The sequence below is a fragment of the Bacillus sp. NPDC093026 genome (assembly GCF_044754665.1).
GTDB classification, from domain to species: Bacteria; Bacillota; Bacilli; order Bacillales; family Bacillaceae; genus Bacillus; species Bacillus maqinnsis.
Genome location: NZ_JBIVPN010000009.1, coordinates 1 through 57671, shown reverse-complemented (window position 1 = coordinate 57671; position 57671 = coordinate 1). Strand labels below are relative to the sequence as shown.

The 57671-nt window shown below is 39.9% G+C and carries 49 protein-coding genes and 6 pseudogenes (1 of these 55 running past the window's edge); 16 read left to right on the top strand and 39 right to left on the bottom strand.

Annotated elements, in window-relative coordinates; genetic code table 11:
- Both ACIQCE_RS15120 and ACIQCE_RS15115 read right to left on the bottom strand, forming a co-directional pair.
- Window positions 1-1203, bottom strand: the 5' portion of a protein-coding gene (locus ACIQCE_RS15120) for a methyl-accepting chemotaxis protein (RefSeq protein WP_400495773.1). It extends 522 nt beyond the left edge of the window; the window shows 1203 of its 1725 coding nt (coding positions 1-1203); it begins with the start codon at window positions 1201-1203; its stop codon lies beyond the left edge, outside the window.
- Window positions 1204-1234: 31 nt separating this feature from the next.
- Window positions 1235-2893 carry a pyridoxal phosphate-dependent decarboxylase family protein gene (locus ACIQCE_RS15115; RefSeq protein ID WP_400495771.1) on the bottom strand — a complete coding sequence of 553 codons (1659 nt, stop codon included), beginning with the start codon at window positions 2891-2893 and terminating at the stop codon, window positions 1235-1237.
- 575 nt (window positions 2894-3468) lie between these two features.
- Between ACIQCE_RS15115 and ltaS the strand changes: the two genes are divergently transcribed.
- On the top strand, window positions 3469-5451 hold the full coding sequence (gene ltaS / locus ACIQCE_RS15110; protein WP_400495769.1) for a lipoteichoic acid synthase: 1983 nt from the start codon (window positions 3469-3471) through the stop codon (window positions 5449-5451).
- Window positions 5452-5883: 432 nt separating this feature from the next.
- Here ltaS and nagE read toward each other — a convergent pair whose 3' ends face one another.
- Window positions 5884-7248: an N-acetylglucosamine-specific PTS transporter subunit IIBC gene (gene nagE, locus ACIQCE_RS15105; protein WP_400495768.1), complete on the bottom strand. Its 1365-nt coding sequence runs from the start codon at window positions 7246-7248 to the stop codon at window positions 5884-5886.
- A gap of 190 nt (window positions 7249-7438) precedes the next feature.
- Here nagE and map point away from each other — a divergent pair, with 190 nt between their 5' ends.
- From map to ACIQCE_RS15090, 3 genes and pseudogenes are all read left to right on the top strand, one after another.
- Window positions 7439-8188 (top strand): type I methionyl aminopeptidase, encoded by a 750-nt coding sequence (gene map / locus ACIQCE_RS15100; RefSeq protein ID WP_400495766.1) that lies wholly within the window; start codon window positions 7439-7441, stop codon window positions 8186-8188.
- Between the two features lie 115 nt (window positions 8189-8303).
- Entirely contained in the window at window positions 8304-8471 is a 168-nt protein-coding gene (locus ACIQCE_RS15095; protein ID WP_400495765.1) for a hypothetical protein, read from the top strand.
- A gap of 130 nt (window positions 8472-8601) precedes the next feature.
- Window positions 8602-8741: pseudogene (locus tag ACIQCE_RS15090) on the top strand (YflJ family protein).
- Between the two features lie 560 nt (window positions 8742-9301).
- Here ACIQCE_RS15090 and ACIQCE_RS15085 read toward each other — a convergent pair.
- The 3 genes and pseudogenes from ACIQCE_RS15085 to ACIQCE_RS15075 all read right to left on the bottom strand — a co-directional run.
- Window positions 9302-9487: pseudogene (locus ACIQCE_RS15085) on the bottom strand (T7SS effector LXG polymorphic toxin); the annotation flags it as partial.
- A 1-nt stretch (window position 9488) separates the two neighbouring features.
- Complete coding sequence (locus tag ACIQCE_RS15080; RefSeq protein ID WP_400495764.1) at window positions 9489-9944, bottom strand: hypothetical protein; 456 nt, start codon at window positions 9942-9944, stop codon at window positions 9489-9491.
- Between the two features lie 18 nt (window positions 9945-9962).
- Complete coding sequence (locus tag ACIQCE_RS15075; protein WP_400495763.1) at window positions 9963-11450, bottom strand: ribonuclease YeeF family protein; 1488 nt, start codon at window positions 11448-11450, stop codon at window positions 9963-9965.
- Window positions 11451-11799: 349 nt separating this feature from the next.
- On the opposite strand from ACIQCE_RS15075, the pseudogene ACIQCE_RS15070 reads away from it, so the two are divergent.
- Window positions 11800-11949: pseudogene (locus ACIQCE_RS15070) on the top strand (transposase); the annotation flags it as partial.
- Window positions 11950-12045: 96 nt separating this feature from the next.
- On the opposite strand, the gene ACIQCE_RS15065 reads toward ACIQCE_RS15070, so the two are convergent.
- Together ACIQCE_RS15065 and ACIQCE_RS15060 are read right to left on the bottom strand one after the other, a co-directional pair.
- Complete coding sequence (locus tag ACIQCE_RS15065) at window positions 12046-13152, bottom strand: nitric oxide synthase oxygenase (protein ID WP_400495762.1); 1107 nt, start codon at window positions 13150-13152, stop codon at window positions 12046-12048.
- Between the two features lie 99 nt (window positions 13153-13251).
- Window positions 13252-13800: a PadR family transcriptional regulator gene (locus ACIQCE_RS15060; protein WP_400495760.1), complete on the bottom strand. Its 549-nt coding sequence runs from the start codon at window positions 13798-13800 to the stop codon at window positions 13252-13254.
- A 115-nt stretch (window positions 13801-13915) separates the two neighbouring features.
- On the opposite strand from ACIQCE_RS15060, the gene ACIQCE_RS15055 reads away from it, so the two are divergent.
- Entirely contained in the window at window positions 13916-14401 is a 486-nt protein-coding gene (locus tag ACIQCE_RS15055; RefSeq protein ID WP_400495759.1) for a phenolic acid decarboxylase, read from the top strand.
- On the opposite strand, the pseudogene ACIQCE_RS15050 reads toward ACIQCE_RS15055, so the two are convergent.
- From ACIQCE_RS15050 to ACIQCE_RS14990, 13 genes and pseudogenes are all read right to left on the bottom strand, one after another.
- Window positions 14382-14661 (bottom strand): annotated as a pseudogene (locus tag ACIQCE_RS15050) (hypothetical protein); the annotation flags it as partial. The gene ACIQCE_RS15055 and the pseudogene ACIQCE_RS15050 overlap by 20 nt on opposite strands.
- Before the next feature lie 208 nt (window positions 14662-14869).
- Entirely contained in the window at window positions 14870-16168 is a 1299-nt protein-coding gene (gene citM, locus ACIQCE_RS15045; protein ID WP_400495757.1) for an Mg(2+)/citrate complex secondary transporter CitM, read from the bottom strand.
- Window positions 16169-16358: 190 nt separating this feature from the next.
- Window positions 16359-17336 (bottom strand): tripartite tricarboxylate transporter substrate binding protein, encoded by a 978-nt coding sequence (locus ACIQCE_RS15040; RefSeq protein WP_400495755.1) that lies wholly within the window; start codon window positions 17334-17336, stop codon window positions 16359-16361.
- 3 nt (window positions 17337-17339) lie between these two features.
- On the bottom strand, window positions 17340-18032 hold the full coding sequence (locus ACIQCE_RS15035; RefSeq protein WP_400495753.1) for a response regulator: 693 nt from the start codon (window positions 18030-18032) through the stop codon (window positions 17340-17342).
- A gap of 3 nt (window positions 18033-18035) precedes the next feature.
- The gene (locus ACIQCE_RS15030) at window positions 18036-19634 is read right to left on the bottom strand and encodes a sensor histidine kinase (RefSeq protein ID WP_400495751.1); all 1599 of its coding nucleotides are present in this window, start codon (window positions 19632-19634) and stop codon (window positions 18036-18038) included.
- A gap of 141 nt (window positions 19635-19775) precedes the next feature.
- On the bottom strand, window positions 19776-21425 hold the full coding sequence (locus tag ACIQCE_RS15025; RefSeq protein ID WP_400495749.1) for an exosporium glycoprotein BclB-related protein: 1650 nt from the start codon (window positions 21423-21425) through the stop codon (window positions 19776-19778).
- 114 nt (window positions 21426-21539) lie between these two features.
- Window positions 21540-22625 (bottom strand): bifunctional diaminohydroxyphosphoribosylaminopyrimidine deaminase/5-amino-6-(5-phosphoribosylamino)uracil reductase RibD, encoded by a 1086-nt coding sequence (gene ribD, locus ACIQCE_RS15020; RefSeq protein ID WP_400495747.1) that lies wholly within the window; start codon window positions 22623-22625, stop codon window positions 21540-21542.
- Window positions 22626-22908: 283 nt separating this feature from the next.
- A complete protein-coding gene (locus tag ACIQCE_RS15015) occupies window positions 22909-24666 on the bottom strand; it encodes a WD40 repeat domain-containing protein (protein WP_400495746.1) in 1758 nt (585 codons plus the stop codon).
- 4 nt (window positions 24667-24670) lie between these two features.
- The gene (locus tag ACIQCE_RS15010) at window positions 24671-25474 is read right to left on the bottom strand and encodes a formylglycine-generating enzyme family protein (RefSeq protein ID WP_400495745.1); all 804 of its coding nucleotides are present in this window, start codon (window positions 25472-25474) and stop codon (window positions 24671-24673) included.
- Window positions 25475-25504: 30 nt separating this feature from the next.
- Window positions 25505-26230: a GTP cyclohydrolase II gene (locus ACIQCE_RS15005; RefSeq protein ID WP_400495743.1), complete on the bottom strand. Its 726-nt coding sequence runs from the start codon at window positions 26228-26230 to the stop codon at window positions 25505-25507.
- Entirely contained in the window at window positions 26211-26585 is a 375-nt protein-coding gene (locus tag ACIQCE_RS15000) for an NAD(P)/FAD-dependent oxidoreductase (RefSeq protein WP_400495742.1), read from the bottom strand. The genes ACIQCE_RS15005 and ACIQCE_RS15000 overlap by 20 nt, the downstream gene beginning before the upstream one ends.
- A 267-nt stretch (window positions 26586-26852) precedes the next feature.
- Complete coding sequence (locus tag ACIQCE_RS14995; protein ID WP_400495740.1) at window positions 26853-27509, bottom strand: class I SAM-dependent methyltransferase; 657 nt, start codon at window positions 27507-27509, stop codon at window positions 26853-26855.
- A gap of 1157 nt (window positions 27510-28666) precedes the next feature.
- Entirely contained in the window at window positions 28667-29014 is a 348-nt protein-coding gene (locus ACIQCE_RS14990) for a YflT domain-containing protein (RefSeq protein ID WP_353856398.1), read from the bottom strand.
- 212 nt (window positions 29015-29226) lie between these two features.
- Here ACIQCE_RS14990 and ACIQCE_RS14985 point away from each other — a divergent pair, with 212 nt between their 5' ends.
- Window positions 29227-29613, top strand: a complete 387-nt coding sequence (locus ACIQCE_RS14985; protein ID WP_400495738.1) for a YfmB family protein — start codon at window positions 29227-29229, stop codon at window positions 29611-29613.
- 122 nt (window positions 29614-29735) lie between these two features.
- Complete coding sequence (locus ACIQCE_RS14980; RefSeq protein WP_400495735.1) at window positions 29736-30740, top strand: NADP-dependent oxidoreductase; 1005 nt, start codon at window positions 29736-29738, stop codon at window positions 30738-30740.
- A 35-nt stretch (window positions 30741-30775) separates the two neighbouring features.
- Here ACIQCE_RS14980 and ACIQCE_RS14975 read toward each other — a convergent pair whose 3' ends face one another.
- Window positions 30776-31921: a DEAD/DEAH box helicase gene (locus tag ACIQCE_RS14975; protein ID WP_400495734.1), complete on the bottom strand. Its 1146-nt coding sequence runs from the start codon at window positions 31919-31921 to the stop codon at window positions 30776-30778.
- A 152-nt stretch (window positions 31922-32073) separates the two neighbouring features.
- On the opposite strand from ACIQCE_RS14975, the gene ACIQCE_RS14970 reads away from it, so the two are divergent.
- On the top strand, window positions 32074-33627 hold the full coding sequence (locus ACIQCE_RS14970; protein ID WP_400495732.1) for an ABC-F family ATP-binding cassette domain-containing protein: 1554 nt from the start codon (window positions 32074-32076) through the stop codon (window positions 33625-33627).
- A 57-nt stretch (window positions 33628-33684) separates the two neighbouring features.
- On the opposite strand, the gene ACIQCE_RS14965 is transcribed toward ACIQCE_RS14970, so the two are convergent.
- From ACIQCE_RS14965 to ACIQCE_RS14955, 3 genes are all read right to left on the bottom strand, one after another.
- Window positions 33685-34872 carry an MFS transporter gene (locus ACIQCE_RS14965; protein WP_400495731.1) on the bottom strand — a complete coding sequence of 396 codons (1188 nt, stop codon included), beginning with the start codon at window positions 34870-34872 and terminating at the stop codon, window positions 33685-33687.
- A gap of 57 nt (window positions 34873-34929) precedes the next feature.
- Window positions 34930-35355 carry a MerR family transcriptional regulator gene (locus ACIQCE_RS14960; protein WP_353856402.1) on the bottom strand — a complete coding sequence of 142 codons (426 nt, stop codon included), beginning with the start codon at window positions 35353-35355 and terminating at the stop codon, window positions 34930-34932.
- 340 nt (window positions 35356-35695) lie between these two features.
- A complete protein-coding gene (locus ACIQCE_RS14955; protein ID WP_400495728.1) occupies window positions 35696-37582 on the bottom strand; it encodes an ABC-F family ATP-binding cassette domain-containing protein in 1887 nt (628 codons plus the stop codon).
- A gap of 133 nt (window positions 37583-37715) precedes the next feature.
- On the opposite strand from ACIQCE_RS14955, the gene ACIQCE_RS14950 reads away from it, so the two are divergent.
- The 3 genes from ACIQCE_RS14950 (at window position 37716) to ACIQCE_RS14940 (ending at window position 42344) form a co-directional block, all read left to right on the top strand.
- The gene (locus ACIQCE_RS14950) at window positions 37716-38789 is read left to right on the top strand and encodes a tetratricopeptide repeat-containing glycosyltransferase family 2 protein (RefSeq protein ID WP_353856404.1); all 1074 of its coding nucleotides are present in this window, start codon (window positions 37716-37718) and stop codon (window positions 38787-38789) included.
- Window positions 38790-38972: 183 nt separating this feature from the next.
- Window positions 38973-40364, top strand: a complete 1392-nt coding sequence (gene bcaP / locus ACIQCE_RS14945) for a branched-chain amino acid transporter BcaP (RefSeq protein ID WP_400495726.1) — start codon at window positions 38973-38975, stop codon at window positions 40362-40364.
- Window positions 40365-41102: 738 nt separating this feature from the next.
- Window positions 41103-42344, top strand: a complete 1242-nt coding sequence (locus ACIQCE_RS14940) for an MFS transporter (protein ID WP_400495725.1) — start codon at window positions 41103-41105, stop codon at window positions 42342-42344.
- Window positions 42345-42361: 17 nt separating this feature from the next.
- Here ACIQCE_RS14940 and ACIQCE_RS14935 read toward each other — a convergent pair whose 3' ends face one another.
- Genes ACIQCE_RS14935 through rfbF form a run of 5 tightly spaced genes read right to left on the bottom strand, consistent with a single transcriptional unit; the run spans window position 42362 to window position 47161 of the window.
- Window positions 42362-43309, bottom strand: a complete 948-nt coding sequence (locus ACIQCE_RS14935; RefSeq protein WP_400495721.1) for a putative nucleotide-diphospho-sugar transferase — start codon at window positions 43307-43309, stop codon at window positions 42362-42364.
- The gene (locus tag ACIQCE_RS14930) at window positions 43310-44500 is read right to left on the bottom strand and encodes a glycosyltransferase family 2 protein (protein WP_400495720.1); all 1191 of its coding nucleotides are present in this window, start codon (window positions 44498-44500) and stop codon (window positions 43310-43312) included.
- Entirely contained in the window at window positions 44497-45408 is a 912-nt protein-coding gene (locus tag ACIQCE_RS14925) for a hypothetical protein (protein ID WP_400495719.1), read from the bottom strand. Before ACIQCE_RS14925 ends, ACIQCE_RS14930 begins: the two co-directional genes overlap by 4 nt.
- Before the next feature lie 12 nt (window positions 45409-45420).
- A complete protein-coding gene (locus tag ACIQCE_RS14920; protein WP_400495717.1) occupies window positions 45421-46392 on the bottom strand; it encodes a GDP-mannose 4,6-dehydratase in 972 nt (323 codons plus the stop codon).
- A 4-nt stretch (window positions 46393-46396) separates the two neighbouring features.
- Window positions 46397-47161: a glucose-1-phosphate cytidylyltransferase gene (gene rfbF, locus ACIQCE_RS14915; RefSeq protein WP_400495715.1), complete on the bottom strand. Its 765-nt coding sequence runs from the start codon at window positions 47159-47161 to the stop codon at window positions 46397-46399.
- Between the two features lie 325 nt (window positions 47162-47486).
- On the opposite strand from rfbF, the gene ACIQCE_RS14910 reads away from it, so the two are divergent.
- From ACIQCE_RS14910 to ACIQCE_RS14895, 4 genes are all read left to right on the top strand, one after another.
- The gene (locus ACIQCE_RS14910) at window positions 47487-47582 is read left to right on the top strand and encodes a DUF1540 domain-containing protein (protein WP_400495714.1); all 96 of its coding nucleotides are present in this window, start codon (window positions 47487-47489) and stop codon (window positions 47580-47582) included.
- Window positions 47583-47807: 225 nt separating this feature from the next.
- A complete protein-coding gene (locus ACIQCE_RS14905; RefSeq protein ID WP_400495713.1) occupies window positions 47808-48887 on the top strand; it encodes a DUF3900 domain-containing protein in 1080 nt (359 codons plus the stop codon).
- A 180-nt stretch (window positions 48888-49067) separates the two neighbouring features.
- Entirely contained in the window at window positions 49068-49352 is a 285-nt protein-coding gene (locus tag ACIQCE_RS14900; protein WP_400495712.1) for a hypothetical protein, read from the top strand.
- A 244-nt stretch (window positions 49353-49596) separates the two neighbouring features.
- Window positions 49597-49971 (top strand): hypothetical protein, encoded by a 375-nt coding sequence (locus ACIQCE_RS14895; protein ID WP_400495711.1) that lies wholly within the window; start codon window positions 49597-49599, stop codon window positions 49969-49971.
- A 71-nt stretch (window positions 49972-50042) separates the two neighbouring features.
- Here the strand turns inward: ACIQCE_RS14895 and ACIQCE_RS14890 are convergent, their stop codons facing one another.
- The 9 genes and pseudogenes from ACIQCE_RS14890 to ACIQCE_RS14850 form a co-directional block, all read right to left on the bottom strand.
- Window positions 50043-50900, bottom strand: coding sequence for an SMI1/KNR4 family protein (locus tag ACIQCE_RS14890; RefSeq protein ID WP_400495709.1), 858 nt, complete (start codon window positions 50898-50900; stop codon window positions 50043-50045).
- 108 nt (window positions 50901-51008) lie between these two features.
- Window positions 51009-51983 (bottom strand): tRNA dihydrouridine synthase, encoded by a 975-nt coding sequence (locus tag ACIQCE_RS14885; protein ID WP_400495879.1) that lies wholly within the window; start codon window positions 51981-51983, stop codon window positions 51009-51011.
- Window positions 51984-53334: 1351 nt separating this feature from the next.
- A pseudogene (locus ACIQCE_RS14880) lies at window positions 53335-53526 on the bottom strand (peptidoglycan-binding domain-containing protein); the annotation flags it as partial.
- Window positions 53527-53779: 253 nt separating this feature from the next.
- A complete protein-coding gene (locus tag ACIQCE_RS14875) occupies window positions 53780-54142 on the bottom strand; it encodes a hypothetical protein (RefSeq protein WP_400495707.1) in 363 nt (120 codons plus the stop codon).
- Window positions 54141-54839, bottom strand: a pseudogene (locus tag ACIQCE_RS14870) (replication initiation factor domain-containing protein); the annotation flags it as partial. The pseudogene ACIQCE_RS14870 and the gene ACIQCE_RS14875, both read right to left, overlap by 2 nt.
- A gap of 227 nt (window positions 54840-55066) precedes the next feature.
- Entirely contained in the window at window positions 55067-56377 is a 1311-nt protein-coding gene (locus tag ACIQCE_RS14865; protein ID WP_400495878.1) for an FtsK/SpoIIIE domain-containing protein, read from the bottom strand.
- A gap of 29 nt (window positions 56378-56406) precedes the next feature.
- Entirely contained in the window at window positions 56407-56787 is a 381-nt protein-coding gene (locus tag ACIQCE_RS14860) for a YdcP family protein (RefSeq protein ID WP_400495705.1), read from the bottom strand.
- Window positions 56788-56852: 65 nt separating this feature from the next.
- On the bottom strand, window positions 56853-57113 hold the full coding sequence (locus tag ACIQCE_RS14855) for a DUF961 family protein (RefSeq protein ID WP_400495703.1): 261 nt from the start codon (window positions 57111-57113) through the stop codon (window positions 56853-56855).
- 193 nt (window positions 57114-57306) lie between these two features.
- Complete coding sequence (locus tag ACIQCE_RS14850; RefSeq protein ID WP_269058775.1) at window positions 57307-57432, bottom strand: hypothetical protein; 126 nt, start codon at window positions 57430-57432, stop codon at window positions 57307-57309.
- Window positions 57433-57671: the final 239 nt, after the last annotated feature.

The following is a 57671-nucleotide window of genomic DNA, read 5'->3' as shown; positions in this document are numbered from 1 at the left end:
CGTTTGCGCTGAAATGTCCGTAATAATCGAGATCACACTTTCAATTTTTGTTGAGTGTGATTTCAGTTCTTCTGCTGCCTGTTTTGAGTTCGTCATCATGTTGTGTAACACATTCAGATGCTCAAGCACATGTTGAACCAGCTTCTGGCCTGATTCTGATTGCTCCTGTACATTCGATGAAACGGATTTCATTTCATCTACCTCTCTTGTCACGCCTTCGATTTGTGTGTCGATTTCAGCAACAGAGGTCGTACATTCCGTAATGTTTGACACAGAATCATTGATGCCTTCACTCATATTCGCCATCGCTTCTGACACTTGCTGAGCACTTTGACTAGATTCATTCGTCACCGTGCGAAGCTGTGAGGACATTTTGGAAACTTCACTTGATGAGCTGGAGATTTTGGCAATAAGCTCTTTGATCCGTCCCTGCATCTTTTGGAAGGAAGCAGCTAATTGGCCGATCTCGTCTTTACTTTCAACCTCCACCGTTCCGGTTAAGTCGCCCTCTGCAATACGGTTGGCTGTCTCCATAAGTGAGCGTGCCGGTTTCGCAATTCTTCTTCCCATAATAAACGAGAAGAGTAATCCGCCAATCAGCACAATAATAGAAGCAACTGATATATAGATTGTCAGCTTCTTCGTAGTTTCTGGAACAACAGAGGCATCTAAATCAATACCTAAAACCCCAGTCAGCTCACCGTCTGAATCTTTTATTGGTAAAAAGACTGATTTATGCGTACCATATGAATCATTGTAAATATCACTTTTCACTACTTTATCTTCAGATAGAGCTTGCTTCATTTCATCTGAAAAAGCATAATCCTGATTAAAATCATTGTCTTCCCCAGTTAAGACAATAATTCTCTCCTTGCCGCCCTTATTAGATAATACGTATAAGTTCTCAAGCGAATGATTTTCTTTAAGCTCAGTAATTTTCTTTTTGGCTTCAACATAAAGCGGATCATTCTTCCCGCTAATGCTTAAGACATTTCCATCAATATTGTCGATTTCTTTTTTAGCTGTATCAATATCTGTTGTTAATCGATAATCAAACTGCTTTAATAACTGGGATGATAAATCCTGGCTGACCAGATAAAATGTTAAAACGAATAATGCAACAGTTACGAGTAATGTTCCGACAACGACTGACATGATTTTGGAGGATATCGTTAATCCTCCAAATTTACTTTGTTTCGCCATTTTTTTCTACATCTCCACTCTCATGTTTGATTTAAGCATGTACACATTCAAATTGTCCACAAACTGATGCGATCACGTCTTTTAGATAAGATACGATATGAGGTATATGCTCCGGCAATGTATAAGGCGAGATCACAAAAAACTTACTAACACTTAGATAAAATTCTTGACCTTCTTTAGAATTCACAAGTAAAAACTTCGTTGTATCTCCAAAGAACATTTCGTCTCTTTTCTCTCCAAGTTTTTCGAAAAGCATTTTGTTGAGTTCATTATTCCGCTCGATTTCAATCGATGATGCCATTCCGGAGATTTCTTCTTTGAATCGTGGAGAGTCGTCAAGATAAATTCTAAATAATGTGGCCATCCCTACGTTGTCATCATTTACGACTTCTGCTTGCGGAATTTCCTGACTTAATGCCTCTCTAAATTTCAAATTCACCTCTAAAAATTGACCGAGTAAGCGCTGATAACCTTCTATTCCAAACGTTAACAAGACACTCAGCATGCTGATAGAGCTTCCCATTCTTGAGCATTCGAGTGTATAACCCGTATGGTACTCACCATAGCCTCTATGTCCAACATACGGTGTTTCTTGTTCTTCTAAATCCAGACGCTTTAAATCAGCAGCGTTCTTCACTAAGAATAAACTGGATGTATACGGTGTTTGACCAAGCTTTTGAAAATCAAAGCACATGGTATCTGCAAGAGAAAGATGACGGAATTTCGCTTTGATTTCTTTTAACATACGAATGACACCGCCTGAGAATTGCAGCGGGTTTTCAGATATATCATACTCATTAAAGAAAGCAAAAAATCCGCCCAGTGCTGAATCTGCATGAATATGCGGCACATTCAGCCCATACTTCTCAGCAATCGCTTCTGCCGTTTCACGTACCCCTTTCACATCATCAATCGCAATGGCATCTGTTGTTCCTGTCGTTGCAACAATATAAATGGGTATTCCGCCGTCTTGTGCAACGCGCTCCATTTGACAACGCAAATCTTCCATATCCATTGAATGATCCTTATTCGTTTTAATTCTGATTAAATTATTTGTACCAAGCCCTGTTGCTTCCATTGACTTAAACAAACTATAATGTGCTGCATCAGAACAAAACGCATAAAGATTCTGCGGGACACCTTTTCTTAATGACTCCGGCGCCACTTTAGCAATCGCTAAACGAAGTCCTGAAAAAATAGCCCCTTGACCTCCCCATGTTGTGTATCCCCCGCTCACACTTGGATCATATCCAATGAGCTTAGACATCATTGAAACCACTCTGACCTCAGCTTCAGCACCTGCTGGCCCATAAACATCCCATAAGTTGTTTCCATTTACCAGCATGGCAGTCAGCATGCCTAGAATTCCCGGTGTACTTGCCATTGGCAAAATGTTCGTGAAGAAATACTTTGTGTGGTATGGATGGTTATATAAAAGCTTAAGTAATTCTTCATTAACTTGTTCTGCTTTTTGACCATTTACCGGAATTTCACTTGTTTCAGTGAGCTTTTGATAAAAATCCTCGCCACGATTCTTTTCACCTTTTAGGTGAGCACGGTTCGGATCTTTCAGATGATCGACTCCTGAAATGATCTGTTCCATTAATTTGACGAGTTCTTTACGCTCCTCTTCATTTCCGTCCTCACTCGGAAACCAGTTTTGAACGAGGTTCTCTTCTCGTACAGTCATATACTATCAATCCTTTCAATGGAAGATTTCCTGTCATTCTCTATATCGACCTCAATTGAAAAGTTTATAGTCTTGAAATGTTCGCTTAAGTATATCTAGATAATTTGTTTATTCTTTAAAATTAATAAAACCCTTACAAATCCCACGAAATCATTTATTTCACGAAACAATAAAATATATTAAAATATTATTATGAAAGGGTTTTTATCCATCTGTTTTCTTCGTTCTTGTGTTCATTTTCTTCGCTCAACAAGCATAAACATCTGTAAACACTAGAAATTCTTACAAAAACTTCGTTGTAGTATTAAATTAATTCTTTAGACTTGTGTCTTTTTACCTTCTTTATTGATATAACAACAGAAAAACACTGAATTTTCTGTTAATAAAAGGATAAATTTCATAAGAAATTTTTCGATCATCGAATACTTTCGATTTGTCTCCTTTTATGGTTCGGACAAGCCTTTTACGCCCTTTGCTGGTTATGACTTTTCTATTTCAGTATTTCGTGGTATATTCTAATGGTTCGTTTTCTTTCGTTCCGCCTCTTCCGTGTTTCGGAGAAAAGGAGTGTTTTTATGAAAACATTTATTCAAAAAAGAGGTCTCGGCTTCTTTGTGATTGCAGCCATCTTACTTTGGCTGAAAACTTATTCAGCTTATGTAATTGAATTTCATCTTGGTATATCAAATATGCTTCAGCAAATTTTGCTTTTCGTGAATCCTATTAGCTCCAGCTTGTTCTTTCTTGGCTTTGCTTTATTGTTCAAGAAAAAATGGCAGCCTGCCGCTATCATTGTGATTCACTTTTTCATGTCTTTTTTACTATACGCAAACATCGTGTACTATCGATTCTTTAATGACTTTATCACGCTGCCTGTTGTGATGCAGGCAGGAACGAATGGCGGACAATTAGGTGATAGTGCATTCTCACTCATGCGTTGGACTGATATTCTTTACTTTATCGATACAATTGTGTTGATCGTACTTGCAGTTCGCATGAAAAGGCAGCAAAAAACAAGTACATCTACTGTACCTGTACAAAGGTCTAAATCATTCAGACTCGTTCTTGTGTCCTCTGTCGTGATCTTTATAATCAATTTGATCGCTGCAGAAATTGATCGCCCAGAGCTTTTATCAAGATCCTTTGATCGTAATTATCTAGTGAAATACTTGGGTGCTTATAACTTTACAGTGTTTGATGCCATTCAAAATGTGAAATCAAACAGTCAGCGTGCACTGGCAAACTCAAATGATGTAACAGATGTAGAGAACTATTTAAAAGCAAATCGTGCAGATCCAAATCCTGCGTATTATGGGAAAGCGAAAGGCATGAACGTCATTACGATTTCCCTTGAATCTCTGCAAAATTTTGTCATTGATTATAAGGTGAATGGAAAAGAAGTGACCCCGTTTTTAAATTCATTGGCACATGACAACAAAACGTTTTATTTTGATAACTTCTTCCATCAAACAGGACAAGGGAAAACGTCTGATGCTGAATTTATGATGGATACTGGGCTATTCCCATTATCACAAGGCTCTGTTTTTATTAATAAAGCTCAAAATACGTATCAAGCACTTCCAGGCATCTTGAAGAAGGATCATTACACGTCAGCAGAATTTCACGGAAATACAAAAACATTCTGGAACCGTAATGAAATGTTTAAATCCTTTGGTTATGACAGATTTTACGATTCTGAGTATTATGATATGAATGAGCAAGATACGAAGAACTATGGATTGAAAGACAAACCGTTCTTCAAAGAATCCATGCCGTTGCTGAAAAAGCTGAAACAGCCGTTCTACTCGAAATTCATCACGTTATCAAACCATTTCCCATTTGGAATGGATGAAGGTGATACAGATTTCGAACCTGGTGATTTCGGCGATTCTGTTGTGAATAACTACTTCCAATCGGCCCACTATTTAGATGAAGCGATTGAACAGTTCTTCAAAGATTTAAAAAAGTCCGGTCTATATGACAATACCGTGATCATCATGTACGGAGATCATTACGGTATATCAGAAAACCATCATGAAGCAATGGAAAAAGTCACAGGACAAAAAATTGGAGATTATGAAAATGCCCAGCTCATGCGTGTACCTTTGTTTATCCATGTACCAGGCGTGAAAGGCGGACAGATTCATAAATACTCTGGTGAAGTAGATATTGCGCCAACTCTTCTGCACCTGCTTGGTGATGATACGAAGAACTATTTAATGTCTGGTTCTGATATCTTGTCTAAAAACTTTAAAGAGCTTGTGCCATTTAGAAATGGAGACTTCGTATCAAAAGACTACACGAAAGTTGGCAATGACTATTACAGTAATAAAACAGGCGAGAAAATCGAACCTACAAACAAAGCAATTCAAGAAAACGAAACGGTGAAAAAAATGTTAGAAACATCTGATAAGATCGTCACAGAAGACTTACTTCGTTTCTATCAGCCTAAGGGCTTTACACCGATTAATCGCAACGACTATGACTATACAAAGAAGGTACAGGATGAAAAGGACGAATCGTCCACCCAAGAAGATTCCGGCTCTACTTCACACTAATCTATCTCACCGATAAAGAACCAGATTGTTCGGCAAAGGGCTTTGGCCCTTTGTCTCTTTTCAAGCGTGAATTGAACACCTTTGAAGTCTTGAAAGACCCGAGCTATTTATGCAAAGCGAATGAAACATTCGTGAGAACCGACGCTCGATATCTAACTACGACTGTCTACACGCTGAAGCATCCTCTGCATGAGCTGAGGATGCTTTTCTTTATTAAGATGCCATCACTACATGCGGCTTTAACAACTGTTTGACATTGTATTATTACATATACTGGAGTCCATTGGAGAAAAGCGGTCTAGGCCAACGAACAACTTTCACATGAAGGCGAGAAAACGTCTAGTAAATATAGCTTGCAACACTTGCGTACATAATATAGGGGAGCGTAAACAAAAAAGCGTTCAGCCAAATCAACTTGGCTGAACGTTTCTTTTAATCGCGATCTACTTGCTTACGCAGGTCATCTGCTACAAACTCAACATTCGTCCCAATGATAATTTGAACGGACGATTTCCCTGAGGTCAGTACCCCTTTGGCACCCGCTTTTTTCAATTTTCCTTCGTTAATTAAATCCGTATCTTCTACTGTTAAACGAAGACGCGTCGCACAATGGTCAATCGTCGTGATATTGTCTTTACCACCTAATCCCTCTAACAGCGAGCTCGCTCCAAGAGAAGCTTCATGATTTTCAGCCATATCTTCTATGTCATCATCTTCCCTACCCGGCGTCTTCAACTTTAACAATTTAATGAGAAAATAGAAGACAACAAAGTAGATGATGCCGTAGATGACCCCGACCACTAATAGCAAAATCGGTTTCTGTGCGATACCGAAACTTAATACATAGTCAATTGCGCCTGCAGAAAAGGCGAAGCCGCTATGAATTCCCAATGTATTAACGATGAACAGCGAAAGCCCTGTTAAGATGGCATGTACGCCATATAATAGTGGTGATAAAAACATAAATGAAAACTCGATTGGCTCCGTAATACCTGTAATAAAAGAAGTGAGCGCCATCCCAATCATGAGCCCAGCAGTCGCTTTTCTCTTTTCAGGCTTTGCTGTGACCACCATGGCAAGACATGCAGCCGGTAGTCCAAACATCATCACGGGGAAGAATCCCGTCATAAAGACGCCTGCACTTGGATCTCCTTTAAAGAATCGTGCCAAATCACCTGTTGCTCCGTTGAATTCCCCAAACTGAAACCAGAATAAATTATTGAGCACATGGTGAAGCCCTAGTGGAATAAGCAAACGGTTAAAGAAACCAAACAGCCCTGCTCCAGTTGCTCCAAGGCTTAAAATCCATTCCCCCAAATCATTGATCACACTTTGAATCGGAGGCCAAACATATCCGAAAACGGCCGCTAATATAATAGTGAAAAGTGCTGTGACAATCGGCACAAGCCGTCTCCCACTAAAAAATCCTAAGTATTCTGGGAGCTTCGTATCCTTAAATCGATTGTAAACGTAACCTGCCAAGAGCCCGCATAAAATACCGCCCAATACCCCCATATTGTTGGTCGAGTTAATAGAAGTCGTTCCCGCTGTCAAAATAAAATAGGAGATGGCCCCTGATAATGCGGCTGCTCCATTGCCATCTTTTGAGATACCGATGGCCACCCCCATCGCAAAAATTAACGCCAAATTCGCAAAAATTGCATTTCCTGCTGCATGAATAAACGGGATATTAAATACATCCTCCCGCCCAATTGCCAAAATAATTCCTGCCGCAGGAAGTACAGCGATTGGTAGCATAAATGATTTTCCTAACTTTTGAAAAAACTGAAACACCATCTGAATTCTCCCCCCTTCGTCATCATCATGACCTCAATCTTTCATGATGTTCATAAAAAATATATCATATGCACATCTAGTTATCTATACCAATTTGTCCACATCAATCGAAATCCTGTCCTTTACTCTTTTTGCTTAAAATATGGTAAGCTATTGAATAGAATGAAGATATAGAAAGCGGGAATGAACAGTGATTGTCAAACATGACCATGAGCTAGAAGCATTAAGAACAGTCGGTCGAATTGTCGCTTTGGCAAGAGAAGAGATGAAAAGCCAAGCGAAGTCAGGCATGTCAACAAAGGAATTAGATTTGATTGGTAAAAAAATATTAGAAGAACATGGAGCCAATTCAGCTCCTGAAAAGGAATACAATTTCCCTGGTACAACTTGTATTAGTGTAAACGATGAAGTAGCACATGGCATTCCAAGTGAGAAAACCATCTTACAAGAGGGTGACCTGATTAACATTGATATATCAGCAGAGCTTAACGGCTATTATTCCGATACAGGTATTTCATTTGTACTAGGCACGGGCGATGCTCGTCTTGAAGCATTATGTCAATGTGCTGAAGATGCGTTCCTTGAAGGATTGAAGCATGCGAAAGCCGGTAAAAGACAAAATCAAATTGGTCGTGCGGTTTACAATACAGCAAAAGAACAAGGCTTTACTGTTATTAAGAACTTGACAGGACACGGCATTGGGAAAAGTCTGCACGAAGCACCAAATCATATTCTGAACTATTATGACCCATTCGATAATGCATTATTTAAAAATGGAACGGTGATTGCCTTTGAACCTTTCATTTCAACAAATGCTGAAACCATTTATCAGGCTGATGATGGCTGGACATTTAAAACGCCAGATAAAAGCCTTGTGGCACAAATTGAGCATACGATCGTGATCACAAAAGACGAACCAATTATTTTAACGAAACTTTAAGTCATTTTCCCCTCTACAATCTAGAGGGGATTTTTCATGTTCCCTTCACGAATCTAGCATGACTAAACAAAAAAGCCTGTGGTAAAATAGGCAAAGATATGCGAAAGGGGTCTTAATGGATATGTGGTTCACCATCATAGGTGTGATCTTTTTAATTGAAAGCATTATTTTAACGGTCGTCGGTCTCAAGAAGAAACAATCAATGATGACTTATCTTGGCGTTGTCTTAATGATCATGACAATTGGAATGATCATTGTCACACTCAATCCGCCAAATTCATAATTTCTCATTTTCAGCACATGGATCATAGGCAGATAGAATCAGTGTTCATTTTTTCAAGCCTGCACACTGTTCACCCTCTTTTTTGAGATGTTACAATGCAGTCAGTTTCAATTTGAAAGGAGTTTCTATCATGCATTATGGTAGCAAAGGCTGGTATGTAGCAGAGTTGAAAAAGCTTGGTGTCACAAAGCATGAAGGTAGAAAACTTCAAAGCTTCAAAACCTATTTCTAGCAAATCTTCTTGAGCAAAATAAGCGAGCTCATAAGTGAATGTGAGCCGTACATCTTATGATTGATGTACGGTTTTTTTATGTGTGCTGTATCCGTCTTTCTCACTGAATCTGCCAAAGCCTCCACCTCAGGATGTCTCTGCGTAAATCTTACTTCATGTGCATCTTGACTTGATTTAACGCTTTGTTCATATGTCGTTTAGAAATAGGATAAGAAACTGGCTCATTGTATGGTCCTTGCGCTCATGAAATTTGATATTCTCCGTCCGTCTCTATAATTGCAAAGCCATTCCCATGATGTATTTTTTTCATTCCTTCTACCTCATTAGTTTAATATATATCAGAAACCATAAATACCAAGTATTGATCATATTTTTAGAAAGAAAAACTATCCTAGATACAGTTCTACCAGCTATCCAAACTGAGAATGCCATCTGGTAAGGCCACATCCCTCATCACCTTTGATAAGGAATAGGCGGGTCTCCCAATAAAAAAGCGGACAACAAACAAGATTTTCAATAAATATATTTGCATTATTCAACTTAGAAGATATAATTCTTTTAGAGTTACTATAAAATCAGAATCTGTTTTTAATTCAATCTTATGACTTAATTTAGAAGATTCTTTCGCAATCTTGCGGGCTTCTTCTTGTTCTTTTTTGATTTTGAGATATTCAGAAGTTTGCTTTTCAATATCGCTTTTTGCCTTGTAGATTTCACTATTTTGATACGCTTTCTTATCAAAATTGATCGGTGAAATGGTTTTTCCGTCATTTGCCGCATTCATCTTACTTATTGAGATTTTGAACCAAATATTCCTTAAGGTTTTTATCATTACCGTAAACTTCAAAATAAGAAAAGTCAAACGCACGTATTTCAATTTCCGCTAAAGGGTGTTGGATCCCCTCATCTTCTTCTGTTTCTGGCGTAGAATTTAAATCCCATTCAATTTGTAAACCTTTTTGAAAACCTATAAAGACTCCTGATTCAAATTGAACAATTTGATTTACACTATCTATTAATTCATCTGTTGACATCGCACTCAAATCTTGAGTTGGGAATAACTCAAAAAGAGAAGAATGAGTTGAGCCAAAAACATCAAATACAAACCATTGATAATCCTGTTTAAATCCCTTTATGCAAAATAAAATTTTAGCAAGCTGCTCCCCTAAGCAAGATAACTCATCATTAAAATATTCAAAACCCCTTATTTTCAACAGAAATTCTGATTCTTTTAGACCCATTCAAATCTCCTCCAAAAATTATTCTTTAAAACTCCAAGATCCATCCTTAAAGACTGCAGGATGAGAATGTGGATTTGCATGGTCACCTCTGCCATGATTTGTCCAATCTGTTCTTTGTATGGGTGTACCGTCTTTTCCCCATTCAAGGGTTTGAATGTAACCCTGTTTACGCCCTTTTCTATAACCAATTTGTGTGTGAGGAAACTGTGAATCTGGTTTATGGACTGTTCCATTGACTAGTTTCCCATTCTCGTATTTTGGAAGGCTTACATTTTTACCATTAGCATCTTTTGGTATATATTGAGGCTCTTTAATTACAGCTAAATCACTTTTAAATCCTTTCGCCCCAAACGGCAAAAGCATCCCCAGCGCCGCATTCATACTCACTTCCTGCTGTTCTTTCGAGATTTTATTTCCAAACATGTCTCTGCCTGTAATCGCTTCGCTGAAGCCGTTGGCGGCGGTGAGACCATATAAGCCTTTTTGGGAGGTTTTCAATGCGTCAAAAGACTTTTGCGATGTCTTGTAAATATCGACTGCTGTGACTGCGGCTGATGTGGCTTGGGTGGTTTTATAGACAGCCTTTCCGCCTTTGAAAATGCGCCCTGCCCAGCCGACAATTGGGATATAACCTGCTGCTGCCATTCCGCCTGCCGCGACTCGCTGTCCTGAAGTGAGTTCTTCACCTGTGATCGGGTCAATACCTGTTGCGGCTCGTTTGGCGTCATTCACTCCGGTCAGTTCATTCAAAAGCATACCGCCATCATCAAGTGCTTTTTCATACCAAGGACGGTTCGCCAGTGCTTCTTGTTCTTTTGCAATCTTGCGGGCTTCTTCCTGTTCTTTTTTGATTTTCAAATATTCATAAGTTTGCTTTTCAATATCGCTTTTTGCCTTGTAGATTTCACTATTTTGATACGCTTTCTTATCAAAATTCATCGGTGAAATGGTTTTTCCGTCATTTGTCGCATTCATCATTTCGGCGTACAATGCCATTGTAGCCTGCTCTTCAGTCTCTGACAAAGCGTATTCATCTTTTAGATGTTGGTCTAATTCGTTTAAATCTTTTACGGTCTTTTTCCGTTCGTCTTCGGCATCCGTTATCTTTTCATCAAAGATTTGATCATCAAACACATCAAGAGAGATGAGATCATCTATATCCTGAAAAATGGTTTCTAGTGCCTTCTTTTGATCAGATACAATGCTTTTGGCGTTTTTTAACCCCATCTCTACCTGATTTTCTAAAAAGTGTTCATCAATAAAAGTATCACCGCCGAAATTGGCATCTTCAAGTGTACCCGCAACACCTTCGTGAAAGGCTTTTTGTTTATCTATAAAGCTAATCAACATGTCTACATTTTCAGCAAGCTCTTGATAAAAACTTTTAATATTGTCGGCACCTTTTCCCGTGAAATCATCACCGAGATTGGCTACACCTTGTAATGCCTTTTTTAAATCTATCATTTGTTCTCGGAGTTCCTGATAGTGCTTGGCTCTTTCTTCCATAGCGCTTGTTAGTGCTTTGGCATCAAGTATTTTCCCCAGAAGAAATCACTCCCTCCTATTCATTGATAAGGACAATTTTACCAATGCAAAGATTGTCATTAAATAGGGAGAAAGATATAAAAATACCACTCATATGATTACGAGTGCTGTCGATTTGGGTTTTCAGTAGAGGCTGTTGCCCTTGATTGTGGTTATTTGACAATCACAATTTGTAAAGGTTTATCGGATCGTCGTATTTTTGGTGTCATCGCACATAGACGTTTTCATCCAACAAGAGGATTATTTGCAAAAAGGAACATAAAGAAAAAGTCAGACAAAATCGGCTGTCTGGCTTTGGAAAAGAGCGATACAAAAAAAGAAAAAAATAGAGCAAAGCTTTGCAGATTGAAAACAACTGCATGGGCTTCGCTACTGCCGGTTGAGGGGAAAACAAAATGTGAGTGAGCAAGTTCTTCTCACAGCCGCATGTCAAAACATGAAAAAGATTGCTACACAACTCAAAGCTAGGTGTGTGGGAGGGCTTTATCAATCTACGTTAAAAATAAAAAAGATTGTAGAAAAACACGAGTTTCTCTACAATCTGCCTCGCTAGAAGCTAGGCTTTTTCTACCCGTTTATATGGCTTTTCTTGATAAAAATAATTTGGTTTTACGATCGCATTTTCATAATTTCGATGAAAAATGTGAGTGGCAGCAGGCGATACCGGTGGGATGAGCCATGTCCAATCCCCTGTCAGCCGACGCTTGGACCTCTCCTCTTGCTTTTCAAACTGTTTAAACTGGTGTGCAGCAGTATGGTGATCTACAATCGTAACCCCTGCTTCACGATAGGAATGAAGCACAGCCACATTTAATTCCACAATGGCTTTATCTTTCCAGAGAGACGCATTTTTTGTTGTGTCCAAATCTAAGATAGAAGCGACTTTTTTTAACATATTGTAGCGATGTTCATCAGCTAAGTTACGTGCACCAATTTCTGTTCCCATGTACCAGCCATTAAACGGTGCAGCGTTATAATGAATACCGCCAATCTCTAGTTTCATATCGGCAATGATTGGAACGGCGTACCATTTTAGTCCTAGATCATGAAATTTTTCATATTCAGGATGCATTATATCAACTTCCAAGACGATCTCTTTAGGTAGGTCATAAAGAACCGGCGGCTGATCTTTCATCTGAAACATAAGAGGCAGAATATCAAAATGTGTACGTTCCCCTTTCCAGCCATGAGCTTCGCAAATTTTTGTCAGTTCAAGGGATGCCTCATCTCCTATGATGCCGTATTCAGTCTCATACCCAGCATAACGAACAAGCTGATGATTATAGATGACGACTTCCTGCTGCCTGTGATGCTCAGGTGGAAATATCGTAATGGAAGGTCTAATTTTCCCACCATTTGTGGCATATTCAATATGATGAAAGAGTGCCTCCTTCACCTCGTCCGCTGTTTTCACATGCCGGCAGTCATGCACATGCAAAGTCGACCAAAACAGGCGGCCAATGCAACGATTGCTGTTGCGCCATGCCATTTTGGCTCCATGAGTTAATTCTTCTGTTGTGTGAGTATAAACACCCGCAGACTCAATTTCTTCTTTTATTTCATGCAAACGTGCTACTTTCTCTTCGTTTGACTTGTTTAATTCTTCATAGCATAAAGAAATAAAAGCTTCTGCTTCATTCCACAACGTTTCTTGGTTATTCAAACATACTCGCCTCACTTTAATACGAATATATTCATTGTAGCGGTTTCTATTGATAAATTCACTAGTTTCAAACCATTTTTTATCAAATCAATTGATGATTTATTGATTGATGAAGTGAAGGGTCTTTTGGAGCCAAAGAACATATCCTTTTTCTCTTTCTATCGCTCTTGTCAGTACTAAAAAATGCCCAAATTGCACGGAATGTAGCAATTGCACTGAAGGGTCTTCCTCAGTTAAGACTTTTAGCTTATGTTCAAGCATATCCACCTTCTTAGTCCGTTCCAAAAGTTGATGTGTAAACAATTCGACTGCATCTTTCTTGTCCATAGATGAGATGAAGAATGTTTTCAGCATGAATTCATCCTTTGTTGTCTCAGGAATCGGGCCTTTTGTCCTTAGCCACTCGTCCAATTCCACCTTCCCTGCATCGGTGATTTGATAGACCTTTTTCTCTAATTTCTTCCCTTGTATGTGAACATCAAATTGAATAAATCCTTCTTCTGTTAGACGCTTGAGCTCTGGATAGATTTGGCTGTGCTTGGCACTCCAAAACTGTCCAAGGGTATCCTTAAAGTGCTTGGTGATATCGTATCCAGTCAGATCACGCTGATCTAGTAAACCAAGAATAGCGAATTTTAGTACTCTCATTATGTGCCTCCAACGTGTTTTCTTTGACAATAGTATACCATAAATATTAAAATAAACATGTAAATAGTTACATGTTAATAATGACATTATTATTTTGTGGAAAGAAGGAATACACATGGATCAATTCGTTGGACTTCATATGATTTATACATATGAGAATGGTTGGGAATATGAGATTTACATTAAAAATGATCACACCATTGATTATCGTATCCATAGCGGGATGGTTGGCGGCCGATGGGTTCGTGATCAAGAGGTCAATATTGTGAAGCTGACTAAAGGAGTCTACAAAGTATCTTGGACTGAACCAACTGGGACAGATGTTTCATTGAACTTTATGCCTGAGGAAAAACGTATGCACGGTGTCATCTTCTTCCCAAAATGGGTGCATGAACGACCAGATATCACCGTTTGTTATCAAAATGATTACATCGATCTGATGAAAGAATCCCGCGAAAAATATGAAACGTACCCTAAATATGTTGTTCCTGAATTCGCAGACATTACGTATATGAACCAAGCAGGCGTCAATGATGAAACGATTATTGCAGAAGCACCTTATGAAGGCATGACAGATGATATTAGAGCTGGACGAAGATAGAAAAAGCGGCACGCATTGTGTCGCTTTTTAATTTGATACCCAGAATATTTTTATTGAGTAGAAAACGGTATACTGGGAGTTCATCTCCTACTTTCGAAGGAATAAATCCTGCTGAGAATGTAACTATCTTTTGATTCAGGTTCAAGAGCAATTAGAAGCACATTTGTTTGCGGCTGCGCCGTTAAGTAGACCTTCGTTCCTTTTGGTAGCTACTGTTTCTTTTCAGCCCATGTTGCCTCAAGTTGGATTTCTGTTTGGCTTTAAGGGGTATCTGCATTTACTGAAGCCTGGGGTCACAGTCGTCATACTTTTTGCAATAAAGAATGCAGTAGCAACTAGCATCGCTATTCTCTCCCTTCGTTGATTAGAAAAAACAACAAAAGTGTCAAATCCCGGACAAATGGAGGGACTTGGCTCAGCAATTTGACTAAAAAAGAGTGCCTGCCATACAGCAGAACACTCGTTTAATTACCAGATAGAAATAGCACCAATAATGACCGCTATGACTGTCATTGCGACGACGGCAAGCACAGCCCATTTCATCCCAAATTTCTGATGCTGATCAAGTGAAACCCCCACAAGTCCAACAAGTAAATGAGTAGACGGGACAAGTGGACTTAACATATGAATCGGCTGACCAATAATAGACGCTCTCGCAATCTCGACTTTATCGACACCATATGCTGATGCTGTTTCTGATAGGATTGGCAACACTCCATAAAAGTATGCATCATTTGGCATAAAGAACGTAAAGATTCCACTTGTTAATGCGACAATGACAGGGATAAATCCGCCGAGTTGCTCTGGAATGGAAGATACAATGGAGATCGCCATTTCATCGACCATTTTCGTCCCTGTTAAAATGCCTGTAAAAACACCCGCAGCAAAAATCATAGACGCAATCGCAAGAACGTTTGTCGAATGAGCGGCGATTCGCTCTCTCTGCTGCTCTATATTCGGATAGTTCACCATAATGGCCACGCAGAAAGCAAGTACAAACAGAACAGTTAAACTGACTTTACCTGATACAAGAAAAAGCACTAATAATAATGTAAGCGAGAGATTAAACCACCATAGATTCGGCCGTTTGATGTCATCTTGCAGCGCCGCTGCCATTTCATTTGCATGAATCGGCTGCTCTAGTTCAATCACGCCAAGACGTTTTCTTTCGGCTTTTCCAAGAAAGTAAGCAACAATCACCATACTCAAAACACCTGCACCAATCACTGGAATCATAGGCCCAAATAAAAGTGATGGATCGACTCCTAGCGCACTCGACGCTCTTGGCGTTGCCCCTCCCCATGGAATCGTATTCATAATCCCCATTCCTACACCGGCAATTCCCGCTAAAATAATGGGTCGAATGCCAAGTAACGTAAATAACGGAAGCATAGCTGTTGTTGTAATCATATATGTCGTTGTTCCGTCACCATCAAGAGCGACAAGCATTGTTAGTACAGCTGTTCCAACGACAATTTTTAAAGGATCACCTTTTACAATCTTTAAAATTTTTGCAACCATTGGGTCAAAAAGACCCGCATCAATCATAATACCAAAGTATAAAATGGCAAACATAATCATGACAGCTGTCGGAGCAACTTGCTGAACGCCTTTCACAATCATGTCTGAAATTTCAGTAAAATGAAAGCCTGCAATGAGAGCAAATATAATTGGTGTCAATACCAGTGCAGTCAAAACAGACATACGTTTCGTCAAAATAAGAATCATAAATACAATCATCATAAGAAATCCTAAAATAGCTAACACTTTGTTCACCCCTTATGTTGTATACGCTTTCATTATATGTTGGCATCCTTTTTCCAATCCTTTCTGTCATCATATCTGACGAATAAATTGAAGTAAATATTATGAATTTTAATTCTTTTTCGTTCGTTAAGTGCTTTTTGTTCATTTTGTTCAAAAGTCAATTCAACCTCATCTTATAAAAAAAGCGATCTCACTTGACCGCTTGTTCTCCTTGAATGAATTGCTCATATCGTTTCAATTGTTCTTCCATAAACACCTTTGTATCTTTACTGTTCATATAATGACCTGTCCAGCCTTTTTGCTTTAATTGCTTTTTCCATTCTTTTGTTTGAGTCATTTTTTGAAGCAACTGATCCCATTCACGCACTTCTTGTTGATTCATTTTCTTTGGTCCCATCACACCCCGCCAATGGGAAAAGACGAGCGGAATCCCTTGCTCTTTCCAAGTAGGAACATCTTCAAATCCCTCTAAACGCTGACTTGTAGTCGTCGCAATAAGTTTGAGCTTCTTTTTTTCATAATCATGACGAACCTCCGTGATGGTTGTGGTTGCTGCATCAATTTCATGGTTGATCAGCGCCTGAAATAAATCATCTGCACTGTTAAATTTTAAAAACTGAATTCGATACGGATCAATTCCCGCCATTTCAGCTGCCCGTGCAAACGAGATTTGATCGTCATTCCCAAAATCAGGAGCAAAACCAATCTTCAGTGAATCTGGATTGTTTTTTAATTTTGTCAAAAGCTCCTTTCCATTTAAAAAAGGAGAATTGATAGGCACCGCTACTACTTGCCATTCTTCAGCTAGGATGGCAAGTGGTGTGAAATCATTCATTGTGACATTACTGCTGCCAAGTAAATTACGGCTTAACAGTAAACTCGAATTTAAGCTGATATAGTTGGCATCTCGATTCATCATAAATTTCCATCCTTTATCCACCGTCCCGCCTCTTTGATAAAGAATGTGCACAGGCTGCTCAATTAGTTTCTCTTGTTCAAGCACTGATTTCATCACCTGGGCAGTTTGGTCGAATCCACCGTCTGGAACACCAGAGACAACGATATAGATAGGACTGTGCTGCAGAAAAGATTCTTCTGCCTTTTTTTCATCAAAGGTCAGCAGCACACAGAGACAGAAGATAAACACTGGAAGTATAATTTTTTTCATCATCTAGGACTCCATTTGACCTTTGGCAGGATAATATCTTCTTTCAGGTCTGCCTATAATACCGTACGCAAGCTCTGCTCGACATTCTCCTGTCGTGACGAGATATTCAACATAACGTCTCGCTGTTGTTCGTGAAGCGCCCATTTTTTCTCCAAGCTCTTCAGCTGTAATTCCGTTTTCTTCTGATGCCATCAGTTTTTTCACTTTGTCCAAGGTAAGTGAATTAATCCCTGTTGGTAAGTCTCGGTCGTCCTTTTGTTCTTCATGCATGTGACCAAAAAATAAATCTATCATCGTTTGATTCACTTCATTTTTTGAGTTGATCAGATCTTTCTTCTCTTTATATTCGGTTAAGACTTGAGCAAACTTTTGAGCCGTCACTGGCTTAATTAAGTAATGAACCACGCCGTAATGCAGTGCATCTCTTAAAAGCATGGTTTCTGTCGCAGCAGTGATAATGATTACGTCTATCTCTGGATAACGTTCTCTTAAAAGCGGTAAAAGGTTTGTACCGAGCTCATCAGGCATATACACATCAAGTAAAATGAGATCGACTTTTTCTTTTTGTAGAGCATCCCACATATCCTTTGCACTCTTTGCTTTTTCTACGACTTGAAAACCTTGTAACTTTTGTATATATGATTCATGTATTGCAGCAATTCGAAAATCATCCTCTGCAATAAGTACCTTAATCACAATTTACTCCCCCTCTATGCCTTTCGGTATGTATACAGTGAATATGGCACCGCCCTCTTTTTGGTTCGTTACCTCAATCCAGCCCCCAAGTTCGTCTAGTACTTCTTTAACATTAGCTAAACCATAACCTCGTCCCTCTCCCTTTGATGAATGACCTCTTGTAAAAATGTGCTTTAGCTCCTCTTCATTCACTCCATCACCTGAATCGGAAACTTCTATAATAATATCAAATCCAATATCTGTGATGAATAAATCAACTTCTCGTCTCTCCTTATTTAAGACAGCCTCAAATGCATTATCTACGAGATTGCCAATGATGGTAATAAAATGAGACAGGCTCATGTGTGGCGGAAGCGGTTCCAACGAGCTGTTCTCATCAATGTGAAAATGTACTTTCTTCTCAGACGCCTTTCCTAACTTCCCAAGTAAAATGGCTTGTATTTTAGGTGAACGGATTTGCTTCATCAATACATCATGCTGACGATTTTGCAGGGTATATTCTTCTTTAATCAATTCGATGGCTTCATCAAATTGTTTCAGCTCAAGTAAGCCTAAAATAGCGTACAGTTTATTTGAAAACTCGTGCGTTTGTGCTCTAAGGTCTTCTGAATATTGACTCACCTCTGTTAATGTATCAAGCAGTTTCGTCAGCTCTGTTTTTTCACGAAAACTCACAATACCCCCGAATACTCTATTTTCCTGCACCACTTTTTTGACATTTAAGACAAAGGTTTTATCCTTCACCACCGTTTCTATGTTAGGTTCAATTGTCTCTGAAGTTAAATAGGATAGAAGATTTGCCTTTGGCAGAACTTGATCAATATGAAGAGGCAGTTCCGAAGAAACATGCAGCATTTTTTCAGCGGATGTGTTCATCATCGTGATAGTTCCCTTGCGATCAAACGCAATAATTCCTTCTTTAATTGCTATCAGCATGGCTTGTCTCTCGCGATATAATGAAGCAATTTCATGCGGTTCAAGCCCTAATGTATCTTTTCGAATACTTCTTGTTAAGAAAATAGCCCCAAATATTCCAGGGAGCAAGACGAGAAGTGCCATATAACTGAGTTTCATCAGTTGATGAGCAGTGGCTTGATCGATCTCTCTTTTTAAAAATTCAACGGTCACTGTCCCGATTATTTCTTCATGTTGTCCAGTTTCCTTTATCATCGGAGCACTACCTCTTATAACGGTCTCACCGTCAGAATCACCAGCAGAAATGGAAGTCCCCCCAAACAGTAAGGTACTCCTCCCTTCAGATAAACTGAGCGTTCTCCCTACATGTTTACGGTTCGTATGAAAAAGCACCTTTCCTTTTTGATTGGTGATAAAAATTGCGTGTGCTGACACTTGCTCCTTCATTTGCTCAAGTACAGCCTGCTCTTCATTTTGAGACGCTGTTGATGTTGCCACCGATGTTTTAATTGGCGGCATATATGATATGGTTCTAGCGGTTTGCACCGCAAGCTGTTCAGATTGTCCCTGCCTTTCTGATGTTTGAAGAAACCCAAAACAAATGGTCAATAAAGCAATGACAAAGAGCAAAAGCACGATAATCAGAACCAATATTTTCGTTTGTAGTGTAACTTTTTTCTTGCCCATCCTCACCGCCACAACCCCTAGCTCTAGTAGATAAATAGAATATGACCTAAGAAAATCATATCACTTTTTTCTCTCCATATTGAGAGAAAATTCATTCGAACAAAAAAGGATGACTCTTATAGAGCCATCCTTTTGTTTCTATTACGTGATGGATAAACCAGCACTTGCATAACCTTCCACAGTATTAATCAAGGATACGCCTGTTGCTGTCGCAGAGAATACAACAAGTAATCTTGTTTCTGCTGTCACTGGCACATTCAGACCAGTTGCAATACCGTTTGAAATGGCACCAAGAGTTAAAATCCCAGTTAATGGCGGTGCCAACGTGACACTCGCTACTTGAGTGAAACTGTTATTCGGTGTCGGTGAAGCAAATAAGCTAGCTGTGATCGTAATACTCGTGCCGACTAAAGCCAATGCTGCCGTTGTACTAAAGTATCCGGCAAATGAAGTAATGGTCCCATCCCTTGGTACAGAGAATGCCATATTTAATAGAGTGCCGGCTGCACCAGTTAAATCAATGATACCACCTAGAATGGTGACACCTGTTGCAGAGTTACCAAAGCCAACCAAACTAGATGTCCCAACTAGACCACCTGCAATCGTTGTTAAAACAACAGGTAAACCTGATGCAAACGGAATAATCGCACTCGCTCCGGTCGCTCCGGTATCACCTGTTGCTCCGGTTACTCCAGTCGCTCCAGTGACTCCGGTCGCTCCAGTGACTCCGGTCGCTCCGGTGGCTCCTGTTGCTCCAGTTACTCCAGTCGCTCCAGTTGCTCCAGTGACTCCGGTCGCTCCAGTGACTCCGGTCGCTCCGGTATCTCCGGTTGCCCCTGTTGCGCCGGTCGCTCCGGTTGCGCCGGCGGCTCCTGTTGCCCCTGTTGCTCCGGTGGCTCCGGTTGCGCCGGGATCTCCTGTTGCGCCGGTCGCCCCTGTTGCTCCGGTGGCTCCAGTGACTCCGGTCGCTCCGGTATCTCCGGTGGCTCCGGTTACTCCGGTGGCTCCTGTTGCTCCGGGATCTCCTGTTGCGCCGGTCGCCCCTGTTGCTCCGGTGGCTCCTGTTACTCCAGTCGCTCCAGTTGCTCCTGTGGCTCCAGTTACTCCAGTCGCTCCGGTATCTCCGGTGGCTCCGGTTACTCCGGTGGCTCCGGTTGCTCCGGTGGCTCCAGTTACTCCGGTGGCTCCGGTTGCTCCGGGATCTCCTGTTGCGCCGGTCGCCCCTGTTGCGCCGGTCGCTCCGGTTGCCCCTGTTGCCCCTGTTGCGCCGGTCGCTCCGGTTGCCCCTGTTGCCCCTGTTGCTCCTGTTACTCCAGTCGCTCCGGTATCTCCGGTTGCTCCGGCGGCTCCTGTGGCTCCGGTCGCCCCTGTTGCGCCGGTCGCTCCGGTCGCCCCTGTTGCGCCGGTCGCTCCGGTGGCTCCTGTTGCTCCGGTCGCTCCGGTGGCTCCTGTTGCTCCGGTCGCCCCTGTTGCGCCGGTCGCTCCGGTGGCTCCGGTGGCTCCGGTTGCTCCTACTCCTGGTCCTGTTGGTCCTGTTGGACCCGTTGGACCAGTCGGACCCGCTGGACCTCTCCGCCCTCTGCTTCCTGATCGACTTTGATTTACACAAACACACGGATCTTTTCCACAACAAAGGTTTTTCACTGGTTTTCCTTGTTTGCCGACTTTTCCTTTCTTACAGTTATCACATTCCCATCCATCATCCTTATACGCATCGTACCAGCTTCTTTTTTGGTAATGGTCTTTCGAATGAGTTGGATATGAATTTCCACATCGTCGACATCTTTTCATAGAATCACCCCCATCCATCGTATTCAACTCCTTGAAAAAAGGTGTATGTACATTTTTTTATTTTGATTTGAAAATATTGAAAAGACCTTGTGCACATTGCACAAGGTCAGTTATTTAATCAAATCTCATCGTCATTTTCAGATCTTTACCTACCATACTATATTCAATTTCAACTGGAGTGATCGCTTCTTTCAGCTTTTTCACACCCTCTCCTTCAAATAAAGTAGGCGCATCCTGTCCACCAATCAATATAGGTGCCATATAGATGACGGCTTCGTTGACCAGTGATGCTTCTAGAAACGATGCACTAACGCTGCCGCCTGCCTCTACAAGTACCGACATGATGGAGCGTTCTTTGAGCATCTTTAACACTTCATATAAATCTGTCCGGTGTACCCCGTTTGTCACAAAAACCTGATAACCTTTCTGCACAAGCTGATGATATTTTTTTTCATCGTACGTTCTTGACGTACAAATAATTGTTTCCGCCATATGATCAGTTAAGCATTTAGATTGAAGTGGAATTCTTAATGTTGAGTCTAAAATGACACGGATTGGTTGGGCGACTAATTTATCTTTTACAATTAGACTTGCATCATCTTGAATAATTGTCTCTACTCCCGTTATTACCGCATCTGCTTCTTGACGTAAACGCTGCACATCTTCTCTTGCTTCTTTTCCTGTAATCCATTTACTTTCTTTTTGAGCCGTTGCTATTTTTCCATCTATTGATATAGCAGATTTCAGTATGACATAAGGAATGTCAGATTGAATCAAATGAAAAAAAGGCTTATTCAATCGATCTGCTTCTTTTTTACACAATCCTTCTTCTACTTCGATGCCTGCCTGCTTAAGAAGGGAGATCCCTTTTCCTGCAACGAGTGGGTTCGGATCTTTAGTCGCAATGAATACACGTTTTACACCACTCTTGATCAGGGCTTCTGTACACGGTCCTGTTTTTCCGTGGTGAGTACAAGGTTCAAGCGTCACATACATGTCAGCCCCCTTTGCCTTCTCTCCAGCCATTTGGAGTGCATGAATTTCCGCATGTGGTCCACCTGCTTTGAGGTGGGCACCAATCCCCACAATGTCACCATTTTGAACAAGTACTGCGCCAACAAGCGGATTTGGTGATGTCTGTCCTTTCATTGCCTTTGCATTAGCGATGGCTAATTTCATATAAAATACATCGTCTTTCATCTTAAACTCCTTTCTTATCTTTAAAGGGAAAGAACTCCTTCAAGAAATGAAGGAGTTCTATTCTCATGTGCTATATTTTTTCCATTCGTTTCTTTTCAGAGCGATCATAGTAAGGTAAGGAATAGAATAGTTTATACGATGCTCGTTGTTTACAGAAACAGCATTTGCGCAATTCATATTTATTAATAAGGAGAACATGCGGGCAATTGAGTACGGTCAGGCCTTTTTTCATATGTTCCTTGCAAACACTTATCATGAGAATCCCCCGCTTTAGTACTTTTTCTTAATGAGAGATCACTTCTTTAGGAAATTGTTCAAATAGGCGTAACACTTCCGTATGCGTACCATCTTCTCTAATATGATAAATACCGCCGTCATATGAGCTTGCATACACATCATTTTTCAATTGCCTGATGGCACTAATCCCATTTTGAGCAATTCTGATTGGGCCGGAATTGTAATCTAGATCTGGATTCCATACAACGATATATCCCCAATAATCACCGCTCACAATATAGCCAGAATCGGTGACAGTGACTGATTTAATGGAATATTGGTGCTGATTGTGCTGGGCTAATATTCTTCCTGTATGCAAATCAAACAGTCTGACATTTTTGTCACGGCTTACAATAGCAATACGATCTCTTTTACTGTCAATAAACACATCATTTAATAGTTCTGTTGCGCCTATATATTCCGCTTTTAATGATAAACTCTTCTTATCTAGCAGACAGATGGTCCCTGCTACTGCCGCTGTGATAATATACTCTCCCTCTACTTTTAACGCTTTTACAGCACAATCATGTGCTTTTGCCCTACCAATTTCCTTTAAGTGTTCTGTTGAGATCACATGGACATAACCACCGTAAGTACCAATGTAGAATTGTCGATCCTCCTCGTGAAAATACACACTGTTTACAGGTCCTGTGTTGAGATCAAAAGAGACCATTTGTTGCAAGGGTTCATGCACAATATGCACTTGACTTGCATGATCCCCCCACGCATAATAGCTTCCATCCCTTGCGACGGCCACCCCATTTGTCAGTACGCCTGTTGATTTGGCAATTTCAATTCCATTTTTTCTGAATTTTCCGTCATCTGATGCAGTGATAATATCTCCAGCTTCAGTAATCGCAATATCATTAATAGACGGTGTGGCCATTTCAAGATCGTCTGATATCACTTTGCCTTCTGCAATTGACCATTCACAATATGTTTTTCCAAAGCTCGCCCCTAATATTGCCTTCTCGTCTTCAGTCCAGACTAGTGAGCGTTCCCATTGATATTTATGAGGCAACAGTGTATGGATCAATTCACCGGTTTCATAGTTCCACAGCTTAATCAGATGGTCATAACCAGCTGTTAGCAAATTATTGCCGCTTGGAGAAAAGTTCACACGCTTAACGCCCTGTAAATGTGCTTTTATGATTTTTTTCTCTTGTAAGGTTGTAGCATCATAAATGATTACTGTGCCATCGTCTCTGCCAAGAGCAAAAACTTCTTTTTGATTGCTTCCGCTAATCGTATCTAATTCATAATCAAAAGGTCCAATTTCACCAACGATTTCCCCTGTCTCATATAGCCATACTAGTACATAGCCATCATCACCTGTTGTATAGGCTTTATCACCATGGACCCAAACGGCCAACACATCTTTACTGTGTCCATGAAATTCCCTTAAAATAGCACCCGTTTCAATATCCCATACTAAGCATCTTCTATCTCTCGATACGGATACAAGCAAGGTATCCTGCTTTGCAAATGCGACCGCTTCTACATCATCCGCATGGCCATATAGTGTTCGAATCAATGTATCGGTAGCTGTATCATAAAGCTGGATGGTGTAGTCTGAAGAAGCACTAGCCAGATATTTTTCATTTTCAGAAAGTGATAAGGAGTTGATGATGTGGTCATGACTGCCAATGAAAGTCCCTTCTCCTGTTGTCCGGTCCCATTTATAAATACAGCGATCATATCCACCAGTGTATACAATTTGGTCATGTTGAGATGATAAAACAGATGTAATTGGTCCTCTATGCATAGTTTTACACTCCCACCTTAATATTTTGTTTTTCACGTGTGATTAGACGAAAACCAGTAAAACGGAAAACTGGATCAGGGTGTTTTCCATGTCTTCTTGCCACTCTGCATAAATCTCCACCTCTTGCAAAGGAGCCGCCTTTCAGAATGTAATAATCGTTGCCAAGCGTTTCTGTTAAATCGTCCACTACCTCAATACCGCCTTCATACACATGGTAAGTAGAATTTACCCATTCCTCCACATTACCTCCCATATCATAAAGTCCAAAAAGGGATCTGCCTTTTTCGTAATGGCGTACAGGCGTTGTTTTTCCAATGCCTGCCTCATGTGTATTACAATAAGACGGATGGAACTCGTCTCCCCACGGATATTGATTTCTCGTATTTCCACGGGCGGCATACTCCCACTCTTCCTCACTAGGTATCGAAATCTCATATCCAAGCTTCCCGCTCAGCCACTCACAAAATAAAAATGCTTCATCAATTTCCATGCCCCAAGCAGGATGATCTTTTCCCCCGCCTAGCTCAATGTTCGTCAAGCTCTCTGGATATGTCTGACCTGTATCATCACAATAGCTTTGATACAGTTCATTGGTTACAACAGTGTCTGATATAAAAAATTCGTTGATATACGGCTGATATGATGGGAATTCTTTGTACAGCCATTTCTGAAATTTTTTTTCACGGCCATATGTTGGGTTTAGGAGCTTGTCCTTCCAATACTCTGATGCCTTTTTCATATCTTCTTCATTACTTCCAATCGTTGCATAGCCACTGGGGATTTTAATCCAATTGATATCGAGTTTCACGCTTTTCTCCCGCCTTCTTTAATTGAACTCCTACTGATTTATTAACTTCTTCTCATCAACCATGTGTCCTGAGGCTGCCTTCGCCTTTAAATAAGCTTCATTATATTCAGATGCTTCTACCGTATGATCAAACCGTAAAACATGAAGACCGTAAGCAGCAATCGAGTCGACTTTATCCGGATTGTTTGTCAAAAGGTGCAATGGTTTCCCTTGATTTAGAAATTGTAAAACGGCGGCTGCTTCCTCGTAATGTCGATCATCATCTCCACAGCCGATGAGGCGATTGGCCTCAAACGTATCGAGTTTCATTTCCTGCAATTTATACGTTAATGCTTTTGCCATAAGACCGATGGAACGCCCTTCTTGGTTGGCCATATAAACCAGCATCCCTTTGCCATAATCTTTTATCTTTTTCAGCGATAAAGCAAGCTGTGGTCCACAATCACATTTCAGTGATCCAAATACATCCCCTGTTTGGCAAACACTATGAATTCGCACAAGTGGCGGCACCTCATTATCAAAATCGCCAAATAAGAGGCAAGAGGAAAATGTTTGTTGTGTGGTACTCATCTGTACAATTGTCTCAATCGTTGGCTTTACGTCTTGATCAACAGGTGAAAACGCGTACCATTTGAATTGCACTTCTTCATGTTGAATAGAGATCGGCAAGGTCACTGGTCCCACGAGCAAATAGTCTTTTTGATGAAATGTAAAATGATGAATCATTGATTGTAATTCAGCAATAAACTTGTTCATCTCTCTCCCCCCTCTTCATAACTGCTTCAGATTCCCCTTTGACGGACAGTAATTGAATAATGAATATGTGTACGACTCCCTCTATCTCACTAATGAGATTGAGTGCAGCTTGAGCACCATGTCCAGCCGCAATCATTGCTTGGGAGGAAATGCCTGTACAAATGCCAGCTACATAAATCCGCTTGATCGATGTGTAATGCTGATCATCAATCAGCATCTTTTCTTTTGTAAAAGGCTCTTCATTTGAAACCATTTGAATTCCAGAGGATTTGGCTCCTTTTAATCCAGTTCCTTGTCCAGTACAAAGGAGCAGAAATCGAGCTTCATACGCTGTATTCTCTTTAAGAGCTGTCACACCATTTGTCAATTCTTGAATTGAACGTACTTAAAAAGAGCACATCCGCTAGCTTCTAGCTGCTTTCTTCCTTTTGCTAGAAATTCTGGTCCTTCATGCATTCAATCCTAAATCATTGGTCACATAGGTGCGCTTCATCTGAAATCGTCCATCATCTATGATCAGTACGCAATACTTCTTTTCAATTAGAATGATAGAAGCACTTAACCCGTCTCGGACCTGCACCAAGAGCCATTACATCGAACATTGCTCTAATCCTCCTTTGTACTAGAGTTTCACAGCAATAACATGATGTTGACTTAACCCGGCCTTTGCTTTCAATGGTGTAATGGAAACAAGCTCAAGACCTGATTTACAAATTTTCTCTCCAAGCTGAGAATCTGAAAATGAAAAATGAAATCGACCATCTTCTCCTATTAATCCTGTTTTCCACTCTTCTCCCCATACAACAAGTGAAAAAACGCCTCCTTCACGAAGCAGAGCAAATACCTGCTTTAAATAACGTTCATGATCATCCGGATGTTGATGATGAAAACAGCCATGATCCAAAATTAAATCAAACAGCGTCTGTCCTTCCTGATTGAGCGACCATGACATAAAGTCTTCGTGAAAAAATTGAACTGGAACCGTTTCTTTTTTCTTCAGAACCTCCCACTCCTCATGTTGATAAAGATCAATACCAACATAGTTTGAAAGTCCATTTAAATGCTCAAGTGCCCGGCCATTCCCGCACCCAATATCTAAGACAGAAGCAAGTTCATCTTTTCCTCTTGAACGCCAAGCTTTTAATGATATTTCGGCTGCATCTGTCAATGACGGATCAGTGGACCACATGTCCGTTCTTTGTTGATAGTGTTCTTTGAATGCAACACGCATCTTTTCTAAATACAAACGGCTGTCTTCATGGTACAAAGCCTTTTTCATCACAGGGACCTCCTTCGTTTCACATGAATACACGCTCTTAAAATGAGAAAGGATAACTTTTCAATTGGTTCATAGATGACGATTCTTACGATAGATTCCCTTGATAGAACCACTCCCCATACTTTTCTTGTTTTTAAGGTTTTCAATCAAATCGACCTATGGTAAGATGGAACATGAATATTTTGGAAATTTATTTGAAATGGAGAGAAGCACCCCACATGTTTACTCTCCATTTCAAAGTCAGTCCTCACCAACTAATTGAAACATGCGATGTTTTGATTTTCTGACTCTTTTTTTCATATGGGTTCACCTCCTTTTCAGCTAAGCAAGTATTAGCGAATTTCAAACCCTCTCACCTTTTTTTAATCTCATCATTCAATTTACATTTGATATGACCTCTGCTCCCTCGAGTAAGAACAGGGAATTAAGCGGGTTTTGAAATTCACCATGCAAAAAGCAATCGAAGAAAATGTCACTTCAGAATCCATTCTCGTCGTTTGTATGGTTGACTGCTAATTGAGTATAACCAACCGCCAACAAACGGAAGAGCCCCTAGTAAAATACCATTTTCTTTTATGCTGATCAGGGCCTTTTCAAAATGCTTTTCCAACCTAAACAATTGACATTCAGCTCCATACGCTCATTCCCGCCATTTACAAAAATGTCTCCTTGTGCCCTCTGGCTCAATTAACAACTCCTTCCATAATCACTTGATTAAAACCAAATATATTGTTTTTAGATTATTTTGTCAACAAATTATTTCCTAAAAATTAAAATGATTTTCTAATTGAAAATACAGGTAGTTTTCGTGGTTTTTTGACCTTAAAATGCTTAATTCTACAAAAAAAGACACAATAAACCAATAGAACCAAGAAATTTATCTATTAAATTACACACGAATTTTATCTGTTTTTGTTATAAAAAGTAAATATACTATAATTATTTCCCGAGTGTAAATCTATTATATTTTGACTAGTTTTTCTATTTTTATTCCTATAAACTTTGATATTTCTACATTTTCAATTAGAAGATTTACTGTTTATTCCAATCGTTTGTCATTTCCATATCATAGTCAAATAGGAGGATACATGATAAATGTCTGCACACAAAAAAGCCTCTTACTACTTTTGTAAGAGGCTTTTCTCATGTCGTTTGTTTTATGCCCATGATTTCACTTTTTCGTGATCTGTCACAAATAGAAGGACTTTCCCTTCATCTAAATGTTCTTCAAAGGTTTCTGCTTCTTCTTTAGAGAAACCAATCTCATGAATTTTATTGCGAAGCTCGTCACCCTTCTTGCTGAAGATATGACCAACAGCGTGTTTCAGTCCAACTTCCTTTGAACCAATGGTATTGGCGTCTGCGTTCCCAGCAATGCGCTCTGTTCTGTCATCATCATGGGCCAGAACATAAATGTCCTCTCTTGCAACTCCGAGTTCTTTTAATTGCTCAATATCTCGTTGAAGTGCTTCATCATTAGAGTACTCTCTTACTACAGGTTTCATTTGATCTTCCTCCTTTCATGTCTTACAAATCTTTTACCCGTCACTTTTATGGTTAAACCTTCCGTCGGCACATTCATATGACTTGTGATTCCCACTATGTCTATCGACTTATTTTTGACAAAAAACCTTTAAAATCGACTAAATTTTCTGAATTATTGTGTTCAATCTAACTTATTTGTTGTACAATTCTTATACTGGAGGCTAGAAATGAGGTGGAGCTGATTTATTACTTTTCAGCTGAACAGCAGTTTAATGCTTGGGTTGTCAGTGATTTGGTGAAACAGCTTTTTAACAAGTGGAATCCTGAAGAAACAAGTACGCAGCCGCTTACACTGTTTGCTGAGCAGCACTTTCACATCTCCATTGATTATCTATTCTCTATTATTATAAACATTGGAGATATTGAATCGATTGAACAAGATCCGCAAGACTTGTTGTCATCATACTTGAATATCCTTTTCCCTTTTGTGACGCGCGATATGATGAAAGCCTCCATGCAAAATGCAAATGAATATCTCTTGAAAGAACGTGATGCTGATGTATATAAGCTGTTTGCTTCTCTTCCACCATTTCTCTCTGTCTCTCTTCAAAAAAAGTAGTCCCATTTTTTTATATGGTGACTGCTTTTTTTGTGCGCGTCTTGAAAAGGTCATATGGTTTGAATGAAAAGAAGCATCGTGTTAATGTAAATTTAGGATGCAAGTGAAAGGGAGGATTTGTCATGAGCAACCAGCAACAAATTCAATTAGCTAAACGCCCAAAAGGTTTACCAACAACAGATGTTTTTCATTTTGAAACAGTCGATATCCCAGTGCCACAGGATGGTGAAGTACTGATTAAAACGAAATATGTATCTGTAGATCCTTATATGAGAGGAAGAATGCAGGATACAAAATCATATACACCACCGTTTAAACTGAATGAAGTGATTCAAGGCGGTGTTGTAGGAGAAATTGTTGAATCTAAATCACCTCTATTTAAAAAAGGTGATTTCGTTCTTGGATTCCTTGGTTGGCAAGAATATTCAACTGCAAAAGCCGAGTCCCTTACAAAAATCGATCCATCCATCGCTCCAATATCGTATTACTTAGGCATTTTAGGCATGCCTGGACAAACAGCCTATTTTGGACTTCTTTCCATTGGTCAGCCGAAAAAAGGCGAGACTGTTGTCGTTTCTGGAGCAGCAGGTGCCGTTGGTTCAGTTGTAGGACAGATCGCTAAAATCAAAGGCGCACATGTTGTTGGGATCGCAGGATCTGATGATAAACTCGCCTATTTAAAAGAGCTTGGCTTTGATGAAACTATTAACTATAAGACAACAGATGATATGGATGAAGCCATTGCAAAAGCTTGTCCCAACGGTGTAGATGTATACTTTGACAATGTGGGTGGCAACATTTCAGATGCGGTGATGAACCATTTGAATCGTTTTGCACGCATCCCAGTCTGTGGTGCCATTTCCTCTTACAACATTAGTGCAAGCGAGGATATCGGGCCACGTGTGCAAACAAAACTCATTAAAACAAGTGCATTGATGCAAGGATTCATTGTGGCCAACTATGCAGATCGTTTTGAAGAAGCGGCAAAGGATTTAGCTCAATGGGTCAAAGAAGATAAACTGACTTATAAAGAAACCATTATCGAAGGATTTGATCGAATCCCTGATGCTTTCATTGGGCTATTCAAAGGCGAGAATGTTGGAAAACAGCTTGTGAAAATTTCATAAAGAGAAAGGACCCAGATTGTTGGCGGGTCCTTATTTTATCTTTTTTTATATGCTGCTAGCTGCAGTTGTCCTTGTTTATACACAATCTCCTCAAGTGAGAAATTCAACTTTTTCGCCATCTTTTTTAGCCTAGATTGTTCTTGGTGTGTGACGAGACTGATCACAGTCCCTTCCTTCCCTGCACGACCTGTTCTGCCTGATCGATGAATATATCCTTCTTCATTTGGGAGATCTGCATGTATAACGTACGGCAGGTCTTCGATATCAATGCCTCTAGCGGCAATATCCGTTGCGAGCAGAAGCGGGAATTCGCGCTGTTCAAATGCTTTCAGAATGACAGCACGCTCTGCCTTTTTTGCTTCACTATGAAGCACACCAAGGTCTACATGATGATACGTTAATTTTTCTGCGTAAATGCTTAAATTGGTAATATCGCGGACGAACACGAGTGCTTGCATGTCCTCAAGTCGTGATAATTTTTGCAGTAATTTCACTTTATCACGCTGATCACATAGTAGATAATAATGCTTCACCTTTTGCGCTTCCTCTTGGCTTCTGCCAATTTTCAGTACCTTTGGCTGAGAAGAGAATTCTTTGATCAGTTGAATGGTTTCTTCTTTCAGTGTTGCAGAAAAACAAAGAATTTGTCTTTCTTTTAATGTCGATTGAATAATTGATTGAATTGTTTTCATATGCTCTGGTACAAGAAGCTGGTCCGCCTCATCTAAAACAATAGTCTTGATTTCATGCATTTTCAGTTTTTTGATTTTGATTAATTCTTGAACACGCCCTGGTGTTGCAACAATGATGTTCGGGCGTTTTTTTAGTTTTTCCTGCTGCTTTTTTATATTAGCGCCGCCAATCAGTGACACGGCTTTAATGTCTGAGCCTTGTTTAAATTGTTGCACCACGTCAAAAATTTGCATGACAAGCTCTCTTGAAGGGGCCAAGATTAAGACTTGTGGATGTTTGATATTGACATCAATGTGATTTAAAAGCGGCAGAACATACGCAAGTGTCTTCCCTGTCCCAGTTGGCGACTCTGCGATTACATCACGTTTCTCCATCATCCACTCTGCTGTTTTCTCCTGTATGGCTGTTGGTTTTTCGAAGCCGGCCGCTTCAAAGTTCTCCTGAATAAATGGCTTTGCTTCTTTAAAAAATGCCCAAGTTTCTGTCATGTCGATCTCCTTTATCCTCATTCAATCTATCCTTAAGTATCTCAAAATGAGCTTTGAAACGCAATTTTTCTTTTGATGCTTTTATCAAGCCGGACAGTTCGATATAATCATGAGAGGCACTAGCCGTTTTGAATCTATTTGAGGTGTAAAAAATGATATTATCTGTTAAAGATTTAAGCCATGGCTTTGGCGACAGAGCCATTTTCCACGAAGTCTCCTTCCGTTTATTAAAGGGCGAACATGTCGGTTTAATCGGCGCCAACGGTGAAGGAAAGTCAACGTTTATGAATATTATTACAGGCAAGCTAGAACCTGATGCAGGAAAAGTTGAATGGGCAAAAAATGTTCGTGTCGGGTATCTTGATCAGCATACAGTTCTCGAAAAAGGAAGAACCATCCGCGAAGTGCTCCAAGATGCATTTCAATATTTATTTGCCATGGAAGCCAATATGAACGATATTTATGAAAAAATGGGTGAAGCCGATCCTGATGAATTAGAGAAGCTGTTAGAGGAAGTTGGCGTCATGCAAGATGCACTCACGAACAATGATTTCTATATCATTGATTCTAAAGTTGAGGAAATTGCGAGAGGACTTGGATTAACTGACCTCGGATTAGATCGTGATGTGACGGAGCTAAGCGGTGGACAGCGCACGAAGGTGCTTCTAGCCAAGCTACTATTAGAAAAACCAGAGATTCTCCTTCTCGATGAGCCGACCAACTATTTAGATGAGCAGCATATTGAATGGCTGAAGCGCTATTTACAGGAATATGAGAATGCGTTTATCCTCATTTCACATGACATTCCGTTTTTAAATAGTGTCATTAACTTAATTTATCATGTCGAAAACCAAGAGTTGACTCGCTATGTCGGTGATTATGACCAATTCAAACAAGTCTATGAAGTCAAAAAACAGCAGCTTGAAGCAGCCTATAAAAGGCAACAGCAAGAAGTAGCTGAGTTAAAGGACTTTGTCGCCCGAAACAAAGCGCGTGTCAGTACAAGAAATATGGCCATGTCTCGTCAAAAAAAGCTGGATAAGATGGACATGATTGAATTGGCCGCAGAAAAGCCAAAACCAGAATTTCACTTTCAACCTGCACGTACATCTAGTAAGCTGATTTTTGAAACGAAGGATTTAGTGATTGGTTATGATGAGCCGCTCTCCCGTCCACTGAACCTAAAAATGGAACGGGGACAAAAAATTGCTTTATACGGAGCAAACGGTATCGGAAAAACCACGTTGTTACGGAGCCTTTTAGGAGAGATCACCCCTATTTCTGGTGAAGTGGAGCGCGGTGAATTCCTGCACATTGGCTACTTCGAGCAAGAAGTGAAGGAGCAAAACAGCAATACATGTATTGAAGAGGTATGGAGCACATTCCCTTCCTACACACAATATGAAGTGAGAGCCGCACTTGCAAAATGTGGATTAACAACAAAACATATTGAAAGCCGTATGTCCGTATTAAGCGGTGGTGAGAAGGCAAAGGTACGTCTATGCAAATTGATCAACCAAGAAACAAATGTGCTTGTACTCGATGAGCCGACAAATCACTTGGATATTGATGCAAAAGAAGAGTTAAAACGCGCCTTAAAAGAATATAAAGGCAGCGTCTTATTGATCTCCCACGAACCTGAATTTTATCAAGATGTGGCAACAGATACTTGGAATTGTGAATCTTGGACCACAAAAGTACTATAACAACAAAACAAGTCTGAAGCCTTATATCTTTTGATGAGATTTAAGGCTTTTTTCCATTTAATGACCTGCTTGAATGTGAGCCAAATGCTTTCTGCCAAGAAGCAAGATGAGCATCCCTAGTAGAACAACAGTTGCACCAACATAGTAGGGTGTGCTGACTGTGTATGCCTCAGCGAGCACTCCTGCAATCCAAGGAGCAATTGCACCGCCAATAAAACGAACCGCACTGTAGGAAGAAGACGCAATAGAACGCTCAACAGGCGCCGATCCCATAACGGCGGTTGTCAGCACCGTATTGATCATACCAAGAATCCCCCCAGCAATGACGATTCCGCAGATGACCACCACGACATGTGAGGTCCACACACCCATTCCGAATAAAATGACCGCAAACAAAGCAAACAGAACAACTAGTGATCTCAATGTACCAAGTTTACGATGGATCACCGGCGCTGAAAAGACGGATGTAACGGCTAAAAATAACCCCCATCCAAAAAAGACATAGCCAAGTCCATGCTCATCAAGGTTGAGCACAAACGGTGAATAAGCAAGGAGAACAAAGAAACCAAAATTGTATAAAAAGGCGGCAGATGCCATAGTCAAAAGCCCTTTATATGTTAAAGCACCAACGGCTTCAAACAATTTCACCTTTTGTTGAGGCTTGTGGACAGGTGGAAGCATCAAGATGATCGCTAAAAGAGCTACAAGCATTAACACGGCAACCCCTAAAAATGGACCGCGCCAAGAAATTGTTCCAAGCTCTCCGCCAAGCAGCGGACCGACTGAAATCCCAAGACCTAATGCGGCTTCATATAAAATAATGGCCTTAGCACTTCCCCCAACAGAAACACCCACAATGACTGATAACGCAGTCGAAATGAATAAGGCATTCCCTATGCCCCATCCTCCTCTAAAACCAATTAATTCATTGATCGTTGAAGAGACTCCGCCTAAAGCGGAAAAGACAATAATAAAAATGAGTCCTAATAATAAGGTCCATTTGGCACCAATTCGACTAGAAATAAAACCTGTAAAAAACATCACAAAGCCGGTCACGAGTAAATAACTTGTAAATAAAAGGGAAACCTGACTTGGAGATGCGTGTAATTGAGCCGCAATCGCCGGTAAAATTGGATCAACAAGTCCAATTCCCATAAATGAAATCACACATGCAAAGGCAACAGCCCAAACGGCTTTCGGCTGCCTAAGCAGACTCGTACGCTGTTTTAATACTTCTTCCTTCATCACATCAGAACCTTTCTTTCAATTGAATAACAAAATAAAATAAACACGCAAAGGTGTTTATTTTTGTAATTGCTCAATGGCATGAGCTGCTCTTTCTTTCATGGATTCGATATCCTTTTTAAAGGATTGAAATGTTTCAAGTTTCTCTGTGATCAGACGATGCTGTTCATTTAATTGTGCTTGAATATCTAACAGCTTCTCTAGTCGTTCCTTCGGGTCAAGTGACAGCAAATAGCCTTCCTTGTTAAGCTCTAACTGTTTTCCGATTTCCATAAACGCCTGAAGCTCCTGTAAGGAAAAGCCCAATACCTGCTTTGCTTGAATCACTTTCTCCAATTCCTCCATGTCGTCTTCGGAGTAAAGCCTGACACCGCCATCTGTTCGCTTCGGTGCTGATAATAAACCAATTTCTTCATAGAATCGAATAGTACGTTTCGTCAGACCGCTTCTTTTAGCTACTTGATCAATTTTCATCCATTCCATGCCAGTGCCTCCTGCTCATCAATTCATCATTTATTATACACTTTCATAACCTTAACGTAAACGTTAAATTTGAAATCTTGATGTTCCACCCTGCTCCCTGCAAAATAAATAAGAATGATTCTGATTTAAAGAAAGCACTATTTATTCTACAAGTTACAGCGTGTAGACAAACCCTCGCATTCGTTGTCAGATTGCGAGCGCTCGTGCTCACGAATGTTTCATTCGCTCCACATAAATTGCTCAGGTCTTCCTAGACTTCAAAGGCTGAAATGAAAAAATGACAAAGGACTAAAAGAAAAACCATTTTAGCCCTTTGTCAACAATCTGAGCTCTGTAGTCTTCATTTACTTTCTAATTCTTCAATCATGAGCGACAGTTCTGTCCAGCGATCCATGGCTTGCTCTAATTCTTCGGCTACGACTTTTTGCTCATCCATCAGCTCCTGAATTTTCCCGAAATCACTGCCTGCCTCGGCGATACTTGCTTCAAGTTGCTGATGTTTGTCCTCTAATGCCTGAATCCGGTCTTCAATGCCATCCCATTCAAGCTGATCTTTATATGAGAGTTTTTTTCTTTTTTTCGGCGCGGCTTCCACTTGTTTTTCAGCAGGCTTTGCTTCCGTTTGTTTCTGCTCTTTTTCCTGGTTCATATACTCGCTGTAAGCCCCTTGGAAATGCGTGATACGGCCATTTCCTTCAAATACAAGCAAGCGATTCACAACTCGATCTAAGAAATAGCGGTCATGCGACACCGTAATGACAACGCCAGGGAACTGCTCTAAATAATCCTCGAGAATACTCAATGTCTCTGTATCAAGATCGTTCGTCGGCTCATCTAAAAAGAGAACATTCGGCTCTTCCATCAAGACCTTCAATAAATATAACCTGCGACGTTCCCCGCCTGAAAGCTTTCGAATGAAGGTCCGCTGTATAGAGCGCGGGAATAAAAACCGCTCTAGCATTTGCTCTGCTGTCACAATCGCACCATCTGATGTCTTCACAATTTCAGCTGTTTCTTTGATATAATCAATCATTTTCAGCTCTTCATTCATCTCTTGATAATCCTGTGTATAATAGCCGATACGAACTGTTTTTCCGATGATCAAGTTCCCTAACGTCGGTTCTATTTTGCCAGCTAGACAATTGAGTAAGGTTGTCTTGCCTACTCCATTCGGTCCAATGATGCCAATCCGGTCACCTGGGACGACTAAATCCGTAAACCGGTCAACAAGCGTCTGACCAGCAAATGAAATGGTGATCTCCTCTGCTTCAATGACTTGTTTTCCAAGGCGATGTGAGCCAATAGCAAAATCAAGCTCTCCCTTTGCATCAGGTCCTTTTTGGTTCTTCAATTCTTCCACTCTACCGATGCGTGCTTTTTGCTTCGTCGTTCTTGCTTTTGCTCCTCTTCTCAGCCAAGCAAGCTCTCGTCTTAGCAGATTTTGGCGTTTCGTTTCTTTTACCTGAGCCTCTGCTTCACGTTCCGCTCTTTTTTCTAGGAAGACTTCATAATTCCCTTTATACGTATAAAGCTGACCTTGATTTAATTCATAAATCCGATTGGCCACTCTGTTTAAAAAATAACGATCATGTGTCACAAGGATGACGGCACCTGTATACTGACTTAAGTATCCTTCTAACCATTCAATTGTTGCATTATCTAGATGGTTGGTCGGCTCATCTAAAATTAACAATCCGGCCGGCTGTATTAAACTTTTGGCAATTGCTACCCTCTTTTTCTGCCCGCCTGATAGAGTATGAACAGATCGGTTGACATCCTTGACACCAAGCTTTGTCAAAATCGTCTTAGCCGAAAGGTTCGCATCCCATGCATCTTCCTGGTCCATTCGATGTTGCATTCGCATCAGTGCCTCTTGTTTTGCTTCATTTTGCGGATCTTGCTCTAAATCGACGAGTGCCTGTTCGTAGGCCTTTATCGTTTGAATCATCGGTGCAGTCCCAGAAAAAATATAATCTAAAATGGTTTGATCACCGCTCATTTCTGGGTCTTGCTCTAGAAACTCGATATCTAATGTACCTGCTTTGGTGATATCGCCTTCTTCAAAGGATTCAAGCCCTGCTATTACCTTGAGCAGTGTAGATTTTCCTGTTCCATTTGGTCCAATTAATCCGATACGTTCCTTTGGTTCTATATGAAAAGATATATGGTCAAACAGCGTTTTTTCGCCATAGGTTTTGTATAACCCTTCAATATTCATTAAACTCATTTTTCATCAACCCTAACATATATTCTTCCTTTATTTTAAATCAGCGTGTAACAGAAAACTAGTTTTAAAAAACCCGCTCTGAAAAGAATGTTTCCTTTTGATGGTCGATACACTATGAAGAGGTGATCTAAAGATGATAACCATTAGCTTATGTATGATTGTAAAAAATGAAGAGGAGGTATTAGACGACTGCCTTTCCTCTGTTCAAGACATTGCAGATGAGATCATTATCGTTGATACTGGGTCAACGGACCGAACTAAGGAAATTGCAAAAAAATATACAACACATGTGATTGACTTTGAATGGGTGCAGCACTTTGCGAAGGCGCGTAATTTTGCTTTTTCACATGCAACAAAGGATTATATATTGTGGCTAGATGCAGACGATGTGTTACTCGAAGAAGACCGCAAAAAACTCCTTCATCTCAAGCAGACTCTTGATCCAGCAGTGGATGCTGTATCAATGTTTTATCATGTTGGATTTGATGAAAACGGGCAGGTGAATTTTAAATATAGAAGAAACCGGCTCGTAAAACGGGCAATGAACTTTCAGTGGTATGGGGCGGTTCATGAATTTCTACAAGTCTATGGCAACATTTTTCCTGCGGATATTGCAGTCACCCATCAAAAACAAAAGAAAACGACAGCAGGTGAGCCTGGACGCAATCTCCGAATTTATGAAGAGATGCTGGAGAAAAAAGAGGAAATGACGCCACGTGACCTCTTTTACTTTGCCAATGAACTAAAAGACAATGGGCAGCATGTACGAGCGATTCGTTTTTATCATGAATTTTTAGCGACAAAACAGTGTTGGATTGAAGATGAGATACGCGCATGTCAATACTTAGCTGACTGCTATTTTGCCATCGGTTATGAAGAAGCCGCCTTATCATCTTTATTGCGCTCCTTCTTATTTGATCAGCCGCGCCCTGAATTTTGCTGCAGGATTGGGGATTATTTAAAGACACAAAACAAACTTCAAGCTGCCATCTTTTGGTATGAGCTGGCACTAACTGCTCCTGAAAATGAAACAGCTTTTACGCTCACACAATATAAAACGTGGTACCCTCACCTTCAGCTTTGTTACTGCTATTGGCAGCTTGGGGATATAGCTCAAGCCAAAAAACATCATCTTGCTTCATCAGAACATTATCCGACTCATCCTAGCGTGCTATACAATGCAAAAATTTTCTCAGAGCAGACATGAGCCTTTTATGACAACATCCGCCTAGCATCAGCTAGCGGATGTTTTATTGTAAAAACAGAAAAAGGTCAGATACCAATTAATACTTTAGTGGTTTAAAGCGTTTTTCAACCAATTGACTAAATTGCCGTTTCAGCATATACTAACATTCGTCTTACGAAAAGATTTATTCCTTAGGAGGTCAACATGAGTTCTTTATTTCGAAAAAAGTCTCTCGACCAGCTCATGCTAGAAAGTCAAACGAAACAACTAAGTCGTTCTTTGAATACGTTTGATCTTATTTTGCTTGGCATTGGCTGTGTGGTCGGGACTGGTATCTTTGTCATAACGGGGGTCGCTGCTGCAAATGATGCTGGACCTGCGATTATTATATCTTTTATTTTGGCTGCGATCGCATGCGCCCTTGCTGCTTTTTGCTATGCAGAATTCTCATCGTCTATTCCTGTATCAGGAAGTGTTTATACGTATTCTTACGCAACACTTGGTGAATTTCTTGCCTTCTTAATGGGATGGGACCTCATGCTTGAGTATGTTGTAGCGCTCTCTGCTGTTGCAAGCGGATGGTCCTCCTATTTTCAATCACTGCTGAGTGGATTTGGTCTACACATTCCGAAGGCTTTATCAGCCGCACCTGGAGCCGCTGATGGTGCTGTCTTCAACCTACCAGGCGCACTCATTATCTTATTCATTACCTCTATTGTCTCAAGAGGTGTGAAAGAAAGCACCAAATTGAACAACATCATTGTGTTGATCAAAATTGCGATTGTGCTTCTCTTTATCGTTTCGGGTTTCGCTTATGTAAAACTTGAAAACTGGACACCATTTATGCCAATGGGCTTTAGCGGCGTGATTGCTGGGGCAGCAACTGTCTTTTTTGCTTATCTTGGATTTGATGCTATCGCCAATGCATCGGAAGAGGTCAAAAATCCGCAAAAAGCCATGCCAATCGGTATCATTGGTGCCTTAGGTGTCTGTACGGTCTTATACATTGGGGTTTCATTTGTTTTAACAGGGATGGTTCACTATACGAATCTGAATGTCAATGACCCTGTCGCTTATGCCCTGCAAGTTGTTGGTCTCAATAGCGTAGCAGGTATCATATCAGCTGGTGCCATCATTGGGATTACGACTGTTTTAATTGCCTTAGTGTATGCACAGGTCCGCTTAACCTTTGCGATGAGTAGAGATGGTCTGATGCCAAAGGTGTTCTCAAAGGTGCACACTAAATCCAAAACGCCAGTTGCCAACACCTGGCTGACAGGTGCTGTTGCCGCTTGCATCGTTGGGTTCGTTAATTTATCGACGCTCGCCAACCTAGTCAGCATCGGTACACTTGCAGCCTTTACAGTGATCTCAATTGCCATCATCGTTTTAAGGAAGAAACACCCAAGCGTAAAAGCCGCATTTAAAGTGCCTTTTGTGCCAATTCTTCCGATTGTTAGTGCAATCATTTGTATCATCTTAGCCACCACGCTATCATGGGTCACATGGCAAGCCTTTCTCATTTGGGTCGCCATTGGCGTCGTTGTCTATTTCACCTATGCAAGACGAAAAAGTCACCTCAATCAAACAAATTAGAAAGAGACACGGGATATTCCCGGTCTCTTTTTTGTTGAAATGACACTGTATTTGAATGAAATTGACTTATAAGACAAAGTAGACTAACAAGTGGTGAGCAACATTATTTTCACCAACTCCTTGGTTCATTTCACCGAAAAAAAAGGAATCGACTTGCCGATACGGACTATCGCCAGTGATACGCCCCGATTTATTGCGCTAATCTTAAAAGCAACCACATTCACGACTGAAAGTGAGAAAAACATTGGTGACTGTCCATTGACTAGCTTCAAGATATTGTCGTGACCTATTGTATGCCCCAAAAACAACCTACAAAAGCCCGTACTGTTCCGATCAAATTCCTCATCTACTTAACTGCTCAACTTTTCAAGATGATCGGTAGCAAGAAAATAATTGACGTTTAACCAAAAACCGGCTTTCACCATATCTGATATTTTCAACACATCTGCACTAAATATTCGCATTCGGTGGTGTAGAGATCGGCATCAAACAGCACAAGAGGAGACTAAAGTAGCAGCTACCACCTAAAAAGAGGATGACGTCTTAGTTAGGAGGAATGATCGAATGAGGCCTGTCATCGTCTTTTACTACTTTGCAAACGCATACACCTTCCTTTGATAGAGTATTTTGTCTCTTTTTTACTAAAACATAACAATTTGCTATTGCTTCATAGTTCACCTTATGAATAAAATAAGAGTAATGCGGAAAAAAACAGTTGAATGGAAGGAGGAATTCTCATTGGCTATTGCTGCTCGTGCGAATAATCAACCACCACATAAAGCCGTAACTGGCTCAACGGTTTATCCTATTTTATTGATTATTGGCATCTGCCATATGCTCAACGACACATTGCAAGCCGTTATTCCCGCAATGTTTCCTATTTTAGAACGCACAATGGGGCTGACCTTTACACAGTTAGGTCTCATTGCTTTTACATTAAATATGGTCTCCTCAGTGATGCAGCCTGCCATTGGCTGGTATACAGATAAGCGTCCTATGCCCTATGCACTTCCTATTGCTTTATTCTCTAGTGCTGTCGGTATATTCGGTCTCGCTTTCGCTCCATCCTTTGTGACCATTTTGCTATGCGTTGTCTTTATTGGACTTGGCTCTGCCATCTTCCATCCAGAGGGTTCCCGTGTTGCCAACATGGCAGCTGGTCCAAGGCGAGGACTCGCCCAATCCATTTATCAAGTGGGTGGTAATACGGGTCAAGCATTTGCACCACTGATTGCTGCATTAATGCTTGTTCCGCTTGGTCAACTTGGGGTCGCTTGGTTCACGATTGTTGGAATGGTTGCTGTATGTTTTCTTCTCTATATTTCGAGATGGTACGCTCAGAAACTACAAACGATCAGAGCCCAAGAAAAGAAAGTCAAAACGGCGGCTGCAAGACCTGATATTCACCGAAAATCAGCACTAACGGCTCTTGGCATTATCGTCTTTCTTATTTTTGCACGTTCTTGGTATGGGAATGCCATCTCGAATTTCTATGCTTTTTATGCCATTGAACAATATGGTATCACCATTAAAGAATCACAGACATATATCTTTTTATTTCTCATTCTCGGTGCAGTAGGGACCTTTTTAGGCGGACCACTTGCAGACAAATTTGGCAAAAGAAATGTGATTTTGGCTTCATTACTTGCCTGTTTTCCACCTGCAATGATATTACCTTTTGCCGGACCTGTCCTTGCATATGTCTTACTTGGATTGATTGGACTCATTCTAATGTCAAGCTTCTCTGTGACAGTGGTTTATGCACAAGAACTATTTCCCGGGAAAATTGGCACAATGTCTGGTTTAACCGTCGGGCTGGCTTTTGGAATGGGTGCCATTGGATCGGTCGCACTAGGCTCATTGATTGACGCCTTTGGATTAACACCAACGATGATTGGGTCTGCCTTTTTACCGATTTTAGGCATCCTAGCCGTATTTCTTCCTAGTGATCAAACGCTTTCTAAATGGAATGAATCATAATATACAAAACCGCTCACCTAGATGAGCGGTTTTTTGTGCACCTCATAAAAATGAGTGTCAGGAACATGCTTCCTCGCAATAAACCCTTGTTGAAAATCCGGGAATATTTGCTGTACACGTTCAATCTTTGTATGAACCAAATTGGCATACGGGATATAAACATAATCCACCAGCTTTTGATCCTTCATATAGTAATACCAATTTAGATTAAAGGTTTTTTCATCAATGATCGTAAAGGCAGAGAAATGATAGAAAAGCAGCGGATTCTCGTCGAGATACACTTCCCCATCAACAAATGAGAGTTGATAGTTTTCAATATTCCAAATCGCTGCATTGGCTCCCTTAGATTGTACAACATGCACTCCCTCAAAATTGTCGACCCATCCTTCGACATAGCGCTGATCTCCGTATCTCTTTTTTTCCTTATCCATTTCAACAGTACAGTGTGCAATACATTGATCTTTCCACTGCGTCACAGCCTGTTTGGCAATATCCGTATTACGGCAGCCCACAAACCCAGTATTAAACCTCCCGGACAGTTCATAAAAGTGATAGAACCGCTCGGAATTCATGTGATCGGTCAGAAATAAATGAGCCAGTGGATTCTCTGCAAAAATAGCCTCTGGATTATGATAGAAATACAAATCCGTATCCAAATGAGCGAGATAATCTGCTTGAGATGTCTCAAGAATTTTCAGCAGGAATGCAGGCTTTAATGTCCAGCAATACTCATGAAACGTTCGATCTTCTTTTGCCTTTAATAACGCATCATCCTCAATTTTATGCAGTTGTTCGTATTGAACGTGAGGACGAGGAATCTGACTCAGCACCTTGTAGGCTAAAAGATCTGCACATAAGACAGATAGCTTAAATGAATGTGCCGTTTGTTCAAGCGAATGAATCAGCGCAAGCAGCTTAAATACATGTGTATTCGATACAATGGTTGTAAAGTGATATGACGCCATCTACATCACGTCCGCTTCAAACAAGTCAGCGTGTAATAGCTCTTTCGTTAACCCTTGTATGGCTTCAACTAGGACCATGCAGCCGTATTCCTGTCTTGCAAGCTGCGCCGCCTCGGCCAGCTTTTTGAAAGAAAAATGTCCCGCAGACAGCATATCGTGATAATCCCGTTTCACCCCTACATTCCGCTCTGTTATCAAATGGAGAAGCTCTAAAAAGTATGAAAGTAGCCCATCAAATGCCGAGTTCTCACGTAGCTGACAAATCTCTTTGACCATGTCGTTTGTCATTGTGTGAGAAAAAGGGCTAGAGAAAGCCAGATGAACATCAATTGCATCAATATGATTGTATTTGTCGCACATATACAAAATGTTATATTTAATGTCATCAAATGAAGTCAAATTACTCGGATGCTCTTGATGCACACTCATGATGTCTTCTCGCAATTCAAATGATAAACCAAGCTGATGTAGACGAATGCCTAAGTCATAATCCTCAAAGCCGTAACGAACAATCTTCTCATCAAACATCCCTAGTGCTACAACGTGCTTTCGTTTCACAGAAGAGTTATTCGTAATAAAAAAACGCCAAGGCAGTTCATAAGAGCTTAGATCATAGTCATACGTTTCCAAGATTTCTTTAAGAATATCAATAAACGGAGACTGTAAATCGAAGCTTTTTTCCAAGAATACGCCATTTTTCACTTCTTCCATTGATAGAAGCGGGGTTTTGTCCTTCATTTGACTGTGATAAAGACCTTGATTTTTCAATTGTTTGATATGCTCCTGATCAAACGCTGTATAAAAATAACGATAGATTCGCTTCCAGCACACACCGCAAATGACTAAATGCTCTTTTTCAGCATGTGCTTCTGCATGCTTTTGAATAAATTGCGGCTCGGCCAGCATATCACTGTCATGAAAAATGAGGAGATCTCCTTCAGCCTCTCGAATGGCATCATTTCGTCCCTTTGCAATTCCTTGATTGACAGGAATTCGTACTTTTTTAAACGGATAATTCAGCTCTATTTTTTTGAGCATTTCCATCGTGCCATCGGTTGATCCATTATCAGCTACAATGACTTCAAACGGAACGTCTGTTTCCTGAAGCGTTAAGGAATACAAACTCCCCTCTAAGCGTTCTTTGGCATTATAGCTTGGAATAATGACGCTGACTTTTGGCTTTTCGTTCATGCGTCATCCCCCTCAAGTTTGGCATAGCCATTAAAATACGGGTCAACTTGTTCCACTGATGCAATGACATGGCGAAGCACCTCGCGATAAGACCTTTGAAAAAACGGCAAATCAGTTCTACCTTTTTCATGGATTTGCTGCATGTCATCCTGACTGACGATCCGAAAACCACTGAAATGATAGCAAATAAGCGGATGTCCATCATCAAGCAAGATACGTCCATCTTTTTCGTAAAATGAATGCTGTCCATAGTTCCAATGTCCAATATTGACACCCTTTGTTTCGATATCTTCCACTCTTTCAAACAGCGCTGGCATATGATCTAGGTAGCCTTGATCGCCAAACTTCCCTTCTCCTGGTGCATTTTTGCATTCTTTCAGACACTCTTTTTTCCACCAACTGAGACACTTGCGTCCTGCTTTATCTCCCTTGAAATGGATGAAACCTGAATTATAACGTCCGAGGAGTTTTTGCAGTCTCTTCACTTCCTCCGGATCAAAGCTTGGAATGACAATATCTCCTCTCGAAAGAAGAATAGATGCATTTGGCTGGTTCTGAAATACCACTTGTGGGCTCTCATAAAAGAACAAGTCCGCATCAAGATACGTGACTGCATCTACCTCGACATGTTCAAATAACCACTCAATCCAAATGGGTTTCAATGTCCAGCAATATTCCGAATCGTTCCGCTCCTCCTTTTTCTTCAAAAGCTCGGGCGTTTCAAGCTGACGGACATGAACAAGCTCCACATGCGGGAAATTCATTAGATGAAGCAGATCAAATGCAGCATCATCCATACACAGTGTCTTAATAACAGCATGATCTTCCACTTGCTTCAACGATAAGAAAAACGCAATAGCTTGATAGAGCCTTCCACTTGATAGAACCGTACAATATATGCTGTTCATCTGCTTACACCTCTACTTTTTAAAGAATTCTCGGTACCACTCAATCGTTTTCGCTAACCCCTCATCAATGGAATAGTCAGGCGTCCAGTCAAGCAGTTTTCTAGCCTTTTCTGCTGACAAATATTGATGCTTAATTTCATAAGTTCCTTGATTGAGAATGCGGGGCTTCAGTTCACTTCCCATCGCCTTTAAGATTTTATCAACGAGCTCAAGAACCGTTAGCTGGATTTCATTGCTAAAGTTAAAGGCTTCTCCTGCAAGAACTTTTTCCTCCATTTTCTCTGCCAACAGCAAATAAGCCTTCACAGCATCTTCAATGTAAAAATAATCACGAATAAATGTGCCGTCACTTCTAATTTCGGGTGCCTCTCCCTTTAAAACAAGCCGAATGGTCTGCGGGATGATTCGGTTGAAATGAAGATCCCCACCTCCATAAAGATTGCCGCATCTTGTAATACAGACTGGAAGACCATACGTGTTGTAATAAGTGTGAGAAATTAAATCTGCACAGCTTTTCGACACATCATACGGATGTTTTCCATTAAGCGGCATCTCCTCATCATATGGAAGTTGCTCTTGATCACCATATGCTTTATCACTTGATGCTACAATCACGCGTTTGATGAGTGGTTGTCTTCTGCATGCCTCAAGGACATTCCACGTGCCTAAAATATTGGCTTCAAATGTAGAAATAGGATGCCTGTTTGCCACCCCAACTATTGCCTGTGCCGCCAGATGGAACACAGTATCTATTTCGTATTCCCCTAACGCACGTTCAATCGTTTGCATGTCCTCCAGAGAGCCTTGCACCACATTCATTTTTTGAAATTGAATGCCTTGATATAAATAAGATCTAGGCACTTGATCACGTACAAGCCCTGTCACATTTGCACCTTGATCAATCAGCTCCTTGACTAGATAGCTCCCTAGCAACCCTGTACATCCTGTTACAAATACATTCTTACCATTCCAAAATCCGCTCATGCCGTCACCAAACCTTCCATGGTTGTTTTCCCTCAATCCACATTTCATTGACTTCTTTTAGGTTTTTATACGTATCGATTGCTGTCCAAAATCCATGATGTTCATAAACCGCAAGCTCTCCATCAATCGCCAGCTTCTGAAGCGGTTCCGCTTCAAACACACATTGGTCATCGTCCGTAAGATAATGAAACACCTTTGGAGACAACACAAAAAATCCTCCATTGATCAACCCGATACTTTCTGACTTCTCAGAGAAGGATTGTGCCAGCTTGTTATACACCTTCAATGTTCCGTACTGTGACATCTTTTCAATCCCTGTCACAGTGGCAGCTGCTCCAACATCTTGATGACATTTGAGCAAATGAAACATGTTGATATTGGCGAGCCCATCACCATATGTCATCATAAATGTTTCATCACCAATATAGTCCTGTGCCTGCTTCAAACGACCGCCTGTCATCGTATCCTGACCCGTATCTAAAAAGGTGATTTTCCAGTTCTCTGACTTTCCTAAAAGCTGCATTTCTCCTGTCGACATATCCAGCTTCATGCTGTGATGACGCCAATCATAATTGAGAAAATACTCTTTGATCTTCTCTCCTTTATAACCAAGCAATAAAATAAACTCGTCTACACCGTAATACTGATAGATTTTCATAATATGCCATAGAATAGGCCGATCCCCAATCATAGCAAGTGGTTTAGGAAGCGCTTGTGTGACCTCACTCATTCTCGTTCCCTTTCCTCCGCAGAGAATGACTGCCTTCATCTTCTCCCCTCATCTCTCTATGAAAATTTCGATTGAAAACCCCAGCTCCATGCGGAAAATCAGTACATGTAACTCCATACTTTGTCCGACATCAGGTTTTGAATCTACTCTATTCATATGTAAAAATGAGAGATCGTGCATCTAGCATTTAACTATTTTACAAACAAAAAAAGAGCGAGATTTGCATTCACGCTCTTAATATTATCTAGGTATATGGTATGATAAAAATGTGAGCTAGTCTCTTATTACGAAGAGACTGCTAGATTGAATAAACTCATTTGGCAGCTTGCTTCATTCATAATATGAATCACGGAGGTGAAATCCCATGGCACAAAACGTACTTTGTGAAGTGAACTCTTGCCGTTTTTGGGCTGAAAACAACTGTACGCCTCGACAATTAAAATTGGTAAAAACACAATGACTGACGTTACTCGCAATGCAGACACTGATTGCGAAACATTTGAAACAAGATAAATGGCCTTTTTAAAATGAAGGAACTGGCCTAAAAAATTGACAATTACTACTATGGCATTTAACCGATAAACATTTCTCGGGAAATAATGACACGATTTCTTCATTCGTTGACGATTTTCACTCCTTTTTCTATACTCAACATATCTGACGAAGAAAAAGTGGTGACAAACAATTGGATTTTACGATACGTTTCCTATCATTTTTTGTGATTGAAGTTGAAGGCAAAGATGAACAGGCAAATAAACGATTTAAACATTATCAAACATTGAACCAAGAAGAATTTGAACAAAGTGAACTGAAAGACTTTCTAGACGGAGAGTTAAAAAAAATAGTGAAACGAAAAGCAGACAGACACCCGAAGTCTGAACAAGTGCCAACCAAAATTGGTCGTTTCATTGTAGAACCGGGTCATGAACTCGATTCAAACCCCAATTACAATTTATTTCATCAGACGAGATTCGCTGACACAAAGGAAATCTTTGATGAGTGCAGTGAACAATTTGTTCGTACGTATTTAGACACAAGTGCTGTCAGAGGCGGGGTCTTCTTAGTTGCATCTGCAGTTCCTAAAAAGTATGTCGATGATTCCTTTGTCTTTATCATGAAATGCGATTTCGAACAGAAAGTCGCCTCCATTGCTGATACATCGACATTGATTCGCAAAGTCGAAATGGCCATTACAACAAAAAATATGAAATCGATTCAATATCCGCATATGCCAGAAGAAGGCATGACCGAGGAAGCAGAAGTGAAAATACATCAGTCTTCACATGCTCGATATTTCGAGGACTTTCTGAAATTTGTCGAATACGGAGAATCCATGCCTGAAATCATGAAATCACAGGTCATGAATATGGTGCAGGAACAAGTATTTGAAACATTACAGGATGAAAGTGAAGCATTGAAGCAATTTGAAGAAGACCTTGAAATATGGGAAGCGAGTGAAAAACGAGAGATTAGGGAGCGACTCGATACAGAACAGGTCACATTAGCGGCTTCACACATTGTTGAACAAACCCCTGACATTACGATGAAAATGCGTCTAGGTGAAACCGAAATCAAAGGCCTTCTAGCCGACTTTGGCCACTCGATTCATATTGCAAAGGTCAACAATCGATATGTCGTGCTAGTTGAAGCAGACCAAATTGTATTCGAAAAAGGAAGCACCCCTGTTGAATTCCATAAACCAAATGGATTGAAAGAGGTTGTCAGCCAACTGACGCAAAAAGCATATGATTCAGACATAGATTAAGAGAATACCACTGCCTCTTGCGTTCTGCTGCATGAGGCAGTTTTTTGACTGATATCAGCTTTTGCATATGCTGACATCAAGAGGTTTGTCTAACATCGTAAAGCGTAAACTTTTTACGCTGCACCAGAAGAGACATGGAGCCGACCACCTCTCGCCCACATGCTTAAAAGCAGTAAGCTTATGATGACCATCACGTTTGTCATCTATCAAGATACACAATCTGTTGCCTATGCCGCTGTATTTCCGCTAATTAGAACGCTATGCCAGCTATTGGCTGGGCTCATCTCACCTGTTTTGACAGATCGCTTTCATGGTGCAGAAAAAAAGAGCGGCTGTTTAATGCAGCGGCTCTTTTACTTTTCTTTTAACATCGCAAACATTTCTCGTGCCATTGTTTCTAAAATAGATACGACCGGTGTCTGTGTTGTGATGTTAGCACGGTGCATTTGTTCATCTGTTACGTAATACGCAATGTTTAAGTCAGATATACGTGAAATCGTGCAGTGCTGGTTATGTGTAATATGGCGCAAGTGTTCAAAACACTTGCATGGTGGTGATTCCTTTCTATTTATGATGAATCTTTTATATGTCTAAGTAGCAAATAAAGCAAGCGATGTGAATCTACTCACTCATTTCACATTTCATATTTTATTCCGATAATAGAAGTGTCACTGACGAATCATTTATACCAAAAGGAGGGGTGAAGTAAATGTCTGATCAACATCACAATGCACCACACGAAGAAGAAGAAGAGGAATTTAATGTATACGATATGCTTCCACCCGCAGGGACCATCATAGGAGAAGCAACAGAAGAAGAGATGGAAGCTGCGGCAGCACTAGAAGTGAGACATGTCGCTTTTATGCGCCTACAAGACATGTTCATTCAATTTGATGGCTCTTCTTATAAAGAGTTATTAAATGACTTCCAAGAATTTGAACTTGATTCCACAAAGTTTTGGAGATCCGTGGCCAGACGTCTACACATTCCATACGAATGGCCAATCCGTATCGATCACGCAAACGGACCGATTTACATCGGCGAGACTGAAGATAGCCGTGAGGTTGTGGAGAGTGCGGAGTAGTAAATTTGTTGGCCCCCTTGTTGGTAAGGGGGTCTTTTGTTGAAATAATAGATCTCTCACTAAAAAAAGATTTATTGCCCCTCTAAATCAAATTCCAACGCGATCGATATATTAAAGGCTATATCTCGCATTTCATCTATTTCTGATCGGTTCAAGTTTTCAGCAAAACGACGTGCATTTTGGACAACATCTTGATTCCTCTTGATCATATCTTCATTCAGTATAAAGATCGTATTGATCGCCCAGCCAGCAGTCGCTAACATACTTTCGTCTTGAATGGAGTTCATGTATGTTTCTACTTCAGAAAAAAACCACTTAACATCATCAATATGTTCCACTTGAAAATTTGCGATTTTTGAAAGCTGTTCAGGGTCTTTGGTGATGAAAATGTCCTTCACTTCTTCTTTTGATAATGGTTTATTTTGCTTTTCATATTCAGCCAGCCATTCTTCATCTGACATCTCATCTTCTACGCTACCCTCAGGAGTATAGTGACCCGCAATCAGTTCATCAAACGAATCCGCTAATTTGAAATCCGTCTCATCCTCTAGATCAAAGTAATGAATAGGTGGATTTTCTTTCGTTTGTCGATAATCCATCGCAATCCATGTATGGCCATCACCACAGATGAGCACAAGTCCTTTCGGAAGTTCCCATTCTTCTATTAAATAATCGCTATCCATAATCCCTTCGCCTTTGGCAATCCCTTTCAAATGATCAAATGGAACATGATCATCTGCCCATGAATTCGGATGATCGGTCGGAAACGCATTATGAATCGTATATCCACCATTTTGCTCAAGAATGAGTTTTTTATATGTATCCGGCAGGATGACGCCTAATTTCTTCTCAGCTTTTGCAATTCCTTTCTCATTGATTTTCTTACATGTTTCTTCGCTTTCTATGTCTTTATCCCAGAATGGTTTCAAAAAAATTCCTCCCATTGTCATTTATATCTCATCTTACCATTTATTCAAAATAGTTTCATAGTCCTATTACAAAGAAAAAAGAGAAGGGCTCTCCCTCCTCTTTTGTCATCATGATTGTTCTTGATTTCTCGCTTCAAATTCATCAAGCATCGCACGCACTTCATCTGTTGATGATGTGTTCATTAATTGATTTCTTAGGAAACTCGCTCCTCGGAACCCTTTCACATAAATCTTAAAGAAGCGGTGCAGTGCCTTAAATGGACGCAGACCTAGTGATGAATATTGATCATGGAGATCAAGATGTAATCTTAAAAGGCCTAGCAATTCATCACTCGTATGCTCCTTCGGTTCTTTTTCAAAAGCAAATGGGTTATGGAAAATCCCACGCCCAATCATGATCCCGTCCACTCCGTATTGCTTAGCTAGCTTTAAGCCCGTTTGTCGATCAGGAATATCACCATTGATCGTCAAAAGCGTATCAGGTGCTACTTCATCACGAAGTTTCTTAATCTCAGGAATGAGCTCCCAATGCGCATCCACCTGGCTCATTTCCTTTCTTGTCCGAAGATGAATGGATAAATTGACAATGTCTTGCTCCAATATGTGTCTGAGCCACCCGCGCCATTCATCGACCTCATTAAAACCAAGTCTTGTTTTCACACTGACAGGTAATCCCCCTGCTTTTGCGGCTTGTATCAGCTCTGCGGCAACGTCTGGGCGAAGAATCAATCCACTGCCCTTTCCATTTTGCGTGACATTTGGAACAGGACAGCCCATATTAATATCAAGCCCCTGAAATCCTAACTCCGCCATTCCAATACTCATTTTTCTAAAGTTCTCAGGTTTGTCTCCCCAAATATGAGCGACAATCGGCTGTTCATCCTCTGTAAACGTCAAACGCCCTTTGACACTTTGAATGCCATCAGGGTGGCAATAACTCTCACTATTCGTAAACTCTGTAAAAAACACATCCGGTCTCGCCGCCTCACTCACAACATGACGAAACACAACATCCGTTACTTCTTCCATTGGTGCTAATATAAAAAATGGCCGCGGTAAATCACGCCAGAAGTTTTGATTCATCTTTCGTTCAATTCCTCTCATGACATAGCACCTTAAAGGGCTTGTCCATCTATAAATTCTTTCAGCAATTTTTATCATTATATACTTTACTAAGGATTCAACGCAAACGTTCGTTCTTGATGTTAGAAACCTTATAATAACAGGCTTTAATCATATTCAACTATAATCACTCATTGCAAAGACTTGCAATTAAAAGTATTCTTTTGGGGGAGGATTGGGGGACGTTTTGGGGAACGTTTCTTAATAATGGACAGACGCAAAAGGAGCTTAAAATGAACATTAATAAAATACGATCAGCACTATATAAATTATCAAAAATGTTAGGTGACGTAAACGCCGTTAAAAAGGTGCTATCTTATATAAAAGACCTATACGATTTTAAGACATATTTCACTGGATTTTCTTAAGATGTATCTTATAATTGTGGCTGGACAACAAGATTTTTCTAGCATTATAAACAGCCTCTACATTAAATTTTCGGAGGCGAAATTAACATGACTCTTAGAAAAAAATTTGTTCCTGTACTACTAAGCGTAACTTTATGAACTTCCGGTCTTGGTGCGACTACTGCGTTTGTAGCAGAGCCGGCTAAATCAACAGCAACAGTACATACGAAGGTGTATAAAACTTCTTTCCAACAAGCCGCAACAAATAACAGTACTAGCCCTATTCAGTCAAACACTTTAACGACTCTAATAGCGCTTTTTTATGGAGGGTCTTCATGTCTTTTTCTTACGTGATTTCATTGACTTTTTTAATACTCCTTTTAGTGTCTATCATACTCTATACTTTTTTAAGAAAGAAAAACGTTGTAGATGAAGCCCCTGGCGCTATTGCTGCCGTTCTTCTTATTTTACTACTATTTTTTCCCTAAGTTTCGTTATTGCCCTTCCAACTGTCATGCTTTATCTAGTTTCTTTAGGAGTGAATTTTCTTTTCGGTGAATACATAACTTATGATTCATTTTTTTCTTTGATTACCTTCTCATTGTTAGTCAGCATCATTGTGATTTTTTGGTCATTTATCGTTTTATTTATAGGGAAAGGAATCACTTTTTTGTTAAATGTCCCAAAATGGATAACTTATATTTTAGATTTTTTTGCTTCGTGGGCTCTTATTTACTTCACGATTAAATATGTACTAAATTTGAAGATAATTGAAGTTTCTATATGGGGAAATGGTGTATTGATTTTATCTTTCTTTGTTAACTTTTTATACATTGGTCTTGATATCATATCCTCTGCTCTTGATCAAAAAAATCAGAACATAGAAGAAGAACCCCCCATCAGATAATGGAGAAGGTTATTTATTTCATAGCTTTTACTATCCATAGTCATATGTCTATAGATTTTTATCTAAATAGCTTTTCTAACGCTGCTTTAGTCTTTGGACCATAGATGCCATCAGCAGCAAGACCATGCATAAGTTGTAATCGTTTGACCACATCCGCAATTTTCGGTCCGTAATAGCCATCAACGCCATTATTTATCGCCCCTTTGTCAGGGTAGTAGTAAGCCGTCGCTAGGGCTTGCTGTACGGCTTTTTACTTGTATGAGCAACGGCGGCGGCGGTCCCGACAATTAAACAGCCTGCGAGGCATTCTTCGAACTATTATGGACGGTATATTGGATAAAGTGAGAAACCCCAAGGGATAGAGGAGATATAAGAGAAAAGAGGAGTTATTTGACAAGAAAAATCCCGAAATCCAATTGAAGGATACCGGGATAATATTGAGTCAAACATGGAAATCGGAAATGTTAATTATCTGTGAGAGAAGATTATTTTAGTTAGACAATTTAAGGGATAAAGACGCCACGCACTCCACATGTGTCGTCACTACTATGTGGATACACTTTATTATTCTCGTTACCTGCATGTGAACGCAATTCATTAGATGTTTTTGCCGATTCCTTTTTCGCATTTTTTCTAGCAGGTTTAAATTTTTCTCCATCAAGACTGTTACTCAATCCAGTTTTATATACAAAGGTAATCATGGCAGGATCTTTGTTTCCGTCTTCATCTATTCCACCAACGATTACTTTTTCAACTACACTTTCAAATACATAACGATCAAAAGTATCGATAACCTCATTTTGTTCTAACACTTTTTTGAAGGCTAATAACCGTTTTTTAATATCTTTTTCTTCTTCTAAGTTCACAGAAGTACACGTCACTTTTTAAAGAACCAATATATAAGGTATTTCCCATGTCAGGCTTGCCTTCACTCTGTACGAGTTCACCAGAACGGTAGCTTTTGAAACTACGAAAAACAGAGATACATTCTTCATTACGGCATTTGTTAGTTAAAAACGGAATATCCAATATACCTGTTTTATCGTTTATCGCAAGATCAATTCGTTTAAAAACGCCACCAATACGGAACACGTCCATAAAAAAATCGAACCATGTTCGTTGCTGGGCTAATAAAAAGTTTTCAAATTGGCGACATCCTTTTCCTTTGAGTTCAAGTAAACAACCTTTGTCTTCGTCCGGAGAAATCATGACGACAATATCGCCAAAAACGTATTGTTCCATATAGGAGTAAAACGCATAATCTTCATGTAACATATACTCCATTTTCAATTTCAAAATATCTTCAATGACAGGCTTGAGATTTGTTGTTAAAAATCGAATCCACACATAATCAAACAAGATTTCCAGCGGAGCATTCGGATTAAATTGTTCTAAAATATCGAACAAGGCATTTTTTAGTGAATCGGAGGGAACCACTTTTCCTGTTTCAATTTCACTAATATATTGTCTTGAAATTTCAATATGAACAGCCAGTTTATTTTGTGACACACCGTATGCCAATCGCTTTTCCTTTAATCGTTGATACCAAGTCACTTGATTCATGTGCATTCCTCCAAACTCAAAAAAGATGTCAACTAAAGGTTAAAAGCTGACATCTTCTTCATATGCTCCAAACCGTTGTGCCATCAGGTGTTATTAGCTTTTAGAACAGTTTCTTATTGTTTTTCTACCCCCTGTTTTAGAAATAGGAGGTAAGGCGTGGCTATCGCCACGCAGGCTTAGCCCAGCACAGCGGCTTTCGCTTCGCACGCCGCCGCACTGGGCAGCCTTTATTGGGCTAGTTTAGCAATTTCTTTTAGAAAATCATGTCTTTTCGAGACAAGTGGTGTATAGAATTCAGAAATGACATTATCTCCTTTATCAACATACTCTCGTCCTTTAATTTGTTTTAAGAAAAATTGTTTTTGTACGTCACTGCCAAACATTATGCCATATCCAAGTTCACTCATACGACCTAAAGCAACCCGAAAATTAAACTGATCACGGATCCCATCCCCGAGGTATTTTGCGTCTGGACGTTGACAGGCAAGAATAAGAAAGAATCCAGCTTGACGCCCCAACATCACAATCTGTTTTAGTTTTGTTAATACTGCTGTACTTTCTTTAGAAGCAAGCATTTCCATAAACGCAACGTATTCGTCAAAAACTAAAAAATGGGGAGCTAAGCCCAAGTAAGCATAGTTTTCCCCTATTTTATACCCTTCCATCTGTTTCATTTCTTCACTTCGAACCATCATAGCTTCATAAAATTGATCAATACACGCCGTCATGTCTTCTTTTTTATAATACACATCAGACATTACAGTATTTAAGTCCGCTAAATCTGCATTTTTCGGATCTAAAATATACAATTTCGCATTGGTTTTTAACAGTGCTTCAATCAACGTAAGAATAAAATATGTTTTTCCACCACCTGTTCCGCCGGCAATTAATATATGTGGTAACTTATCATATTCCCAATCTATCGACTCCATAAGCATTAAACGACCGTTCTGTGCCATGACTTCATCAATAGAAATACGATTCGCGATTATATCATAAAAAAGGACATACTCTACATAGGAATCATGTAACTCCTTTGATACCATTTCACAGTACAAGCCGCTTTCTAACTTTTTCTCTAAATTTAAAAGTGGTTCTTGATATTTGCCGAGTGTAATTTCTACTTGGATATGGATCATCCCTTTTTCATACTGATAATACATCTTTGGAAAATGACTAATTTTTTCTTTCGCCTTACTAGATGGTATATCTTTGAAAAACCCTTCTTTCGTAACTTGTTTTGTTTCATACCACTGATTTTCTAAAGTCATTTTTGCGAGCTTTTGCCGCTGCATCATCTGTTTTATATGGTTATAACGATACCGATAATAAACAAAAGCACATATTGCTACCATTACCAAACTAATGATTAGTGAAGTTAACCCATACATACTTAAAAAATGAATTTGAAATAGCGCAAGTTCCCACGTTGTTGAAAGCAAAAATTTTACATAAAAAGGGATAAAGAAAACGAGCCATACACCAAACGGTCCAAAGAAGATAAATTGAAAAAAGAGAGATGCGTTGCTAGGTCGGATTCGCTTCCCTCATTTTCGGTAAAAGTTCATTATTTATCTTTTTTAGGTGTAGATTTTTGATTATTAGTGTTTGGTATCGCTGTTTTTCCTTTTAAAATTAAATCATCTGCCTTGATATACCAATCCACATCCGCACCACGAAATGTTGCATTTGCGACTGTATCTGCCACAGGATTAATAAGTTCCACTTCTGCATTATAATCAAAATCTTTTAAAGGAACAGAAGCAGGGACACTCACCTGAATCATACGTCCCTGTTCACGAGACTTTAAATCATATGTGCGTTCTTTTACTTCAGATGACACCGTTCCATCTTCATTTTGAAGAAACACTTCCCGACGTAATGAAGAAAACTTTAATAATCCGAATGTCTTTTCTTTATCAATCACAATTCCTTGTGCTAATCTCATCTTTTTTCCTCCTTATGCTTTTACCATGTCATCTGCATGTAAATATAATTTGTGAAACCACGTTCTCAAATTTTATAACCTTCTGCGGTGATTCTAGCATTGACTAGTTTTACTCTTTCCTCATGTTCAAAGAATTTTTCTCCTGCTTCTTGTGGAAGAACCACCTCAATATCATCTGCACGTTGAATATCGGAATACAAATTATAACTACGTGACAATGTTGTCATACGACCATTAATACTGTGTTGTTCCACCTTACCTTCACCAGCATATTCTAAATTACCAAGGGTTTTTTCCATGTTCGGAATAACATATTTAAGTTCCATTGTTCATTACCTCTTTTCTTTTTTTAACTTTCTCTTTAAAAATACCAAAATCCCCTTTTTTCAGGATTTAACCAGTTAAAAGGGGATTAAAGTTGTTCTTAAATGATTCTAAATCAAACTAAAAGGTAAAATATAGACTTTTTTAATAATGGAATAATAAATAATCCCTGCGTTTTACAAGGATTATTATTATTTAATGCTTTTTATCTTGATGATTTTTTAATGTTTTACCCGCTTTAGATTTCGCAGATTTACTACTATTTTTTGAAGCAAGCGTTTTACCAGCCTTACCTACTTTTCCGCCACTATGTTTTACCAAAGTTTATCACCTCACATATCTCTATTACTAAGACATAATCATAGTTTTAATTTTTATACTCCTATATTTTTACTCCCAATTACTAAATGCCATTTCAACTTTTAATATTTAACCTCTTCTCATTTGAACAATTTTTCCTCTATTATTGTCTGTTAACTTTTCCAATGGAATTCCTAAAAGTTCTGCCAAAATATCATTCGGCAAACTAATTCTGTATTTCCTTTCCAACAAATCTGAAA

Bases quoted from the DNA above. Each gene is read 5' to 3' on its own strand.
- ACIQCE_RS15115 (WP_400495771.1), bottom strand. From the start codon at position 2,893: ATGACTGTACGAGAAGAGAACCTCGTTCAAAACTGGTTTCCGAGTGAG.
- ltaS (WP_400495769.1), top strand. From the start codon at position 3,469: ATGAAAACATTTATTCAAAAAAGAGGTCTCGGCTTCTTTGTGATTGCA.
- nagE (WP_400495768.1), bottom strand. From the start codon at position 7,248: ATGGTGTTTCAGTTTTTTCAAAAGTTAGGAAAATCATTTATGCTACCA.
- ACIQCE_RS15095 (WP_400495765.1), top strand. From the start codon at position 8,304: ATGGATATGTGGTTCACCATCATAGGTGTGATCTTTTTAATTGAAAGC.
- ACIQCE_RS15080 (WP_400495764.1), bottom strand. From the start codon at position 9,944: ATGGGTCTAAAAGAATCAGAATTTCTGTTGAAAATAAGGGGTTTTGAA.
- ACIQCE_RS15075 (WP_400495763.1), bottom strand. From the start codon at position 11,450: ATGGAAGAAAGAGCCAAGCACTATCAGGAACTCCGAGAACAAATGATA.
- ACIQCE_RS15060 (WP_400495760.1), bottom strand. From the start codon at position 13,800: ATGAGAGTACTAAAATTCGCTATTCTTGGTTTACTAGATCAGCGTGAT.
- ACIQCE_RS15055 (WP_400495759.1), top strand. From the start codon at position 13,916: ATGGATCAATTCGTTGGACTTCATATGATTTATACATATGAGAATGGT.
- ACIQCE_RS15040 (WP_400495755.1), bottom strand. From the start codon at position 17,336: ATGAAAAAAATTATACTTCCAGTGTTTATCTTCTGTCTCTGTGTGCTG.
- ACIQCE_RS15030 (WP_400495751.1), bottom strand. From the start codon at position 19,634: ATGGGCAAGAAAAAAGTTACACTACAAACGAAAATATTGGTTCTGATT.
- ACIQCE_RS15025 (WP_400495749.1), bottom strand. From the start codon at position 21,425: ATGAAAAGATGTCGACGATGTGGAAATTCATATCCAACTCATTCGAAA.
- ribD (WP_400495747.1), bottom strand. From the start codon at position 22,625: ATGAAAGACGATGTATTTTATATGAAATTAGCCATCGCTAATGCAAAG.
- ACIQCE_RS15015 (WP_400495746.1), bottom strand. From the start codon at position 24,666: ATGCATAGAGGACCAATTACATCTGTTTTATCATCTCAACATGACCAA.
- ACIQCE_RS15005 (WP_400495743.1), bottom strand. From the start codon at position 26,230: ATGAACAAGTTTATTGCTGAATTACAATCAATGATTCATCATTTTACA.
- ACIQCE_RS14995 (WP_400495740.1), bottom strand. From the start codon at position 27,509: ATGAAAAAGGCTTTGTACCATGAAGACAGCCGTTTGTATTTAGAAAAG.
- ACIQCE_RS14990 (WP_353856398.1), bottom strand. From the start codon at position 29,014: ATGAAACCTGTAGTAAGAGAGTACTCTAATGATGAAGCACTTCAACGA.
- ACIQCE_RS14980 (WP_400495735.1), top strand. From the start codon at position 29,736: ATGAGCAACCAGCAACAAATTCAATTAGCTAAACGCCCAAAAGGTTTA.
- ACIQCE_RS14975 (WP_400495734.1), bottom strand. From the start codon at position 31,921: ATGACAGAAACTTGGGCATTTTTTAAAGAAGCAAAGCCATTTATTCAG.
- ACIQCE_RS14970 (WP_400495732.1), top strand. From the start codon at position 32,074: ATGATATTATCTGTTAAAGATTTAAGCCATGGCTTTGGCGACAGAGCC.
- ACIQCE_RS14965 (WP_400495731.1), bottom strand. From the start codon at position 34,872: ATGAAGGAAGAAGTATTAAAACAGCGTACGAGTCTGCTTAGGCAGCCG.
- ACIQCE_RS14960 (WP_353856402.1), bottom strand. From the start codon at position 35,355: ATGGAATGGATGAAAATTGATCAAGTAGCTAAAAGAAGCGGTCTGACG.
- ACIQCE_RS14955 (WP_400495728.1), bottom strand. From the start codon at position 37,582: ATGAGTTTAATGAATATTGAAGGGTTATACAAAACCTATGGCGAAAAA.
- ACIQCE_RS14950 (WP_353856404.1), top strand. From the start codon at position 37,716: ATGATAACCATTAGCTTATGTATGATTGTAAAAAATGAAGAGGAGGTA.
- bcaP (WP_400495726.1), top strand. From the start codon at position 38,973: ATGAGTTCTTTATTTCGAAAAAAGTCTCTCGACCAGCTCATGCTAGAA.
- ACIQCE_RS14935 (WP_400495721.1), bottom strand. From the start codon at position 43,309: ATGGCGTCATATCACTTTACAACCATTGTATCGAATACACATGTATTT.
- ACIQCE_RS14930 (WP_400495720.1), bottom strand. From the start codon at position 44,500: ATGAACGAAAAGCCAAAAGTCAGCGTCATTATTCCAAGCTATAATGCC.
- ACIQCE_RS14925 (WP_400495719.1), bottom strand. From the start codon at position 45,408: ATGAACAGCATATATTGTACGGTTCTATCAAGTGGAAGGCTCTATCAA.
- ACIQCE_RS14920 (WP_400495717.1), bottom strand. From the start codon at position 46,392: ATGAGCGGATTTTGGAATGGTAAGAATGTATTTGTAACAGGATGTACA.
- rfbF (WP_400495715.1), bottom strand. From the start codon at position 47,161: ATGAAGGCAGTCATTCTCTGCGGAGGAAAGGGAACGAGAATGAGTGAG.
- ACIQCE_RS14910 (WP_400495714.1), top strand. From the start codon at position 47,487: ATGGCACAAAACGTACTTTGTGAAGTGAACTCTTGCCGTTTTTGGGCT.
- ACIQCE_RS14900 (WP_400495712.1), top strand. From the start codon at position 49,068: ATGATGACCATCACGTTTGTCATCTATCAAGATACACAATCTGTTGCC.
- ACIQCE_RS14895 (WP_400495711.1), top strand. From the start codon at position 49,597: ATGTCTGATCAACATCACAATGCACCACACGAAGAAGAAGAAGAGGAA.
- ACIQCE_RS14885 (WP_400495879.1), bottom strand. From the start codon at position 51,983: ATGAATCAAAACTTCTGGCGTGATTTACCGCGGCCATTTTTTATATTA.
- ACIQCE_RS14860 (WP_400495705.1), bottom strand. From the start codon at position 56,787: ATGAGATTAGCACAAGGAATTGTGATTGATAAAGAAAAGACATTCGGA.
- ACIQCE_RS14855 (WP_400495703.1), bottom strand. From the start codon at position 57,113: ATGGAACTTAAATATGTTATTCCGAACATGGAAAAAACCCTTGGTAAT.